The sequence below is a fragment of the Vibrio sp. 16 genome (assembly GCF_963681195.1).
Lineage (GTDB): Bacteria > Pseudomonadota > Gammaproteobacteria > Enterobacterales > Vibrionaceae > Vibrio > Vibrio sinaloensis_D.
In genome coordinates this window covers 2,593,025-2,650,555 of sequence record NZ_OY808997.1, presented here as the reverse complement: position 1 = coordinate 2,650,555, position 57,531 = coordinate 2,593,025, and the positions used below count along the sequence as shown (strand labels likewise).

The following is a 57,531-nucleotide window of genomic DNA, read 5'->3' as shown; positions in this document are numbered from 1 at the left end:
AAGTTTGCCACCAATGGAGCACTAAGAAATACTAGGCCAGTAATACAAATACCGGCTAATAGGGTCAACCAAAATAAAGTAGACAAATGTAACTGACAATTGGTTTGTTTGTGAATAATGGCATTGCTCATCCCCATATCAACAAAAGCTTGAGAGAAACCAATTACAACCGTAACCAACGCCATTAAACCAAATTGCTCAGGTGTCAGAAATCGAGCAAGTATAGCCAACTGAGAAAACTGAAGGATCGTAGTGACCAGCATAGACGCTGAAGTCCACTTTACACCATGAGTTGCTTTACTTTTAAGATTCACAACCTCTATTACCTACTATAGTTTTGAATAAAAACGCTTAATCGAAGCTACCACAGCATCAATCTCCGAAGCGCTCAAACCATACCACATAGGCAATCTAACCAGCTTATCGCTTTCTGATGTTGTATACCTATCAACACCATGAAAACAGGCAAACCTCTCTGCTGCTTTTGCAGAGTGTAATGGCACGTAATGAAATGTAGATTGGATATTGTCTTCTTTTAAATGGGCAATCAACTGAGATCTTTCACTCAAACTCTTTGTTCGGATATGGAACATATGTGCATTGTGCAAGCAATGCGAAGAAACCTTAGGTAGTTGTATATGGCCGTTTCTCTCCAGATCCTGTAACCCAGAATAATACTTACCCCATGAATTCAGTCGATCCTCATTAATATCATTCGCATGTAAGAGCTGTCCCCACAAATATGCAGCTTGAAGCTCCGAAGGCAAGAAGCTGCTACCTAAGTCAACCCAACTATATTTATCTACCATTCCTCGGAAAAACTGACTTCTATTAGTACCTTTCTCTCGAATAATTTGGGCTCGTTCGACAAATGCCTCATCATTTATTAGTAACAATCCACCTTCCCCACCACTGGTGTAGTTCTTAGTTTCATGAAAACTAAAAGCAGCTAAGTGTCCAATGCTACCCAATGCTCGACCTTTATAAGAGGACATAACACCCTGAGCCGCATCTTCAATTACATATAACCCGTACTTTTCAGCCAAAGCCATGATGCTATCCATCTCACAAGCAACACCAGCATAATGTACTGGTACTATCGCTTTCGTTTTGTCTGTTATCGCTTCTTCAATTAACATCTCATCAATATTCATCGTGTCACGACGAATATCCACAAAAACAATTTTTGCTCCTCTAAGCACGAAAGCATTTGCAGTACTCACAAACGTATAACTAGGCATAATCACTTCATCACCTGGTTGAATGTCTATGAGTATGGCTGCCATTTCCAAAGCAGCAGTACACGAAGGGGTTAACAGCGTTTTCTGAGAGCCAGTATGAGATTCAAACCATTGCTGACATTGGTGAGTATATGCCCCATCACCACAAAGCGAACCAAGTTCGATTGCCTTTTTTATATGCTCGGATTCGAAACCAGTAACTGGTGGATTGTTAAATTTTATCATAATTTATTTTCAATATAGTACTTTGCATTATCACCACAGTTAAATATAAGATCCAGGACGGATACATAGTGTTCAAACCCGCCATGAAATTGATCGTATTCTCTATATTTACTATAATCCATAAAGCTCAGTTTAATATTCTTTTGTAAGAACTTTTCGGGATCGATGTAGTCCATCGCAGCAGGTCCTGATAAATATTCACTAGCACCTAATATTTCGCATATACTTAATAGCTTATCGTCTTTCTTTCCTTCTGAGGCGAGGTCTTTAGAGTTAACAAACTTACATTCAATCCCAAGCACCTTACAAATAAGCTTTGTAGTATAGATATTAAATTCTGATAAGTTTGACCATTTTCTGTCATATATTTCATCAAGAATGTATTTATATTCTTCAAAATAAGGAGCTTTACTATAAGATTGAACGATCGTTTTTTTATGTTTTTTGGCCCAATTATCTTGAACAATGGTTATTTCACTAATCTTTGTACCTCTTGGAGCCTTTTTAACAGGAACGGTTAGCCATGTATCTGAGTTTGTCCCTCTAATTTTATTTCTAGTCCTCCAATCCCTGCTCGTATAATCAACATCTTCAAAAAAAACAAAAGTATCGACCTGATTTATCATATCGAAGACACCTTTCCACGGAATGTAGTTAGATTGAAGAATTGCAACTTTCATTTTATAACCTTCCAATAATCATCGTTAACTATCGATATATCAAGATTTAAACTTGGGAAAAATTCTATATCTTCGAAATTTCTAACAGATTGCCCATAAGTAATATTGAGTTTGGTCAACAAATCTGAAATCAACATTAAAGCACCAGATCTAAATGATTTTTCATAAGATTCCATTAATGTATATTCATTTCTATAAATAGATTGCGTAAGAATAGGACCAGAATCTACACCTTCATCAACTTCATGAGTTGTGACTCCAATGAAGTTCCCGTATTCATATGCTATATCTATTGGCTTAACCCCAATAAAACCACCATATAAAGGCAACAACGAATAGTGAAGGTTAACTAGCTTCCCTCTATATTCACCTACAAGATCTTTATCAATTATCTTGTTCCAGTTTGTAACAATCAAATCAGGTTTAATTTTTTCTAACAATACCTTAAGTTGCAGATTGTTATTCTTATTATACTCAATACAAAATGAATCTATATTTTTTTCTTTGCAAAAATGAAAAGCTCGACACTCTCTATCTGCAATACAGTATAATTTCACACTGTCAGTTAACGATGCTTTAGACAAATATAAATCAAACGCTTTAAGGTTCCCACCATTCCCAGAAACTAAAAAAACCACCTTTCTCATAGCAAATTTCCCCACTGATTTTTTAGGTTATCGTAACTAAAGAAATCCTCAACCAATTCCCTATTAGTTTCGAAGCTTGAAAAACACTTCAAATCAGATTTACTTAACGTTTCAAAATCAATAACCTTTACTCCAATTTCCTTAAGGAGCTTATATTGTGGAGTACTAGCCTTCATAACAACTACCTTTTGCATTGCCAGCAATGAAATTGTATTCCCCATAGCTTGCTGCCTGTCATGAGCAAAGATTGCAACATCAGTCGTATTAATTATCTCTCTCTTATAGTCATCTAATGGAAGATGTTCTATGATAGGGAAAAACTTATTTCCAAATAATTCTATACCTTTTTCTATAACCTTATCTCGATAAGAACTATCACCATAAGTTAAAGGAACAACTATTTTATTAACACTATTATTAATATTATCTATCTTTTCGAAGATCTCCAGATGGTTATTCGATGGATCAGCAGAATTCCCTAACAAAACATTGAAATTTGAATCTGGGTGTTTTGTTCTGGATTGATTAACCCCTGAAACTGTATTTGTTAGATAACATAAGCAACGAATATACTTCCCTTTAGCGCCACACCACTTCCTAAGAATATCTACATCTCCATCGATATATGTGACAAGGCCGCTCATATTCCTAAAAACAAATTTTCTAATGACATTTTTAATCTTGATTTTTATGCTGCTGACTTTCAAGCAATTATGCAGGTCCCCCCCCATAATTATCCAATAACTTTTTTTCAACAACCAAGGGTTAAAAAAGAGAATCAATAATATGTAGAAATCAAACAAACCATGGAAAACAATTTTGTCACATTTGTAAGCTTTGCTAATTAATGGAAAATGAAGATTAAAAATCTTTTTTATCCTAGATTTGTAATTCCCAGCATAATATAAATCACTACCATCCACATAGGGATATTTTTTGTCATCCCCAAAAGTAAAAAACTGCTGTCTTTTAGTGGGAAATTCTTTACGTAAGAAATCTATTATCGGTGGAGTGAACTTTTCTAGCTCCATTACATGTAACGTACTCAACTGATTTTATCTCGCGATAACACTGAATTCAGGTACTGACCATAACTATTCTTAGACAATCGTTTTGCGGTATGGTCAATATCTTCTCTAGAGATCCAGCCTTGGTTAAGCGCAATCTCCTCTAAACATGCAATCTTGTAGCCTTGACGTTTTTCAATGGTATGAACGAAACTTGCAGCCTCTAGTAAGCTTTCATGAGTGCCTGTATCCAGCCAAGCGAAACCTCGGCCTAATAACTCTACAGTCAACTCGCCCCGCTCTAAGTATTCTTGGTTGATAGCCGTTATCTCCAACTCCCCTCTCTCTGACGGCTTCACATTTTTAGCAATTTCGATAACAGAGTTATCGTAAAAATAAAGCCCTGTTACAGCAAAATTAGAGCGTGGGACTTCGGGTTTCTCTTCAATCGATAACACACTAAAGTCTTCGTCAAACTCAACGATACCAAAACGTTCGGGATCCCCAACTTCATAACCAAATACCGTTGCACCAGTTTTATTTTTGGCTGCCTTCGTTAATTTAGGAGAAAAACCCTGCCCCCAGAATATGTTGTCACCCAGCACTAAACATACACTATCTTTACCTATAAACTCTTCACCAATGATAAAAGCTTGCGCTAGTCCGTCAGGAGAAGGTTGCTCAGCATATTCTAAATGGATTCCAAATTGGCTACCGTCACCTAACAAGCGTTCAAAACTATTACGGTCCTCAGGAGTCGTGATAATCAAAACATCTTTAATACCCGCGAGCATAAGTACTGATAACGGGTAGTAGATCATTGGTTTATCATAAATGGGTAATAGCTGTTTAGACACCCCCATGGTTATTGGGTAAAGGCGGGTACCAGAGCCACCAGCTAAAATAATACCTTTCATCATACTTTGCCTAACCAAACTTTTTCTTAATTTTTAACGTTTTGTAAAACAAACTTTTTGTACTAACTGGCTAGCGGCCTAACCGTTCTCGGTTGTATGAACCATCTTGAACGCGCTCCCACCAGACTCTATTGCTCAAATACCAGCGTACGGTTTTTCGAATACCGGACTCAAATGTTTCCTCAGGCTTCCATCCCAACTCACGTTCAATTTTAGATGCATCGATAGCGTAACGAATATCATGTCCAGGTCTATCCTCAACAAACGCAATCAGTTCAGAGTAGGCACCTACCCCTTTTGGCTTATCTGGACACAGTTCTTCCATTAACTCACATATTTTATGCACAACTTCAAGGTTAGTGAGTTCATTATGGCCACCGATATTATAGGTTTCACCAACCTCACCTTTCGTTGCAACCATATAAAGAGCACGAGCATGATCTTCCACATATAACCAATCTCGGATTTGCTTACCATCACCGTAAACAGGCAGCGCTTTCCCTTCCAAGGCGTTTAAGATCATTAGCGGTATGAGTTTTTCAGGAAAATGATATGGGCCGTAGTTGTTGGAGCAATTAGTAACCAATGTTGGGAATCCAAATGTTCTCAACCAAGCTCTAACAAGGTGATCACTTGATGCTTTCGAAGCAGAATACGGGGATGAAGGAGCGTACGGAGTGAGCTCAGTGAATAAGGACTCTGCATCAACCAAATCGCCATACACTTCATCTGTAGAAATATGATGAAAACGAAACCCACGCTTTTTTTCTAAGGGCAATGACTGCCAATAGCGGCGCGCTGTTTCTAACAATGTATATGTACCAATAATATTGGTTTCTATAAACGCGGCAGGACCATCAATTGAGCGATCAACATGAGACTCAGCAGCTAAGTGCATCACGATATCAGGTTGGTGTTCATCAAAAACACGTTCTAATCTACTTCGATCACAGATGTCCACGCATTCAAACTGGTAACGTGCACTTGACTCGACTTCGTGAAGTGACTCTAGGTTACCGGCGTACGTTAATTTATCTAGGTTTACGACGCTATCCTGCGTTTCATTGATAATATGCCTAATAACTGCAGAACCTATAAAGCCAGCACCACCAGTAACCAGAATTTTCATTTATACACCTTGAATTACGCTACATTGTTACCTAAAACCATCTCACACCAGATCGACTATATTTGCAGACGAAACTCTTACGTGCATGCTGTTAGGATGACATATCGACCATTGTAACTTATATAGAGTCGCCGAGCACTAGCATCGCGTAAATCTAATCTCAATGGTCCTTGATTAGACGCCATGGTATACTTGCCCCGTTTTTTAACTAGAGTTGAAACTATATGATCATCGTAACTGGCGGTGCTGGCATGATTGGCAGCAACATCGTAAAAGCGCTTAATGACCAAGGCATCAACGACATCCTAGTCGTGGACAACCTGAAAAATGGTAGAAAATTTCAGAACCTGGTTGATCTAGACATCTCAGATTACATGGATCGCGATGACTTCTTGGTTCAGATCATGTCTGGTGAAAATTTTGGCCCAATCGAGGCGATTTTCCATGAAGGCGCTTGCTCTGCCACAACAGAGTGGGATGGTAAATACATGATGCTCAATAACTATGAGTACTCAAAGGAACTGTTGCACTACTGTTTAGAACGAGAGATCCCTTTCCTTTATGCCTCTTCCGCTGCAACCTATGGCGAAACAGATACCTTCATCGAGGAAAAAGAGTATGAAGGTGCGTTAAACGTATACGGCTACTCAAAACAGCAGTTTGACAACTACGTTCGCCGTATTTGGGAAGATGCCGAAGCGCATGGCGAAACACTATCTCAGGTCACTGGTTTCCGTTACTTCAATGTTTATGGCCCTCGTGAACAGCACAAAGGTTCGATGGCTTCGGTAGCCTTCCACCTAAATAACCAAATGAATGCAGGTGAGAATCCTAAGTTGTTTGAGGGTAGCGAACAGTTCAAGCGCGATTTTGTTTACGTAGGCGATGTCGCTGATGTAAACCTATGGTTCTTGCAGCACGGCGTTTCTGGTATTTTCAATCTAGGAACAGGCAACGCTGAGTCTTTTGAGGAAGTCGCCAAAGCGGTTATCGCCTATCATGGGAAAGGTGAAGTTGAGACTATTCCATTCCCCGAACACCTAAAAGGCGCATACCAAGAATACACTCAAGCTGACTTGACGAAACTTCGAGCGGCAGGCTGTGACCATAACTTCAAATCTGTTGCTCAGGGTGTCGCTGAGTACATGGCAATCATCAACAAATAAAAGCGACGCATTGTGAGTAAACCACGTAACGATTTTGATCCGAAAGCATACAACCCCGCTTTTGAGTGGGGTTTTCTTGCGCCTAAATATTGGGGGACTTGGCTAGGCGTGTTAGTTTCTCTGCCGATATCGCTATTGCCAGTTAAAGTACATAAATGGATCGCGCACCAAGTCGCCTCTCGTTTAGTCAATAAACGCAAAGGCGCAGTGCATAATATTCGAGTTAACCTTTCTCTTTGTTTCCCAGATAAAACGGAGCAAGAGAGGGAAAAATTAGTGTATGAAACACTTCTAACCGCGGGTGTGTTTATGATGCGCTTCGGTTTACTCACTTTACGCTCCCCGAGATGGCTTCAAAGTCAGTGTACCTTAGTTAACGAACACCACTTAACCGACTGCACTGAGCAAAATGAAAACGTCATCCTTTTGGTGCCTCATTCTTGGGCAATTGATATCCCCGCAGTCTTGCTTGCTTCAAAAGGGTTACCCGTTTCTGCCATGGCCAAGAAGCAGAAAAACCCAGTGAGTGACTGGTTGATGCATCGCCAGCGTGTCCAGTACGGCGGCCGTGTGTATGAGCGTTCTGGCGGTATAAAACCCTTTATCAAATCGATTAAAGAGGGTTACTTAGGTTACTACCTTCCAGATCAAGATCATGGTGCCGAACTTAGTGAGTTTGTCGACTTTTTTGCTACCACGAAAGCGACCTTACCTGGGTTAACTAAGCTAGCGAAATTGTCTAAGTCCAAAATAATCCCAACGTTCGCATCTATCGATCCTGGTACAGGCAAATATTCGATTGAATTTATGCCGCCAATCGAACTGCAAGACAGTGATCCTGACGATGCTCGTGGGATGAATAAAGCAATTGAATACTTTGTCGCCAAAGCACCTAATCAGTATATGTGGATTCTCCGCTTGCTCAGAACCCAACAAGATGGTCGCAACCTCTACCGAGAAATGCGCGGTAAACTATAGAAATCACAACGAGGCACCGTGAAAAAAATATTGGTCATTGGCCCATCTTGGGTGGGCGATATGGTGATGTCACAGTCACTCTACATTACGCTGAAGCAGCAATCTCCTGACGCCATCATTGATGTCATCGCGCCGGGTTGGTGTAAGCCCATCTTAGAAAGAATGCCCGAAGTCAACAGAGCCATTGAAATGCCATTTGGTCATGGCGAGTTCAACTGGTCAGGGAGAAAGAGCCTTGGCCGCTCACTGATTGATGAGCATTATACTCACGCTTTTGTCTTACCTAATTCAGCCAAATCCGCACTCATTCCTTGGTTTGCCAAAATACCGGTAAGAACGGGGTGGAAAGGAGAAATGCGCTATGGTCTACTCAATGATCTAAGACCAAACAAAAAAGCCTTTCAGTACATGGTCGAGCGGTACGTCGCATTAGCCAACCCAAGAGAAAAGATGATCAACTCACAGTCTCTGGGAGGCATTGATGTACAACCTAAGCCTAGCTTATCAATAGATAAGTCGATACAAGCCTCCACATTAGCGAAATTTAATCTGACTCAAGATAAATCGGTGGTAGGTTTATGTCCTGGCGCAGAGTTTGGACCTGCAAAGCAATGGCCAGTTGAGCACTACGCTGCTGTTGCCGCTGAAATGATTAATCGAGGCCATCAAGTTTGGCTGTTTGGCTCAGCCAAAGATCAACAAACCACATCGTCAATAAAGCAGCAGTTAACCTCACTGCAGCAAACCGCTTGTTTTGACTTAGCTGGAAAAACGTCGCTAATTGAAGCGGTAGACCTATTAGCAGCATGTCAAAGCGTTGTCAGCAATGATTCGGGCTTAATGCATGTCGCTGCAGCGGTAGGTTGCCATGTGGTAGGGGTTTATGGTTCAACGTCACCGAAATATACACCACCGCTTGCGCAAAAAGTGGATATTGTCAGTACCGATATTGAGTGCCGTCCGTGTTTTAAGCGCGAATGTCCATTGGGGCATCTGAAGTGCTTGAAAGAACTTGCACCAACCAACGTAATTAATAGGTTATCTGAGTGAAAAAACCTCTAACCAAATTTGACAAATGGATAATTTCCAAGCTTTGGAGAAAGATAGCATCTTCGAAGAATGAACAGAGCTTATTTATTAGAAAGCTATGCAAGCTTTACTTAGATAAGAAAGACACATATAGATATATTGCTTATAAGTATTTCGGATTTTCAGTCGGAAAATACACATACAGATATAAGCAGTTTTTCAACAACGGTTCTTACCAGTTACTATCATCTATCGGGAACTTTTGCTCAATAGGAGATAATGTAACTATTGCAAAATCTAACCACCCAACAAGCTATATTTCAACGCATCCTTTTTTATATGAAAAAAAAAGAGGACTCATAAGTAAAAACATCACTATAGATAATAACGATAAGGTTACTATCGGCCATGACGTTTGGTTAGGTGTTAATAGCACTATACTGCCAGGCGTTACTATTGGCAACGGCGCAATAATTGCTGCTGGAGCGGTAGTCACGAAAGATGTTCAGCCTTACGCCATTGTCGCAGGAGTTCCTGCAAAAACAATACGCTTCCGATTCACAAAAGAGCAAATAGAGTTCCTGATGAACTCAAAATGGTGGGACGAAAGTGATAGAAGTATAAAAAACAACATCCATTTATTTTATGACATTGAAGAATTCAGAATGAACTGGGCCGACAATAAATGATGAAAAAATATCTATCTTACTTTCTATTTTTGCCTTTTCTATGGCCTTTCACTGGGCTGCTCGCTTATGACTCAGATAAACACTTCGTAGTTGCATGTATTATTTCCTTCGTAACATCAATTTTTTTTACGAGCAGGGAAACAGTACTGCATAACTTGAAGACATACCCTATATACTCAATTATTATTCTGTCTTCTATTGTCGCTATAATAACTAAAATATACGTAGGGCAAAGCACATCAATATTAAGAGTACTTATTGCAACGTCATTGTTAGTTTTTTTACCACAAGATAATGTTGTGAAGTTTGTTAAAACCCACTTAGCCAATCTCACTCCTTTGGCAAGTTTAATATCCATTGCTTACGTCATTCATCAGTCTTACTACTTGCAACTCGATAGAATTGAGTGGAGTGTAAATCCAATACCATATACAACAATGGTTTCAGCAATCGCGATAATTAGCTTTTACTACATGGTTTCTCCGTATAACTTCAGAATAAAGATAGCAAATACTGTCGGTTTATTTTTATCTGTAACAGGAATACTTATTAGTGAAACTCGTGGCACCTTAGTTGCTTTCATTGCAGCATTGCTCATTCTTTCCTTATTTCGACTAGACTTTTCCACTTTAAAACATAAAGGCATTAAGTATTTCACAATAGCATCAATAGCAATATTAACTTTATTCTTTGTAAACAAAGACACCATAAAGCCTAGATATGAAAGAACGGTTTTCGAGGTTCAACAGATATTAAATGGAAATTATTCCACTTCTATCGGATTACGTTTGCATATGTGGCAGGCAGGGTTGGAGTTAGCTAAACACCCGACTCTAATCGGTTTGGGTGACTCTCACATTGATGAAAAAAAGAAGTTGGCCGAAGAGAACTTAATTCACCAAAGTGCAGTTAAATGGCGTCATTACCACAATGATTATATTACCAGTTGGGTAAAGAGAGGGGTTGTGGGCTTTGTATTTCTTTTAGTTATGCTTAGCTTTCCATTCTATTATTTTATACGCTACAGAAGTGAAGAAACCACGATAGCATCATTAGTCGGAGTGATTTATGTCGTAGGTTCATTCACTGACATTCCGCTTTCTCAGGCTAACTCTCTCATTTTATATATTATCTTAATGATAGTACTGTGCTCACCGAAACGAACTGAGATTTAAAGACAATGAATATTGCTATTGTCGTAAACTGTCTGAAAATTGGTGGAATGGAACGAGTTGCTGTCAACCTTGCGGATGCTTTCCATGATGCTGGACACCAGACAGATTTAATTTACCTGAAGAACCGCAAGAAAGAAATTGAGCCTAAAAACAACGATCTTCCAGTACACCTGTTCAACCTAAAAAAGTCAGTGTTTTCTACTGGGCTTGGTGCCCTTTGGTTCGTCGTTTGCAAAGCATTGAATCTTGTATTCAGCAAAACTTTTCCGCTTTGGTTTGCATACGCTGAATCTATGGCTTTTAAAAAGCAGCTAAGGACGCTCGAAGCACAAAACGGGCAACCTTTTGACTTAATTATATTTCGTGGCCAAGGAACCTTTGAGCAACTTTGGCCAATTCAAGACAAACGCTTTGTTTATGTGTGTGAAAACGTACAAAAGAAGCACATGTACGGCCGACTGTCCCGCTGGGTTTTCACTAAGCTTTTCCAAAATAGAAACGTCACCTGCGTATCCCAAGGTGCACTAGATAGCTTTCAAGATATGGTCCAAACGCACCAAATTACGCCAAAGAAAGCAATTGTGGTCAATAATCCTAATGACTTTATCAACATCCGGCAGCAGGCAGAGTGTATTCCAGAAAAATTGCACAACAAGCCATACATTTTGGGTCTTGGAAGACTTGTTCCTCAAAAAAATTTCTCGCTGTTAGTACAAGCGTATCACTACGCTACGAGTACATATAACTTACAGCAAGACTTAGTGATTGTAGGTGCAGGAAACGATAGAGATAATATTGAAGCTGAAGTGAAGCGACTTAACCTCACAGAGCGAGTTCACTTTAAAGGCCAACAAACCAATCCATTTCCATGGTACAAAGCCGCAGACCTTTATGTTCTGAGTTCTAAGCATGAAGGATTAGGCATGGTGCTAATTGAGTCACTAGCTTGCGGAACCCCTGTCGTTAGCACAGATAGCCGAGGTGGTGTTCGCCAAATCATGAATGGTGCATTGGAACCATTTTTAGCAAAAGAAACGCCTGAGTCTTTAGGTGAAGCCATCTATTTTGCTCTTAACCATGAATGGGATACATCATTTAATGACTATGTCCAAGAGACTCTCGATAAGTTTGATGGTAAGAAAATCGTCGAAGCTTATATTGACGAATTCGCGGAGAAACAATGATTCGTTTTCTTTATACAATCCTTCTTTTCTTAGTGTCGCCAATCCTGCTCTTTGGACTTTACAAACGTAAACCTGGTAAACCCTCTTTCGGCCCAAGATGGAAAGAGCATTTTGGCATAACTCCAAAGTTAAAGAGCCAAACTTCTCCCATTTGGATTCACGCCGTCTCTGTAGGTGAAGTAATTGCTGTTACTCCCATCATCAAAGCATTAAAGCTCCAAAATCCAGAAAAACCTATTGTGGTGACCACAACCACCAGCACAGGGGCAGAACAAGTAGAAAAGCTCGCAGATTTAGTTGAGCATCGCTACATGCCGATTGACTTTTCTTTCGCTGTGCGCGGTTTTTTAAGAAGTATCAACCCAAGTAAGATGCTGATTATGGAAACTGAACTCTGGCCAAATACGCTCCATACTGTGGCTCGTAATGGCATCACAATTACCGTTCTGAATGCACGTTTATCTGAGAAGTCTTATCGCAACTATCAAAAAGTCCACTCTCTGTTCGATATGCTTGCAAAAAATCTTTCTCATATATGTTGTCAATATCAAGATGATGCAGACCGCTTTGAGAAACTTGGTGTAGAGAAAAGTAAGGTTTCTGTAACAGGCTCAGTTAAGTTTGACATTTCAGTTCCCGAAGAAACGAAACAGGCAGGGATACAATTGCGCAGCCAGATTGGTAAAAGCCGTCCAGTTTGGATCGCGGCCAGCACCCACAAAGGTGAAGATGAGAGAATCCTCGCTGTGCATAAAGAACTCGTTGAACAACATCCTGACTCTCTACTTATCTTAGTTCCTAGGCATCCTGAACGCTTTGACTCTGTTCATGACCTATGTCAGCAGGCTAATTTTACGGTATCTCGTAGAACCCAAGGCGACGTAAGTATCCAAAGCCAAATTTACCTTGGTGATACTATGGGAGAGATGCTCACTCTGCTTGGCGCTGCAGACATCTGCTTTATGGGGGGGAGTTTACTCGGCGATAAAGTTGGTGGGCATAATATGCTAGAACCCATCGCTCTCGGAGTACCGGTTATCACAGGTCCGAGTTACTTTAACTTCCAAGAAATCAGTGAGCAGTTGTTGGCGGAAGGCCTCATGACTGTATGCAGTTCTGAGTTAGAGATAGCTAACGGTGTACTAAAAACCTGGGATAACACCGCTCTAGAGGGCCTTCAGGAGAGAATGAATGAATTTATGGTTCGCCATCAAGGGTGTATTGATAAGACATTAAAGCTCATTTAAAGAAATGGCCGGATATCCCGGCCATTTTCCTCTATTACTTCCTAAAACGACTAATGTTATCTAACGCTTCCTGAACATACTGATAGTTCATCGCCTCACCTTTCTTCGGTCGATAGGTGCTGTCTAAAATCTGTGATTGACCAGCGCCATTCACTTCAATAATGGTATCGTCGTAAATAATGCCGTATGCACTGTAGCTAGAACTCATCACCCAATCTCGTTGAACATTCTCTCCAAACAAGTCTTCACCTGTAGAGTAGTCACCTGTGTCATTCAATGAACCTAAATAGTTGTTCATTAGGGTTGGGGCTAAATCTTCATGAGACGTCGTATACGTCGCCGTTTTCGCGAGTTTTTCCTTATCAACCCCAGGGCCAAACATGACAAAAGGCACTTGGGTCTGAGCGCGAGTAAAGTTGCCGTTATGCCCCCAGAAATTCTGTTTGTTGTCGTTCATCTCTTGGCTATGATCACCAGTGATGATCACTAGCGTATTCTCGAGTTCTCCAGACTCCTTTAGCGTATCTAGCGTGCGTTTGATTTGCGTATCAACATAACGAACCGATGTTTTATAACGATTAAAGAATTTCTCTTGATCACTGTTGTTATCCAGTTTTAGATAATCCACACGCGGGATCATTGGCTCATACTTAGGCTCAAAGTTCTTCGGAAAATCATAACCATGTGGCGCGTCATAGAATAGGAATGAGAATACTGGCTTAGAAGTATCTCGATTCTTATACCACTCAATCCAGTCATCGGTTAAATGCCTATCACGTTGAGATGGTGTGAGACCTTCAGAACCAACGCGTAAGTTCGGCACATTAACAAAAACCGTTTGGTGGAATTCTGGATTCGTTAAGCGCGCAGCCGCAAATAGGCCCAGTTGATAATCCAACGCTTGGAGACGGTCAACCAATACCGGAGATTGATGGTTGGCAACAAAACCGTGCCAATAAGTACCCGGCAGACCGTAAAACAAGCCAAAGATACCCGTACGAGTGGCGTTACCCGTTGCGATATGATCTTGGAAAATAGCGCCATCTTTCGCGTACTCCCACATATAAGGCGTATTGTCCGCGTTGAAGGTGTCTGCACGCCATGAATCCACCGTAATCAACATGATGTTAACTGGCTTTGTCGATTCAAACTGCAAAGGCTTTAAAGGATAGTTCAGATCGCTCTTTGGCGGCACTCGCATCGCTTTTTGCCTAGCAATCGCCTCTTTATCCAACCAACCACGCTTATCCATGAACTTGTTGGCCGTTGCGGGATAGAATAATGGCAAGTAACGCTTCACCATAGTAACAGGCTGATAGGCATGTGCCGCCGCCCAAATATGAATACCGTTAGTTAGCAGCAACGCGATAATCGTCACGTAGGTGAACTTGCGGCCCAACTTCCATTGGCGCACTGGCGCATCATTTTCTAGCCAACGAATCAACCACCATTGACCAGCAAGCAACGCAGCAACGGATCCCAACACCGTCACCCAGGTGATCAGCGGGAAGCTAACCACTTGCCCTGACATCACCAGTTCAAGAACAACAGCATTGATATGGAAACGATACTGAGCGTAAACAATGGTATCGATAAACAGCACCGCCAAACCAAGAGAAGCAATCAGCGCTTGAATCGCATTCCGTCCTCCCTTCGGTAGCAATAGTGCCGGTAAACTCACAAGTCCAATGATGGCTGCCAACAGCGTCATCTGACCTAATGTGCCCGCAAATATGAAGGCGATGCCTAGCGTATCGGATGGAAACTCTGGTAAAAAAGCGAAGTAACGACTCGCCAACGCAATCGCTATGAGCGCGTTTATAAGAATAAACCAGCCATGAGCGTGCAGTTTCTGTTTAAAAGACATTGTAGATCCAATTAACGATTAAAATTTTGCTCTTTCGGTGACTTAAGAGCGGCTTAGCCTTCCTGCTTATAACCATCTAATAAATGATTAAAGTCTTCCTCTGTCCATTGAATGGCGCGTTTATTGAGCTCTTTACGAAAAGAGCGGAGCAACCTATCTAGATTGCCTTGCTGCCAATTTGTTCCCGACTGTTGGTAACATTTATCAAAGTCGATAATCCAAGCCTTACCATGACCGTCGAGCAACAGATTGTGAATGTTTAGATCGGTGTGATTCACTCCCGCCTTGTGCATTTTTCCAATCTCTCGGCCAACCACTTGATACTCCTGAGCGGACAATCGTCGTTCTTGTAACACATCGACGAGATCAGAAGCATCGGCAACTTTTTCACTCAACAAGTCTGCTTTGTAAGATAAACCAAACTTAGTCGCACGAGCCGCGATCGGCTTAGGGACATTGACACCCGCCTCTGCTAGCTGCTTCAACAGCGTAAATTCCGCATAACTTCGGGTACTCTGCCACCCTTTGAACCAGTAGCTGTCCGAAACCAATTTGCCGAACAAGCCACCTCGTCGGTAGTGACGCAATGCCGCAGTTAAGGTTTTCGTCTGCACGAACCAAGTCGTACCCCTACCTTGCGCGCTGCCAACTACTCGCCCTTCATTCTGCCAGTAAGCCACATCAAAAGCCTTTGCCGGGTCTTCTAATAGATACTCATCGTCATACCAAATGACCTGATGAGATTGCTCATATTTCTTTAACACGGATGACCTCGTGATTGAGTGCTTAGCTGGCCGAAGATTGTAACTAACCTAGGCCCAAAAGTGATGGTAAAGGATGTAACCCCATGTAAAGGCTGCTAGCGTGAGGGCGACAAGCACCGCTGCCGAGCCAATATCTTTCGCTCGACCGCTCAATTCATGACGCTCTGTGCCAACACGATCCACCACCGCTTCAATCGCCGAGTTGATTAGCTCAACCACCAACACTAATACGACCGTCGCTAGCATCAAGACCGTCTCGACGACAGGCAATGATAACCACAGCAAAGCCAATATGGCGACCACCAGCAGACCCATTTCTTGTCGCACCGCCGCTTCATGGCGAAACGCGGCTTTTAGACCTTGGATCGAGTACCCAGTCGCATTGAGAATACGCGTAATTCCCGTTGCGCCTGGCTTGCCACTCTGTTCCGGATTCATAGCTAACCTTTTGGATAAGATAATTGCGGCTATTTTACATTTCTTGAGCTTATCTGCATAATTCTAGCCAACTTAAATCTTCGAGCCCTTACCATGCCTTTGTTTAACACGGCCCCTAAGTCAGTCTGCTTTCTGCGATTATCTGCCATTGGCGATACCTGCCACGCCGTTGCCGCTATTCAAGCCTTGCAAAAGCATTGGCCTGACACACAAGTTACATGGGTGATAGGGAAAATCGAGGCACAGCTACTCGACGGTTTAGACAACGTCGAACTGGTTGTATTTGATAAAAAAGCCGGACTAAAAGGCATGCAAGCAATATGGCGGCAGCTTAAAGGTCGTGAGTTTGATGCGCTTATCCATATGCAGCTGGCCCTTAGAGCCAGTCTGTTAACCCTCGGAATTAAAGCTAAGTACAAAGTTGGCTTTAACTTTAAACGCGCAAAAGAAGCACAATGGCTTTTCACCAACCAGAAGATTTCCGACACCTCGTCTGCCCATGTTCTGGATAGCTTTTTTGCTTTTACCGAGTTTCTTGGCGTCCCAAATACAAAGCCCCATTGGCAGTTACCCATCGCAGAGAGCGATATTAACTTTGCTAAGCAGACACTGGAAGGCAAGCCAACCGTCGTAATCAGCCCTGCTGCGAGTAAAGATGAGCGCAATTGGCTCACCTCTCGATACGCCGAGCTAGCCGATTGGATTATTGACCAAGGGTACCAAGTAGCACTCTGCGGTTCTCCCTCTGAGCGCGAAATCAAACTTGGCCAGGCGATCTCTGGGCAAATGAACCACACGCCTCTCAACCTCATCGGTCAAACAAGTTTAAAGCAACTGACTGCCGTTTTGGCACAAGCCCAAGTCGTTATCGCGCCCGATTCTGGGCCAGCCCATATCGCGACGACACAAGGCACGCCAGTGATTGGTCTTTACGGGCACAGCAATCCAAAGCGAACTGGCCCCTATAATGACTTAGACTCCGTCGTTAGCGTGTACGAACATTACATTCAAGAACAACAAGGCAAACCCGCGGATCAACTTGCTTGGAGCACGCGCGTGAAAGGCGATCATGTGATGCAGTCAATCACGTTAGACATGGTACAATCGAAGCTCAAGCCACTTTTAAATCAACACTAATAAAGGCAAACCTATGATTACTGGCGTTGTTATTACTCTCAACGAGTCGAAAAATATTGTTGAGTGCATTCAGTCTCTACAGCAAGTCTGCTCGGAGGTGGTGGTAGTCGATTCGAACAGTGTTGATGACACCCGAGAACTCGCAGAGCAAGCTGGCGCAAAGGTCGTCATACAAAGCTATTTGGGCGATGGTTTTCAAAAGAATGTCGGCCTAGACCATACCGACAACCACTGGATTTTGAGCCTCGACGCTGATGAGCGATTAACCGATGAAATGGTTGCAGCGATCAAGAATCTAGATCTTTCCTCGACAAAGCATGATGCCTTCGCCTTCCGTCGTCGCAACTACATCGGAAGCCGTTGGATAAAACAGTGTGGTTGGTATCCGGATTTCTGCATTCGTCTTTACGACAAAACGCAGACTCGCTTTGCTGAAGTGAAACAGCACGCCGCTGTACAAGCCAAAAACCCAGAACGAATCAGCGCCGACATTATTCACTTTTCATTCGAGAATCTTGGTCAACTGTTCGCGAAGCCTGGACGCGACTTCAGCGGTCGCGCGGCTAAAATCATGTATCAAAAGGGCAAACGCGTAAATGCTTTGAGTCCGTTTCTGCATGGTCTGAACGCCTTCATTAAATCTTACATTATCAAGAAAGGTTTTATGGGCGGTGCGGACGGTCTCACTGTCTCAATTAGTGCCTCACTGAGCAGCTACTTGAAATATGCGCGCCTGCTCGAGTTCCAACGTGACCCTAAAGTCTTAGAGAAAGAAGACTTCAACAAAGTGTGGTAATTCACCACACTTTGTCATAACAAGCAATATAGCGCTCAGCCATAGTCTCGGGGCTATATTGCTGTTTTTTCTTTTGGATGTTTTGCTGAATCTGCTGATACAAGTCTTTACTCGCAACCAAATCCAATAAGTGATGTTTTGCTTGGTCAACACTATCAGTATCGACTAAATAACCCGTCACTCCATGCTCGACGATCTCCGGCAGCCCTCCAGCTTTGGAAGTAATAACCGGCGTATCATGTTGATAAGCTTCCAACACAGCAGAGCCAAGTCCCTCACTTTTTGACGGCATGATCAATACATCCGTGCGCGTTAGCACCGAACCGACATAAGGCGTAAAGCCAAAGAAGGTGACATTTGACAACGCTTTCGCTTGCTCTCTTAACGCCGCCTCTTCTTTTCCTTGACCCACAATCAAAAAGTGAATGCCCGGATGAGTCTCTGCAAGCTGCTTGGCCAATTCGATGGTAAAAGGGATGTTTTTAATGTCGAGCAAGCTTCCCAGTTGCGTAACGACAAATCGATCTTTCAGTGCTCTAAGCTTCACTTCAACGTCAGCGTTACTAGGGAGATGAGAGTAGCAGTCGTGGATAACAGTAAGATTTGAATTGTATTGCTCGATGTTGTTCGCGACTTTCTGGCTGACCGCGATAAGGTGTGCTGCTTTTCGATATGTTTTTTGAGAGGCATTACCTTTCAGCGCCTTATCTACTCTACGAGAAATGACATAGGGCTTGCTGACCAACCAACCTATAAGCCTTGCTAGATGCGCACCACGCCCATCATGAGCATGAATCACCACATTTTTAGACATCAAAGCGCAATACACAGCACGCCAAAAGCCAACGATACTAACGTCATTTGAGTCAGCAAAGCGCTCTCTTGCCTTGGCTACAAATGGTTTATCTTGTTTACCCAAGATCAGCTGACGGTATCCAGACAAGTTTGCTATCAGGTTGAGAGTTTGGACTTCCCCTCCGCCAAAACCGGACGCTAAGTTTATGTGTATAAGGGTTTTATCTGTCATATAATAACCAGCTGAATCTCTCTATTACGCCGAACTATACAATAAAATGAACACGAACGTTATCTATCCAGGGACCTTTGACCCTATAACTAACGGGCACGTCGACATCATTAAGCGCGCTTCGAAAATGTTTCACACGGTTACCGTTGCTGTTGCAGAAAGCCCACGCAAGAATACTCTTTTCACACTCAGTGAACGTATCGACATGGTGCAAGAAGTGTTCAAAGGCCATTCAAACATCGTCGTCAAAGGATTCTCTGGCTTGCTGGTTGATTTCGCCAAAGCGGAGAATGCCAACATTCTTATCCGTGGTTTACGTACCACAATCGACTTTGAGTATGAGCTTGGGCTATCAACAATGTACCAAAAGCTAATGCCAGAGATAGAGAGCCTCTTTTTGCCGCCGAACGAAAAGTACGCATTTTTGTCTTCGACCATTGTTCGTGAGGTTGCCCTTCACGGTGGAGATGTAGCGGATTTCGTGCATCCGTATGTCGCCAAGCAACTACAAAACAAGTAATAAATACAACAAAGGCTGTCTGATGACAGCCTTTGTTGTTTAGTCCATTGCGTAAAATGCTTTTGCTTTGGAGAGCTCTTTTTCTGAGTGATTTCGCGCCCAATAGATCCCCCCTTCTTTCACCACTTTCGCGGGAATGCCAACGGCGATCGCATCGCTCGGGACACTCTTAGTGAGAGTACTAAAGGCGCCAATGATCGAGCCTTTGCCGATTGTCACACCTTTGATAATTTTTACATCTCTGCACAACCAAACATGCGGGCCCACGTAAACCCCGGAAATACGGTGATTCAACACATTACCTTGTTCGTCAAAAATTGGGTGACCATCGTACTCTTGAATCAAGATATTGGCTGATAACATCGCGTCATCCCCTAAAACCAGTTGGCCATAAGACTTAATGTTCGCTCCCGCTCGAATGCCGACATGTTCCCCAACCGCAAATAGCGCATTGTCACGAAGTAACGAAAACTTACTTTTCTTGATCACCGCATCGTCGCCAATGTAAAGCGTACTATTGCTTCCCTTAATGAGAATATTTACATTGCCATTAAAGTTATTGCCAATGACGACACGATTTCCTTTCGCTCGCTTGTCAAACTTGATCACGATACGGGAGCGATGCTTGGTTTTACCAATTGAAACTTGGTTCCCTTTCGCTCCTTTAACGAACAACACTTGGTTGCGAAACAAACCGCTGACCATTTTAATCAGCAAAGCAAACTGACTCATACCATGCTGAAAAGAGTCAGGAAATTTAGCGATGTACTGCTGAATCTGGTTGTTATCGAGCATCAATAAAGCTCCTTTTAAATTTCTCAAGCCGACGCTTGGTTTGAATATAGGTGATGACGCTTGTGACTCTATAGAGATTCTTCAAAAAGTCATTGGTGAAACCATAACCATCGATCATAACAATGCGCTCACCATCATCGTTTTTCTGTAGCACGAGATTTTGCAAACGCAGATCCGTCACCGAAAGATGATTAGCTAAAATAGACTCCGCAAAATCATCAAACAGCTCAGCAAGCTTTGACTTATCATTCAACTTTCCGAGTGCCATCGACAAGCTACCGTCACCATCTCGGATTAAAGGAAAAATAAGCCCCTTGCCTTCTGAGGTCTCCACCCACTCAATTGGCAACGCATAAGGCGCTAAGTCAGGGCGCTTTAGGCTTTGGGCATAGTCAAACTCACGCTCGCTTTCATCACGAGAGCGCTTCACTCGATAGCGCACCTTAATACACAAGTTGGGGTCATTCGGATGTTGGTAGCAGATTCTCTCAGAACCTTTGCCAATCACTATCGCGTCCGTTAAATCAATCAAACTCGTCACCTAGTTCGCTCCAGCAACCTGCGAACGCAAGTAATAGTTTTGTAGCTTATGGTATTCTTGTGCCCAATCAGATTCTGGATTGTCAGTAGGCGTCGTTTGCGTCATGACCCCTTCATCCCAAGCATAAAGTTTTGTCGGGTTGCCATTTTCATACGCTCCCCACTGATTGATACTGCGCACTTTGTTGTAGCCACGATTACTCACCCCATCGACAGACAGCATATTCTCACCACCCAAGCTAATGTAGCTCTGATCGGACAAGCTAAATTGGTACAAGGTAGGGAAAATGTCTCGATGCGAGCCAATCCTTTCTGGCTGATAGCGGTACTGACTATGCGACAAAATAGGATCGGGAACATACAAATAGAATGGCACGGCATAGCTCACCGCAAATTCATCCAAATTTTTGGTCGATATTGAACGAACACGGTGATCGCCCGAAGCAGCAATCAAGGTTTTCTGTCCCAAATCAGAGTCTTTCACTTCCTGTATAAAGTTCCCCAACGCATCATTTGCATATTGGTAGGCTTCAAGCATCTCCGTCTCTTGCCCTGCGATACTGCCAATCACATCTTTGAGACGCTCACTTGCATGGGTTACCTTCGGCTGATAGTCGCTTGGTGGGCGATATGGCGAGTGATTGGTCACCGTCATGATGTAAATCAGGGTCGGCTTCTTCGCCTCGTCCAATAGCTTACGAGCAAACTTGAACGTGAACTCATCCGCGACGCCCCAAGTATCTGCATGTTCCTTAGCCTCTGGAAACGACGCTTTAATACTGTTCTCATCATAAACGGTATCAAAGCCCTGCAGCGGCAGATAGTTCGCTAAGTTACGCCACATGCTGTTGCCACCGTAGATAAAAACGACCTCATAACCGGCTCGTTTATAAGGCAATACTGCCGAGCTAGGCAGAGACACTTTCTGCGCGCCAGAGTGGCTGATGGTCGGTACATCACTGTGGAACAACATCATAACAATACTGTCGATGGTCGCTGTCGTACCTGCCATAAAGCGCTCAAAGACAAAGTCTTCATCAAAGGCTTTGCGAAGGCTGCCCAGCAAATCGTTTCGCGTCGGGTCATCTTCAATCAGAACATTCGTTCCTAACCCTTCCATCAATGCCATCACTACATGAGGAGGATTGTCGGCCAAGTAGTCATTCTTGTTGGTTCGGTATTCTGGTGTCGGTTGGCCGAGCATTTTCATCATCTGCTCGGTCAGCACTTGCTCAGACACTGGGTCAAACTTCGCCTGCTTTTTGTAGTCTCCGTTAGCCCAGCTCAGTGCCATAAATGGGTTAGGAGTAATGATATTCAGCGGTTTGTACTGAGATACATTAGCGTGATAACGCTTGAGAGGCAGACTGCCGATAGAGCCGCGAGCCACTATGACATACACCACAATCGTGAGTAACACCGAGACTGTCGTCAACACCCAATGACGCTTTGGCCAATGCCAAGAATATGAACGCTCAATCAGTTTATTGGTAAAAATAAAGCCTAATGCCGCAACCAACACAGAGACCAAGAAAGAGCGTAGAATGGGGTAATCTTGCCATGCATTGTCGAGCACCGCCTTGGTGTCGTCATCAAACAGACCAAAGACAAAAACATCGATATAGCTACCGTAGGTGACGTAGTAATAATAGTTACCGATCGAAAAGCCGCACAGCAGAAAGAAAATAACCCCTGCGTACCAAGGTGTCGCTTTGTTCCACCAAGCAAAGAAGCGTGTTTTTGCCAGAATCAAACCCGCCAGTAAAACGGGGGCAAAACCGATAAAGACAATTTTTGCGTCAAAGCGGGCGCCAACCCAAAACGCTCGCACAATATCCGCACTGAGACCACTTAACTTTTCAGGCTCAACAGCTAAAGAAAAGAACACTCCTCGGGACAGAGAGAGAAAGATAATCGCGGAAAAGTTGACCCAAAGTACAATTCGGGTGAGAGCTCGGTAGTTATGCTGAAAAGAAACCATAATGTCCCAATGAGTGTTGGAGCCAGCAGTAAGCTGGCTCAATTAAGATTTGGCTTTAAATACCCACTTATCGCTGAGCAAATAGTTGCTGACCATTCCCACCAAAATACCCAGCACTAAAGCAACGTAAGCCCATATCCCTTCGCTACCGAGAAACTCTAACGACAGTTTAAAGGTCACGAAGTTTGGAATCGCAGATATACACGCCGAGGTCATAAACTTCAGCCACTGTTTACGTTTGGAACCATGCTGCGAAGTTGCTGAGAAAGTGAGGTAACGGTTGCCGAGCCAAGTCGAGGTCGCGGCGCAGAAAAAAGCGATAACACGCGACGTCATTAACGGCCAGTCAAAAACGTGGAGGCAAAGGGTGAAAATGGAGGTATCGACTACAAAGCCGATACCTCCAACAAATGCAAACTTAAGAAGCTTCATGAGTCACTGTTGAGCAGCGGTACATAGAGCGTCTAGAGTTTTCTGGCTCAAGCAGCAGCTTACATTCCAGTTTGTCACTGTTTAAGAAGCCTTCCATGTGTCGCTCACGACCAATAAGGTAGAACTCATCCGCTTTAATCTCAGCAGGAGTCGTCACCTTAATCGCCTGACCTAAGCTGTAATACTGACCAGAGAACGGACGGCTACGAGCGTAGTAAGTCTCTAACTGCTCAGTTTGAGACTCAAAGAACACACGATCGCTCTTGTTGTTTTCCATCCCTGTGTTTAACAGGATAAGTGCAATAAACAGCACGATAGGCAGAATCAGAGACACCACACTGAACCACTTCCAATCTTTTTCCATCACCATGATCGCAGCAAGAAGCCCCAATGCAGGGATACCAGGAAGCACGTATGCAGGAAGAATGTTACCTGACATTGTAAACATCAGCAGTGGCGAGATTAGCCAAAAAATCGCGAACGAAAACAGCCCTTTGTTCGATTGATTGGTCTCTTTAATGCGAGCACGACGGAACCACGCCAGAATCGGCAGCGCGATTGACCAAGGCGCCGCACTTTGCAGCCAGAATAACCAGATCATGCCTCGTGGCTCATCATGGGCGCTACCGTACAGGTCACCCTCCCAACCACTGACAACAAAGCGCTTAAAGTGCTCACCCACAATGAAATAATCAATGAAGCCTGGTGTTGCACGTTCAGCCAAAATGTACCAAGGCATCGCAATCGCGAGCATCAATAACACGCCCTTGACGATAGGGAAACGCTGCCAAAGCTGAACAAATGCGCCGATTAGCCCATGTTGTAGAACCAACCAAGGGAATACTGCTAAGCCCATGATCACAATCACGACAGGGCCTTTAGCCAACAAGCCAACCGCAAGACCAGCAAAGGCAAAATATGCCCAACGATCTTTAATGCCACCTTTCTCTTTTTCTAACCAGCAATAGTAAAAACCGACCATTGCCATCGTCATACCAAGCGTTAATGCCATGTCAGTCATGACCGCGCCAGCAGCAATTGAGAAAATACCACACGTCGCAAGTACAATAGACGCAACTAGCCAGTTAAAGCCTTCACGCTTAGCCATGTAACCGATTAAAGCGATAACAAAAACAGCGGCAAGCCAGTGTGGCGCGCGCAAAGAGAATTCACTTAAACCGAATAGCTCAACGCCAGTCGCACTCATCCAAGTGAACAGTGGCGGTTTGCCCCAGAAAGGGACACCATAATCAAACTGAGGCGTCAGCCAGTTACCTGTTTCCACCATAAGTCGCGCCATTTCGCCATAACGCGCTTCGGTTGTATCCATTAATGGATAAAGCCCCAAAGAAATCAGACGTAAAAGTAACGCGACAGCCAATAAGCCCCATAGGTGCTTGGCGGTGATCTTAATATTCACTGTTATTTTTCCTCAGGTTGATCTTTCTGCAGTGATGCTTGCGCTTTTTTCTCAATGTTCGATTGAACGATGTAAAGTGGTCGGCGTTTGGTTTCAATGAAAATTCGCCCAATGTACTCACCCATTAGACCAATACAAAGTAATTGAATACCGCCTAAACCAAGCTGAACAACCATCATTGATGGGTAACCGACAACGGGTTCGCCCAAGAAAATGGTTTTACAAATAATGATAAAGCCGTATAAGAAGGCCACGACCGCCATCAATGCGCCAAGCAGCGTTGCAAGGCGCAATGGGCGAATAGAGAAAGATGAAATCCCGTCAATCGCCAAACCAATCAGCTTAAGGTAATTCCACTTGGTTTCCCCCACCAGGCGAGGGTCTCGCTCAAATTGCAAGGTTATCGTATTGAAACCAGGCCATGAAAACAGCCCTTTCATATAGCGATTACGCTCTGGCAGCTGGTTAATGTGTTCAACAACACGGCGGCTTAGCAAACGGAAATCACCGACGTTCTCAGGGACATCCATCTGCGATACTGAATTCATGACGCGATAGAACCATGCCGCCGATTTTTGCTTAAACCAAGTCTCGCCATGACGCTCTTTACGCTGCATGTTCACAACGTCATAGCCTTCGCGCCATTTCTCAAGCATTTCTGGCAACAATTCTGGTGGATCTTGCAAATCCGCGTCCAAGATAGTGACAACTTGACCACGGCTATACTCTAGACCCGCACTCATGGCGGCTTCTTTACCAAAGTTGCGACTCAGATTCAGGCTGATTATGTTGCTGTTCTCGCTTTCAAAACCAGCCACAATGCTCTGACTCTTGTCACTACTGCCATCATCAATGTAGATGACCTCACACAATCCATCGATGCTATCCAATACGGGCATTAGCCTTTCATGAAAAGCCGGTAATACTTCCTCTTCATTAAAATAAGGAACAAGGACAGAGAGTAAGACATCAGATTGACTCTCTGTTGATGGTCCACAATGTGGGCAAGTTACCGCAGATGAAAGCTCTGTCATGGAGGGTACCTTATGTACGAATTTCACTATAGATGAGTTGTGTCAGGGACTGCACACAACTCACCACAAAAAGGGGCTATATTCTACACTATTCGCCCAAGCCTAGGATAGGCGAAAGTAAATGAACCTTGTCTGAATGGCGTGAAAAACGTTACGAAAAGCAACGTATTCAATGCTATTTTTTTTGGCACGTATTGCAAAAGAAGGTGTTTCGTTGACCAATTTTAAGTTCTTCGATTGGACCACCACAAACCGGGCAAGGTTCCCCTTTCTTACCGTATACTTGCAGTTCTTGGGCGAAGTAACCGGGCTTACCATCCGCTTGAGCAAAATCCTTAAGTGTGGTCCCACCCTGCTTAATGGCAGTATCTAGAACCTGTTTTATCTCCACCACAAGCAAAGCCCACTGCGTATTCGTTAACTTTCCAGCAGGCTTAGTGGGGTGGACTCTGGCACTAAATAGTGATTCATTGGCATAGATGTTACCCACGCCAACCACCACTTTATTGTCCATAATGAACTGTTTTACCGACACTTTCTTATTGACCGCCTTTGACGCAATGTAGTCTGCGTTAAACTCATCGGTTAACGGCTCAGGCCCTGCATTTTCAAGAACAGTGTGATGACCATCTTCCGTCCAAAGCCATGCACCAAAACGTCTTGGATCGTTATAACGCAGTACCTTTCCATTGGTGAGTTTCAGATCCACATGATCATGTTTACCCGGCGTGATCTCTGCATCCAACACTCGCAGTGAGCCAGACATGCCCAAGTGAACGATCGCTGATCCTACGTTCGTTTCAATAAGAAGGTATTTCGCTCGACGGGTAATGCTGCGGATCTGCTGACCTTCCAGCTGTTTCAACTCTTGAGGGATGTCCCAACGAAGCTTAGGTGTGCGAAAAGTCAGCTTTGCTATTGTCTCTCCAACAAGATGTGGGGATATCCCCATTCGGCTCACTTCGACTTCTGGTAATTCAGGCATTGTAGTTCCTAGTGGGTTCTCTTTTACTCAGGCATAAGGTAACGAGTATCAACGGAAATGGCTATCCACTTATCTTGCCAGCTTTTGAGCAGCCAAAACTGTGGTGTCTGATAATACGTGATCCTTTGTGGTTCTTCCTGATCGACATACCACACTTCAATGGATTGAGGTTGACTCAACTGAGGCTTCAAACTGTCGAAGTTATCTTGGCTAATTTCTGTGCCAATCAACCCTTGCCAACGCTGCGCTAGCTCCTGCGGGGGGATAGCACTAACTACAGAGCTTCTCCATTCACCTTGGCTTTTCTCTAGTGACCAATTGGAAAAGTGTAAAGCTTGCAAGTCTGCTGAAGGGTTAAGTAAATAAGGGTGTGAACTTACGGCCACTGGCTCATCGATAAGGTAGGTTTTAATCAACGTAGGTAAGTTGAGCAAACCAATAAATGCAATGATGCCCAGAATAAGAATATTGTTCCAGCGTCTGCGCCGTGAAGGGGAAACTCGCATTTTATTTTTGCTCTCTGCTGTTAATTGACTCAAAAATAGCAGAAAAGAGGGGATCAGGCGAGGTGCCGGCTTTCCTTACCATCAGCAAACAGCAGATAATAAAAAACCCAACCACATTGCTATGGTTGGGTTTCTATTCACGCTTCCCGAGGGAAGTTCAAAAAAGCATCAATTACTTGATTTTCGCTTCTTTGTACATAACGTGCTGGCGAACTACTGGATCAAACTTTTTGATCTCAAATTTGCCTGGCATGTTACGCTTGTTCTTATCAGTCGTGTAGAAGTGACCAGTACCTGCAGAAGATACTAGACGGATTTTCTCACGTACGCCTTTCTTTGCCATTGTCTATTTCCTCTTAAACGTTTACGCCGTTTGCTCGGATATCAACAAGAACAGCATCGATGCCTTTCTTGTCGATGATACGCATACCTTTAGCAGATAGACGTAGTTTAACAAAACGTTTTTCGCTCTCTACCCAGAAACGATGAGTTTGTAGGTTCGGCAGAAAACGACGCTTAGTAGCATTGCGTGCGTGTGAACGGTTGTTACCCGTTACTGGACGCTTACCAGTTACTTGGCATACTCGTGACATGAATGTCTTCTCCAAAATCGTTTCAGCTCGATATCAACCTTGGTGGCCGAACCTCTCTAGTTCTCTAAGAAGAATGTCGAGGTCTTATACCGCTATGGAAACCCATACAAGGCTATCAAAGGTCGCGCATTATACTAACTTGAGTAGCATTGCTCAAGACCCGAACAGATCCTTTTTACAGGTTTTCGTGATCTTTTTTAGGCAGAGCTGATTTATGTGCTAAAAAATGTCGGGCGATTGTAGCAGAATTCAGCGAACTCACAACTAAAAATGTGATTTAAATCCAACCACGTTCTGCGAAGGAAACAATCTCCCCATCACCAACGACAAAATGGTCCAAGATTCGAACGTCCACCAGCGCCAAAGCGTCACTGACTCGGCGGGTAATACGTCGGTCGCTCAGGCTAGGCTCCGCAACGCCTGACGGGTGATTATGGGCAAGAATCAAAGCTGCGGCATTATGCTCCAATGCGCGTTTGACCACCTCTCTTGGATAAACTGAGGCCGCGTCGATTGTCCCTTGAAATAGCGACTCTCCAACAATAACGCGATGCTGATTGTCTAAATAGAGAACATAAAACTCTTCCCTTTGCTTATCTCTAAGCAGCCCTGATAAGTAAAGTTTGGTTTGCTCTGGGCTGGTTAATGCATCGCCTCTCTGCAAAGTTTCAGATAGATAGCGCTGCGTTAACTCTAGCACCGCCTGTAACTGAACGTACTTCGCCGTACCCAATCCCTTGTGTTGGCAAAACTCCTCTTTGCTTGCGCCAAACAACTTACGTAGCGAGCCAAAATCTTTGAGCAAAAAGTCCGATAGCTCAATAACATTCATTCCTTTGGTGCCTGTTCGCAGAAAAATGGCGAGTAACTCCGCATCGGTCAAAGCGTGGGGGCCATGAGAAATCAACTTCTCTCGCGGCATAGATTCAGAAGGTAGGGATCGCATAACTGGCTCGGCAATAACAAAACAGAGCTACAGAGTTTCGTAAAACCATCCACAGATCCTGATCAATAATCGTCAATGCGAGGCAATATAAACTCCCCACCTTCGGTCACTACTCACTAAGTCGTAGTATTGGTGACCAGTACCACATTGTGCGCCAATCACTCACTAGGCACATAAACATGAGGCGTGTTATCTTATCGCGCAGCAAAATTTACGGAGATCCTCATGCAAACATTAGCGGGAAAAAAGATCCTACTGGGCATCAGCGGCGGAATCGCGGCGTATAAATGTGCAGAGCTCACTCGTCGTCTTATCGAGCGCGGAGCCGAAGTACAAGTCGTTATGACCAAGGCAGCCAAAGAGTTTATTACTCCGCTGACCATGCAGGCGGTCTCTGGGCGCCCCGTCTCAGACAGCTTACTCGACCCTGCGGCTGAAGCATCGATGGGTCACATTGAGCTCGCCAAATGGGCTGACTTAGTCTTGCTGGCACCTGCAACGGCGGATCTCATCGCTCGTATGTCTGCTGGCATGGGCAACGACTTGCTGACAACCTTAGTACTTGCGACCGACGCACCTGTCGCGGTATCGCCTGCGATGAATCAACAAATGTACTTAAATGCGGCAACTCAAGAAAACATCGCCACCTTACAGCGTCGTGGGATGGCGATTTGGGGTCCAGCCGCCGGTGAGCAAGCGTGTGGCGACGTTGGCCCTGGACGCATGCTAGAGCCAATGCAGTTGGTGGAGCATTGCGAACAGTTTTTCTCTGACAAACCTTTAGAGGGAAAGTCCGTGGTGATAACCGCAGGTCCAACCCGCGAAGCGATTGACCCTGTTCGTTACATCTCTAACCACAGCTCAGGCAAAATGGGCTTTGCTCTTGCAGAGGCCGCTCAGCATCTGGGGGCTCAGGTGACCCTTATCGCGGGGCCCGTCTCTCTACCGACACCTTCAGGCGTACAGCGTATCAATGTCGACAGCGCGCTAAGCATGCACTCAGCAGCCTTAGAACAAGCAACCCAACACGACGTGTTCATCGGTTGCGCGGCAGTGGCAGACTATCGACCAGAGGCGGTTGCTGATCAAAAAATCAAAAAAACCGACGACAGTGACACGATGACTGTCACTATGGTGAAAAACCCCGACATTATTGCGTCTGTCGCGGCCCTCGAGAAATCTCGTCCCTTCACCGTTGGCTTCGCCGCTGAAACTCAAGATGTCGCCCACTACGCGCGCACCAAACTTGAAAAGAAGAAGCTGGATATGATTTGTGCTAACGATGTCTCGGTTGAAGGCCAAGGCTTTAATAGCAACGACAACGCGATCACCGTATACTGGAAAGATGGTGAGCAATCACTTACCCTTGCCAGTAAACAGTTGATTGCACGTCAAATCATGGCGACCATCGCTGGCAAGCTATAAAGCAATAATACAAAGCAATAAACAATGGTTGTTGGACTTCAGGCTCGTTTAGGCGGGCCTTGAGTCGTTATTCAGAATGGGTAAAAAAGGAAAGTATTCATGGCAGGCACAAGAAAAACCAACCGCCGAGAAGAAATTTTACAGGCGCTCGCTGAGATGCTGGAATCCAATGAAGGCGCGTCGCGTATCACGACCGCAAAGCTTGCCAAGCAAGTAGGCGTGTCAGAAGCCGCTCTTTATCGCCACTTTCCTAGTAAAGCGCGCATGTTTGAAGGCCTGATTGAGTTTATCGAAGAGTCTTTAATGTCACGCATTAACCGCATTCTCGATGAAGAAAAAGACACACTAACGCGCATTCGCCTTGTTCTGCAGTTAATTCTGGCTTTCTCTGAGCGTAATCCAGGCCTGAGCCGAATTCTCTCTGGTCATGCGTTGATGTTTGAAAATGAACGTCTTCGTGAGCGCATCAACCAACTGTATGAACGCATCGAGACGTCATTGCGCCAAATTTTACGTGAACGTAAGTTGCGTGAAGGAAAATCCTTCCCTGTCGATGAGAAAATCTTAGCCGCCCAGCTTTTAGGTCAAGTAGAAGGTAGCCTAAATCGCTTTGTTCGCTCAGACTTTAAATATCAGCCTACTGCAAATTTTGATGAGTACTGGGCACTCCTAAGCGCGCAGATTCAATAAGAGGAACTTCATGTCTTCTGTTCTAGACTTATCTCAGACCAAAAGGATTGGCACTGGGAATGAAAGGATATGCTTTGAGCACCCGGATAATCCAAGTTTGTGCATCAAGGTTTATCACCCGATGGAAGAGATCATGAAGCATACGAAAGTTGTACGACAACAAAATGAAATGGAGTCGTACTACTTTGGTCAACTCGAAAAGCGTGGTGTCCCTTTTCATTTCATACCTAAATGTTATGGCTGGGTAGAAACAAACTTAGGCCCTGGTTTGGTCTTCGATCGTGTTGTTAACGATGACGGAACATCAGGAAGACCATTAAAAGAGATGCTCGCGGATGAATCAGTTTCTCAACAAGAAGCTCTGCAAATACTCACCCGCATAGAGCACTACCTACTTGAGCACTCGATCAGCATTTGTGATGTCAGCCCCGGCCATATCCTCATGAAAAAGCAAGGGACAGAGCTCATACCTCAAGTCATCGATGGTGTAGGCAGCCGATATAATGATTGGAAACTGTACCTACTCACTCATGTCCACTTCTTTGCGCGCCGTAAGACGAAAGCGCTTTGGCAAAAACTCATTTCAATGATGCTAAACCATGAACACACTAAATAACGAACTGACCTTTACTCAGAAAGTACACCCAAAGAATTGGGGAATCTGGCTTGGCTTTGGACTACTGGGCTTAGTTGTGACCGTCCTGCCTTATGCAGTGCTACTTAAGCTTGGGCGAGGCATCGGGTCATTGACCGCAGTCGCACTTAAAAGCCGCGCTCACATTGTCCGTCGCAATTTAGAACTCGCCTTCCCTGATATGGGTACCGCTGAGCGAGAAAAAATTGTTAAAGAGAATCTCAAAAATACTGGCTTAGCTCTAATTGAAACAGGCATAGCTTGGTTTTGGCCAGAGTGGCGCTTTAAACGCTTAATCCAATTTAAGAATATTGAACAGATTGTTGAACTCGACAAACAAAAGAAGGGCGTGCTAGTTGTCTGCACCCATGCGCTCAACTTAGAGATTACCGCTCGTGCATTTGCCACCTTCGCTCCGGGTTATGGCGTATATCGCCCGCATGACAATCCGGTGTACGACTTCATCCAAACTTGGGGACGTACTCGTTTTGGCAACCAAATGGTCGATCGCAAAGACGTTAAAGGTATGCTCAAGATTCTGCGCCGCGGCGGCCGACTATGGTACCTACCAGATCATGACTATGGGCGCAAAAATGCTGTTTTCGTGCCATTTTTTGCTGTTGAGGACGCATGTACTACAGCCGGAACTGGCGTTCTGATTGATGCGAGTAAATGTGCGGTGGTTACCGCATCAAGCTTCCGAAAAGGCTCGACCTACACCTTGCAAGTGGATGACGAATTTAGCGCAGACTTCCCTCGTAAAGATGCAGAAGGCGCAGCAAGGGTGATGAACCGAGCGATCGAAAAGGTGATCCTGCGCGGACTCGATCAGTGGATGTGGGTGCATAAGCGCTACAAAACAATGGTCGACAGAGCCATGGGCAAAGGTTCACGCTATAAATAACATCAAAAAAGGCATCCAACGGGATGCCTTTTTAGTCTTACCAGTGGTTCAACAACTTAGATGCCGTACTCAGCGCGGTAGGCTTTGACTGCCTCTAGGTGCTCTGCGTCAGTCCCTTTCTCTTCTAGGAAGGTCACTAAGTCAGTCAGGCTAACAATCGAGATAATTGCACAGCCAAAGTCACGCTCAACTTCTTGGATTGCAGACAACTCACCTTTGCCTTTCTCTTGGCGGTCAATCGCAACCAAAACACCCGCTAGGTCTGCACCATTTGCTTGGATGATTTCCATTGACTCACGGATTGCCGTACCCGCAGTAATCACGTCATCCACCAGCATGATACGACCTTCCAGTGCGCTACCCACTAGGTTGCCACCTTCACCGTGATCTTTCGCTTCTTTACGGTTAAAGCAGTATGGCGTATCTACATCGTGGTGATCAGCAAGAGCAACTGCTGTCGTCGTCGCAATTGGGATGCCTTTGTATGCAGGCCCAAATAGCACATCAAACTCAATGCCAGAATCCGCTAGCGCTGCTGCGTAGAAGCGACCTAGGCGCGCTAAGTCACGACCCGTATTGAAAAGACCAGCGTTAAAGAAGTACGGACTCTTACGGCCAGACTTTAAAGTAAACTCGCCAAATTTTAGGACTTCTTTCTCTAGTGCAAACTCAATAAATTCACGCTGGTATGCTTTCATTACTTTCTCTCTAAATAAAAGGTCTAGTTTTCTAGACGGTTCATAACATAAAGAAACATTTTCTAAATAGATGGCTTGGCAGCTAGGCAACAAGCGCTTTCAGCCCTATGAGCATAGGGAACCTATGTGATTAGGGGGAAAGCGTGCAGTTAACAACGCTGCAATGCTATCTATGACGAAAATAAAAAAATAGCCCCCAATTGGGAGCTATCTAAAAATTAATTTTCTAACGCCGCCTTCTGCGCCGCGACGATCTCGGTAATACCTTTGGTCGCCGACTCCAGCAACTTCATCAGCTCAGCGTGGGTGAACGGTTCGCCCTCTGCCGTACCTTGAACTTCAATCATGCGACCATCTTCAGTCATCACTACGTTCATGTCGGTATCAGCTGCTGAATCTTCTGTGTACTCAAGGTCACACAGAATGTCTTCACCTAGAATGCCCACAGAAACGGCAGCTACATGGCCTTTCATTGGGTTCGCTTTTAGCTTGCCTTTCTCTACTAAGTGTTGGAATGCATCAGCCATCGCAACGCTCGCACCAGAGATAGACGCAGTACGCGTACCACCATCCGCTTGGATTACATCACAGTCTACCGTCACCATGATTTCGCCCATCGCTTCTAGGTCAACTACCGCGCGTAAGCTACGAGCAATCAGACGTTGGATTTCCATCGTACGACCACCTTGCTTGCCGCTTGCCGCTTCACGACGCATACGCGAATGTGTAGAGCGTGGAAGCATGCCGTATTCAGCGGTTACCCAGCCTTTACCCTGACCTTTTAGCCAGCGCGGAACGTTCTCTTCAACGGTCGCATTACAAAGTACTTTTGTATTGCCGAATTCAACCAATACAGAACCTTCTGCATAAGCTGTGTAGTTACGAGTAATTTTGATTGGGCGAACTTGATCCGCCTTGCGATCGTTTGGACGCATTGGCATCTACCTTATATGAAGGGGGAGACGTTTTTGGTTGGAGCAGGATTATAGCGAAGTTTGCTCTTCAAAGCTATCCGTCTCAGATCTGTGCTACTATTGCCTCGCGTTATTTTCAAAGATGATTAAACAGGAAAATTCGATGATCTACAGTATGACGGCTTATGCTCGTAAAGAAGCAAAAGGCGATTGGGGCAGCGCCGTATGGGAAATTCGTAGTGTTAACCAACGCTACCTGGAAACCTACTTCCGCTTGCCAGAGCAATTCCGCGGCCTAGAGCCAATATTGCGTGAGCGTTTTCGCAAGCGCCTTGCTCGCGGTAAGGTTGAATGTGCGCTCCGTTTTGAAGCCAACCCAGCAGCAAAAGGCGAATTGACCATCAACGAAGACTTGGCGAAACAAGTCATCAGCGCGGCAAATCAGGTAATGGCACTGTCTGGTGATGAGAGCCGTCTTAACCCATTCCAAATCATGAACTGGCCAGGTGTGATGGAAACACCAGAGCAAGATATGGACGCCGTCAATAAAGATTTGCTGGCCGCTTTTGATGCTGCGCTTGGCGAGTTTATCGAAGCGCGTGGCCGTGAAGGCGACAATATGAAGGTTCTCATTGAACAGCGTCTAGATGCGATCACAGACGAAGTCGTAAAAGTACGAGCGCGCATGCCTGAGATTCTAGAATGGCAACGTGAGCGTCTGTTCACTAAGTTTGAAGACGCAAAAGTTGAATTAGACTCTTCACGCGTTGAACAAGAACTGATTCTACTAGCACAAAAATCAGACGTTGCTGAAGAGCTTGATCGCCTAGACTCTCATGTCAAAGAAACCACTAATATCTTGAAGAAAGGTGGCGCGGTCGGTCGCCGTTTAGACTTTATGATGCAAGAGTTTAACCGCGAGTCAAACACACTGGCTTCTAAGTCAATCAGCACAGACATCACCGCATCTGGTGTTGAACTGAAAGTTCTGATTGAGCAAATGCGTGAGCAGATCCAAAATATCGAATAAGGTTTTTTGAGTCTCTTTGAGCTTACTTAGTCTTACCAAGCCCCTGTAAATAGGGGCTTTTTCACGCTATTTACTCACTTTGCCCCGCGGATTAGACAGCGACCTGCCTCATCAGCTAATGATGAGCCCCCAGCTATCTGTTCTGCTATATGAGCCCTTACTTTGTTATAAGAACTCAATTGGAGCCAATCTTGCCAGGATAGCCCCAAATATATACTCAGTCCTTCAGGCTGGACTTATTTTCCTCTTGCTCAATAAGTAACGATAGTTGCCTTAACAGGTAGGGTTGTATATTTTCCTGCCAGGATACCTTTGAAAAGTGCTCCTTACTCTGCTCTGGGAGATATGGCCGTATTTCTTCCATCACTTTTTCAACCGCTTTCTTGTCGGGTTCGCTAAGCCCACCCAAAAAAAAGTCCTCTTCCACCTGCTTTGCAATATATTCGTCATATTGCTCTAATGCTTTTATCATCGCCCAGGCTCGAGTGTTATCCTCATACTTATACATAAGATAAAAAGTGTAGAGTGAACTCCAATCGCCCTTTGGCAATACCTTGTTTAAAGTAAACTGATAGTATTCATCATCTCTGCCCAGGTAAGTGTATGCCAGTCCAAAGTATTTTTCGCTCGCCAAAATCTCGGGGATAATCTGTTCATCTACACTCTTCTCAACGTCATAACCGTTTTTGCCAAATATGCTGCTTATCAAACGCATCAACGGAGAGGGGTGATGTTCCGTATCCAGCCAGTAAAAACCGGCAAGATCACGGTTAGGCTCGTAAGGCAGTAACATCAGAGAGAAAGCTAGAGTTTCATTGACTAATGGCACATCAAAATGAGCTAACAGTGCCAACTTGTTAAGCGTACGGTCCCACTTTTTCAGTTGATCTAATCTGGCCTGGGGGTTGCCGGAAAAATCGAACTCCAGTGAGGCTATCTGCTCTTTAAAGAAATGCAGGCGGCTGACATCACTCATCTGCTCTATTTTATTAAATAATTTTTTATTAAAAACACTGCTACAAAAAAGTGGCCTACTGAAACTATAAAGCCCTTTTTCAAACTCTGAAGAGTACTGCCTACCTTTGATATTCTCGGCGCACCAACTGATATTTTTGGCCTCAAGCAACCAGTTATTATATAACACCTCCAACCATAAGTAGTCATCACCGTACAACTCTATCAGCCGGTGTGCTTTCTTAAGCCTCTCTGCTGCCACCAAAGCGTCATCATCGTCACCAGATAAAGAGATTGGTGTCCATAGGTAATACGCCAGCGCCGTTTGAAGCACTCTGATATCCCCTTTTTCCGCAAGCTCTAATATCTGTGAGATATAACGCTGCTTTATCTCATCAGACAGCTGCAAATCATCAAGGCCTTTATCACGGCTATAATGCGCTGTTTGCGGAACGGTATTAGCAGAAACAATTTTTGCTCTGGCGGGAATAGAGCCAGCGGCTGCTTTTTCAACCAGTATCGTATAATCCGGTGTCAGCTCCCACTGAGCTTTAAAATTACCAAGCCTAGCAAAATGCTGATTAATACGCTCAAAACGCCCCTCTCTTAGCTCAACGCCGGGACAACCACCACTCGCTATATAATGATAATAATCATAGTTCGATGGCTCGGTCGTTTTCAGGTCGTCTAAATCATTGGTGTAGCGTTCATCACAAGCTTGCTTAACAGGCAGAAAATCCTGGCTCACGGCAGGAAAGCCTATCGCCACACAGAGAGTGGCCCCAAAACACAATACTCTTCGTTTCATTTTTTCTTTAACTCACATTAGGCGGAACCCAGGTTCTGCGTGAGTGCCCGTGATTATTATAAGCGGTTTGAAAGTGCGCAACGCGAATAGGACGGGTCACAGTAACGCGAAGAAGGAGTGGGAATTTACTCTCCCTTTTTCTTGGCCTGCCTTTCAACCCGCTATTCGTCTTTTTCCAGCGTATTTCTATCAACATACGGCCAGTAATGGTGACCAACACGAATCAGTAAGGTGGCTGCGGCAAGAATAAATGCCGCTATTGACAGCCAAACCACCAACATCGCATCCATCTCTTTCATACCTAGGGTGATGTAACGAGCAATGGCCATCATCGCAATGTAGATGGGGTAACGCACGGGGATTTTTCCGTTCATCACAAACTGCTGCACCATGGCAAGTACTTCCAAGTAGATAAACATCAGCAGAATATCCGTCAGCAGCACCCTCTTCTGTTCAAAGACATGGATGAACTCTTCAACCATAGCAAACAGGGTGGCTAACGTGATGGCGACCAAGAGCAACGCTTCTAACGCGTGAAAAATCTTAAGGAATGGGCGGCTAAAGCCCTTAGGTAAATGAGATGGCATATCCTTGATTCCATTGCCATATGATAGTGGCCTCAGTGTAACACGGCGTAAGAAATAAAAAATGGCCCTACCGATGTAGAGCCATTAGCAATAAGTCGAACTGCGATTAGAGGAGAATCAGATAACTTAAGAACACGGCACCTAAAACATAGATGACAGGGTGTACTTCTTTGCCTTTACCCGCCACTACCATTGAGAACGCGTAGCTAATAAAGCCCATCGCCATGCCGTTCGCTGGTGAAAAGCTCAATACGGTAAACATAATGGTAAAGAAGGCCACAATGCGTGACTCTTTCTTCTCCCATTGAATTTGACCAAGACGGCCAATCATGTATATACCGACCACAACCATCGCTGGCGCAACCATCGCAGCTGAGAAGATAGAGAACAGCGGATATAGGAATAGCGATACGAGGAACAAGCCTGCAACCACGACCGCAGCCAGCCCCGTTTTGGCGCCTTGGGAAGAGGCGATGCCAGACTCAGAAAAAGCGGTAATGGATGTCGTACCCAATACTGAACCAATCACTGTACCGCCTGCATCGGCGACCAGTGCCGAACGTGCATTTGGCACCTTGCCATCTTTGTCGATGATGCCCGCATCTCGGCCAACACCAACGATGGTACTCATACCATCAAAGAAGTCGACAATCAGGAAGATCACCACAATAAACAGTAAATCAAACATCTTCTCTGCTGTTAACCCAGACAGGTCGAAAATCGCACCAAAGCTGCCAGACATACTTGGTGGCGCGGTAATGATTTGCTCAGGCAGTGGCGCATTATTCGTGCCCATCACCATATCGGCGATCACCGTCAGCACAATGGCAGACACGAAAGAGATAAAGGTCGCTAACTTAATATCGCGGATCATGCAGCCAAGGGCGATAAATATACTGATATAAGCAATGATCACTTGAGGGTTAGCAATATCGCCCATCCCCACCAGAACAAATTTGTTGTCAACGATGATGCCAGCGTTTTTTAAGCCCAAGAAAGCAATAAAGAGCCCCAACGACACCGTAATCGCATTCTTCAAATCTTCAGGAATGGATTCAATCAACGACTTACGAATATTGGTCAGAGAAAGCAGCAAATACAGCACGCCTGACAAAAAGATACCAAACAGGGCTTCATTCCACACCAAAGCCACAGAGCCACTCAGCAGCATGCCTTTGAAAAAGCCATTCATGCTCATGCCTGGCGCAAGCATCACTGGGTAGTTACCCCAAATTCCCATTATGAGTGTCGCAGCGGCAGCAGCTAATGCTGTCGCCGTAAAGACTGCGCCTTTATCCATGCCTGGAATCCCACCTAGAATCGCTGGGTTCACAGCCAGAATGTAGCTCATGGCGAGGAAAGTAATAAAACCCGCATACAGCTCTGTGCTGACCGTGGTTTTACGTGCTGAAATCTTAAAGATGGACTCAAGAATACCCGGATTGTTTTGGGCTTTGATGGCAGTATCGACACTCACAAGGAAACCTTAAATGATTGAATAGACGTTATCGGAATCAAATGCTGAATAAGCGGATAGACTTGCCACCATCAAGACAAAAACTGTAGTCACCAAGATAGGCTCGGTGGTAGAAACGTCTAATCCAATTCACTAGACATATACAGCATTTAATCGTTTGCGCGAATTGTACGAATCCCGAGTAAAAACTCAACGCCTTTCTGATAGAAATCACAAAACCAAGCAAACGTTTGCTATCGATCAACAATTCCCGTAAATCACTCACCGAAGCACAAGCCCCATTCTGATGTTCACACTAAAATGGGTTGTAGTTGTTCTAAATTGACGATTTGTGCTACTCTTCGCCTCCATTTTTCTGACCTAATTTTCACCATCTCGGCGATCAAGTACGGTCAGTGCTATCTTTAAAATACGTCGATACTTTCTCATCGATAACATCAAACCAAACGTGGAATTGTACCTATGGGCAAAGGCACTCTTTATATCGTATCTGCACCAAGCGGCGCGGGAAAATCGAGCTTGATTTCAGCAATGCTAGAAACCAACCCTACTTACGCAATGAAGGTGTCTGTATCGCATACGACTCGCGGCATGCGCCCTGGGGAGCAAGATGGTGTTCATTACCATTTCGTGCAGAAAGAACACTTTGAAGAGCTGATTGAGCAAGGCGCCTTCCTTGAGTATGCCGAAGTATTCGGTAACTACTACGGTACATCACGTATTTGGATTGAAGAGAACCTAGATAAAGGCATCGACGTATTCCTAGACATCGACTGGCAAGGCGCACGCCAAATCCGTGAGCAAATGCCACAAGCGAAAAGCCTATTTATTTTGCCACCATCAAATGGTGAACTTGAGCGTCGTTTGAATGCTCGAGGCCAAGATAGCGAAGCCGTCATTGCCAAACGCATGGCTGAAGCCAAATCAGAAATTTCACACTACAACGAGTACGACTACGTGATCGTTAATGATGATTTTGACAATGCCCTTATGGACTTCAAAGCCATCATCCGTGCAGAAAGATTGAAGCAAGACAAGCAAGCTGCTAAATATAAAGGCATGCTTGACGCTCTGTTAGCAGAGTAATTTCTATTTTTGCAGGCTGAATCGACAAACGATCTGAGGATCTTTTGATGATCTTTCCTAGCTTGGCTAGATACATAAGTCTAGACACTAGGAACCGTCAGCCTGTATAATTTCTCGTCATACAAAATTTTAGTTAACTATTTGGAGTCCTCATGGCACGCGTAACTGTTCAAGACGCTGTTGAAAAAGTTGGCAACCGTTTCGACCTAGTTCTCATTGCGGCTCGCCGCGCTCGTCAAATGCAAACTGGCGGTAAAGATTCACTAGTGCCAGAAGAGAACGATAAGCCAACGGTTATCGCTCTACGCGAAATCGAAGAAAGCCTTATCACTAAAGAGATCCTAGATGCTCGTGAGCGTCAGGAACAGCAAGAGCAAGAAGCAGCAGAATTAGCAGCAGTAAGCAGCATCGCTCACAACCGCTAATCTGACTCTCTTCACTACAACTATCTTTTCGGGCCTAAAGTTTGTATCTATTCGATAGCCTCAAAGACGTTGCCCAAGAATACCTAACAGAGCCTCAAATTGAGGCTCTGCGTCAATCTTATGTGGTAGCGAAAGACGCCCATGAAGGGCAAACCCGCTCTAGCGGTGAACCGTACATTATCCACCCCGTTGCTGTTGCTCGTATTTTGGCTGAAATGCGCCTTGATATTGAGACTCTCCAAGCGGCACTTCTCCACGATGTGATTGAAGACACCGAAGTCACCAAAGAAGAACTGGAAGAACAATTTGGCAATACCGTTGCTGAACTAGTGGATGGTGTATCTAAGCTGGATAAGCTTAAATTTCGTGATCGCAAAGAGGCTCAAGCCGAGAACTTTCGTAAGATGGTCCTTGCCATGGTGCAAGACATCCGCGTTATCCTCATTAAGCTTGCAGACCGTACACACAACATGCGTACGTTAGGTGCACTTCGTCCAGACAAAAAGCGTCGAATCGCCCGCGAAACTCTCGAAATTTACTCTCCTTTGGCTCACCGCCTCGGTATCCACAACATCAAAACTGAGCTAGAAGAGCTTGGCTTTGAAGCCCTCTACCCTAATCGCTATCGCGTCCTCAAAGAGGTGGTTAAGGCGGCTCGTGGTAACCGAAAAGAGATGATTCAGCGCATTCACACTGAGATTGAAGGTCGACTAGAAGAAGTTGGTCTCAAGGCTCGCGTGTTTGGCCGCGAAAAGAATTTGTTCTCCATCTACAACAAGATGAAGACCAAAGAGCAACGCTTCCATACCATTATGGATATTTACGCATTCCGGGTCGTCGTAGAAAGCGCAGACACCTGTTACCGAGTGTTAGGTCAAGTACACAGCTTGTACAAGCCACGTCCAGGCCGCATGAAAGATTACATTGCCGTGCCTAAGGCTAATGGCTACCAATCTCTGCACACCTCAATGGTTGGTCCGCATGGCGTGCCGGTTGAAGTACAAATCCGTACCGAAGACATGGACCAAATGGCGGACAAAGGTGTCGCTGCGCACTGGTCATACAAAGGCAACGGCGATCGCTCTGGTACAACGGCTCAGGTTAAAGCGCAGCGTTGGATGCAGAGCCTACTCGAGCTTCAACAAAGTGCAGGCAACTCCTTTGAGTTCATCGAAAACGTAAAATCTGATCTCTTCCCTGATGAGATTTACGTCTTCACGCCAAAAGGTCGAATTGTAGAACTGCCTGTCGGTGCAACTGCGGTTGATTTTGCTTACGCCGTGCATACCGATGTGGGTAACACTTGTGTGGGCGCGCGCGTTGACCGTAACCCTTACCCTTTGAGCAAAGCACTGAAAAACGGTCAGACCATCGAGATCATTAGCGCGCCGGGCGCTCGTCCGAATGCAGCATGGCTCAACTATGTCGTGACATCTCGTGCTCGTACCAAAATTCGTCAAGTGCTGAAAACCATGCGCCGCGAAGAATCCATCACACTGGGTCGTCGTCTGCTCAACCACGCACTGGGTGAATTGTCGCTTTCTGACATTAGCGAAGAGAACATCGCTCACGTCCTCAGTGATCTGAAAGTCGCATCGATTGATGATTTGCTGGCCGATATTGGCCTAGGCGAACTGATGAGTATTGTGATTGCACGCCGCCTACTCGGTGATGCAGATGAACTCACCGAGGTCGCAGGACCCGATGACAACTCGAAGAAAAAACTGCCGATCCGCGGAGCAGAAGGTTTACTCCTCACTTTCGCTAACTGTTGTCACCCAATTCCAGATGACCACATCATTGCCCATGTCTCTCCAGGTCGCGGCTTAGTGGTTCACCGTGAAACCTGTCCTAACGTGCGCGGCTACCAAAAAGAGCCTGACAAGTACATGGCGGTAGAATGGTCTGCCGAATACGACCAAGAGTTCATTACTGAATTAAGAGTCGATGTGCAAAATCGTCAAGGTGCACTGGCAGAGCTAACCAATGTTATCTCCAAAACAGGGTCCAACATTCATGGTTTGTCGACCGAAGAGCGAGACGGCCGACTCTATACCGTGACGGTACTGCTGACTACCAAAGATCGTGTTCACCTTGCTGGTATCATGCGCAAAATTAAAGCTATGCCGCAGACGCTCAAGGTTCGCCGTCGTAAGAATTAATCAACTCACTCGTTGAATCTAAATGTCCTTGAAGCCACTGGTTTCAGGGACATTTTTGTAAGTAAGTTATTGTTATGAATTTAGAACGCTACAACCGAATCCAAGAAGTCCTCAAAGCTCGCCAAGCAGACCTCACACTCTGCTTGGAAGAAGTGCATAAGCCAAACAATGTTTCTGCCGTTATTCGCACCGCCGACGCGACGGGAGTTCATAAAGTCCATGCGGTTTGGCCAAATGAAATGCGCACACTAAGCCATACTTCAGCAGGCGCGCGCAATTGGGTCGACGTTGAAACCCATGACTCTATCGAAGACGCCATCAATGAGCTGAAATCACAAGGCATGCAAGTCCTTGTGACCAACTTGTCTGAAACCGCCGTCGATTTTCGCGAGATTGACTACACCAAACCAACCGCCATCATTTTGGGCAGCGAAAAGACGGGCGCATCCGAGCAAGCGAAACAACTGGCCGACCAAGATATCATCATCCCTATGATTGGCATGGTTCAGTCACTCAACGTCTCTGTGGCGAGCGCGGTCATCCTGTATGAAGCGCAGCGCCAACGTGAAGCCGCAGGTATGTACGACAACGAAGTCAGCGCCATTCCTGAAGAAGTCATCCATCGAACCCTATTTGAACGCGGTCACCCTGTTCTGGCGAAAGTTGCCAAACGCAAAGGCCTTGCCTACCCACCGCTCGATGACCAAGGCCAAATCGTCGCCGATGAGTCTTGGTGGGCTGAGATGCAGAAGAAGTAACCAGCCAAAAATCCCTGTACAAAAACACAGCTCGGTGGTTAACTATCTAGATTAGATTGAATGACTTACCGAGCCTTGCTATGTCCCAACTGCTATCTGCGATTCCATTAACTTCTCTCACCGGTGTGGGAGCAAAAGTGGCTGAGAAACTGGCAAAAGTTGGGCTTCACTCCGTCCAAGACTTGCTTTTCCATCTTCCACTGCGCTACGAAGACCGGACTCGAATCTACCCAATCGCCAAACTGCATGCGGGCCTATGGGCGGCGGTCCAAGGCAAAGTAATGGCCGTCGATACGCTGTTTGGTAAGCGAAAAATGCTGACAGTGAAACTGAGCGATGGCAACGGTACGATTACGCTGCGCTTTTTCAACTTTACCGCCGCAATGAAGAACAATTTTGCAGAAGGCAAAACTGTTCATGCTTATGGAGAAGTCAAACGCGGTGGCTTTGGTTTAGAGATTGTTCATCCAGACTACAAATTTTACGCCCCAAACCAGAAAACCGACGTTGAGGAAACACTGACGCCGGTCTACCCAACCACAGAAGGATTACGCCAGATCACTCTGCGTAATCTGACAGAGCAAGCTTTGGCACTACTGGATAAATCAACCGTGCAAGAGCTACTTCCGGCAGGGTTATACGATCACCAAATCACACTCGGGCAGGCGCTGCATACCATTCATCGCCCACCGCCCAACATGGATTTAGACCAATTTGATGAAGGGAAAAATCCAGCGCAAATTCGCCTGATCATGGAAGAGTTACTGGCACAAAATCTCTCGATGCTGTCGGTTCGCAGTAAGGGTCTGCAAGACGCAGCGCTACCTCTGGGTGAGTCACATCAACTCAAACAGCAACTGCTCAACCAATTGCCGTTCACGCCAACCAATGCTCAAGCACGAGTCGTGGGCGAGATAGAACAAGATTTGGCTAAGCCCCACCCGATGATGCGCTTGGTGCAAGGCGACGTTGGCTCAGGTAAAACCTTAGTCGCTGCTTTAGCTGCAGTGCGCGCTCTTGAGCACGGCTATCAAGTCGCTCTTATGGCGCCAACTGAGCTTCTCGCAGAGCAGCACGCAATCAACTTTGCTAACTGGTTTGAACCCATGGGCATCAAGGTTGGCTGGCTGGCGGGCAAACTAAAAGGCAAAGCCAAAGAGGCCGAGTTAGCTCGCATTGCCAGCGGCGAAGCGCAAATGGTGGTCGGCACTCACGCGCTCTTTCAAGAACATGTTGCTTTTGATCATCTCGCGTTAGTCATCATTGATGAACAACACCGATTTGGCGTTCATCAACGTCTTGAACTGCGTGAAAAAGGCGAAAAACAAGGGACCTACCCGCACCAGTTGATCATGACAGCGACACCGATCCCGCGCACCTTGGCGATGACCGCTTATGCGGATCTCGAGACATCAGTCATTGATGAACTCCCACCAGGCAGGACGCCAATTCAAACCGTCGCCATTCCCGATACAAAACGAGACGATATTGTTGAGCGAGTCAGAAATGCCTGCCTCAACGAGGGTAAGCAAGCGTATTGGGTGTGCACATTAATTGATGAATCTGAGGTGTTAGAGGCTCAAGCTGCTGCTGATACCGCCGAGGAGCTACAACGTAAATTGCCAGACGTGAAGATTGGCTTGGTCCACGGCCGCATGAAGCCGGCAGAGAAACAAGCTGTGATGCAGGATTTCAAAGACAACAAACTACACCTGCTGGTTGCCACAACGGTGATTGAAGTTGGCGTTGATGTGCCTAACTCTAGCTTGATGATCATCGAAAACCCCGAGCGCTTGGGTTTGGCGCAGTTGCACCAGCTGCGTGGTCGTGTAGGTCGAGGCAGCGTTGCCAGCCATTGTGTGCTGCTCTACCATTCACCCCTATCGAAAACCGCGCAAAAGCGCCTAGCCGTGCTGCGTGAAAGTAACGATGGCTTTGTGATTGCACAGCGTGATTTAGAGATTCGAGGCCCAGGTGAGTTATTAGGTACCAAACAAACGGGCATAGCGGATTTCAAGATTGCAGACTTAGTGCGCGATCAGCGCTTAATTCCTGAAGTGCAACGTATCGCTCGCCATATACACGACCATTACCCTGACAACGCTGCAGCGATTATTGACCGCTGGTTAGGTGATAGGGACGTGTACTCCAAAGCGTAGCAAGAAAGCGATGCCAGATACGAAGAAACAAAAAAGGAGCCACTCTTAACAAGTGTCTCCTTTTGTTTTTGCGCTAGCGGCTAATCTTTGACCTTAAGAATCTCGTCCCAAGGTAAGGTTTCATCACCCAAGACGATAAAGTTTGGGTTTTCCAGTGACTCACGCTCGTTGTATGAAAGTGGCGCAAGTTGTGTACTGAGGATTCGACCTCCGGCTTCTTCCACAATGCACTGCGTCGCCGCGGTGTCCCACTCCCCAGTGGGGCCCAAACGAAGGTAGCAATCCACCGCTCCTTCCGCAACCAAACACGCTTTTAGCGCCGCCGAGCCCAAAGGTACCAGATCGTAATTCCACGCACTGCTCATGCGGTTTGTAATGCGATTAATGTCCTGACGACGGCTAATCGCAATGGCAATAGGGTGCGCCTGTCCGTCATGCTGATGCGTATTGATGCTCACGCTCTCACTCATGTCAGGGATTTTCCAAGCCCCTTTTCCTTGATAGGCATAATACGTGACCCCAGAAACGGGGCCGTATACCACACCCATCACAGGCTTGTTATCTTCCACTAAGGCAATAATGGTCGCAAAATCCCCACTGCGTGCAATGAATTCTTGAGTGCCATCCAGCGGGTCCACCAACCAATAGCGATTCCATTGTGAGCGCTGCTCCAAACTAATATCCGCCGCCTCTTCCGATAACACAGGAATATCTGGCGTCAGTTCTGACAGTTTCTCAACAATCAGTTTGTGTGCCGCGATGTCAGCACTGGTAACGGGGGTCTCATCACTTTTGGTGTACTCTTGATACTCTTTTTTCTCATAGATATCGAGAATAAGCTGCCCGGCTGAACGGGCGACTTCAATCACTGCAGGCAAATGATGGGAAAGGTCTTCTGTCATTGGCATAATCCATCCTTATCACTCTGCTTTATTTATGGTTTTAAGGTACGCAGAGCGAGTAGCAACGCGGTAATACTGCGCGCTTCGCAAAAATCGAGATGAGTGAGGAGCTCTTCGGCTTGCGCAAGAGGCCAACGAATGATCTCTAGCGGCTCTGGCTCATCACCCTCTAACTGTTCTGAGTATAGATCCTCTGCAATAAACAGGGTCATTTTGCTGGAGAAATAAGACGGTGCTAAGACCACATCTTTCAGTGGCGTCAGCTTACGTGCGCCAAAACCGATCTCTTCTTTAAGTTCTCGATCGGCCGCGTCAAACGGCGTTTCTCCCGGGTCAATCAGACCTTTAGGGAACCCCAGCTCGTAACGCTCGGTTCCCGCAGCATACTCTCGCACCAAGAGTAAATCACCCTGCTCTGTCACAGGCACCATCATGACGGCATTGCGACCACTGGGCTTCATACGCTCATAAGTGCGTTCTTCACCGTTACTAAAACGCAAATCCATCGCCTCAATGGTAAACAATCGTGATTGTGCAACGGCTTGTTTAGCCAGAATTTCTGGTGGGTTCCGTTTCGCCATGAACGCGCTCCTTAGCATAAGATGAAGCTATTAATATATGAGAAATTGCTCTCGTTTGAAATCAAAAAAAGGGCTGACTTTTCCGTCAACCCTTTGTATTGCATATGGTTAAACATGAACGCTCATGCACCACACGATATTAGTAGTAAGAGTGCTCACCACGATCGTGCTCTGTTGCATCACGGACAGCCGTTAGCTCACCTTCAAACTGTTGAAGTAGCTCTTTTTCGATGCCTTCTTTTAGTGTCACATCAACCATTGAACAGCCGTTACAACCACCACCAAACGCGACGATAGCAATGCCTTCTTCAGTGATTTCCACCAAGTTAACGTGGCCACCGTGACCTGCAAGCTGAGGGTTCACTTGAGTTTGAATCACATACTCAACGCGCTCTACCAAAGGTGCGTCGTCAGACACTTTACGCATCTTGGCATTCGGTGCTTTCAACGTCAGCTGAGAGCCCATTTTGTCTGTCACAAAGTCGATTTCAGCGTCTTCAAGAAACGGCAGGCTAAGTTCATCAACGAACGCAGAAAAGTGCTCGTATGCCAGCTCAGTATCCGTTGACTCAACCGCTTCCGGTGGGCAGTAAGAAACGCCACACTCTGCGTTTTGAGTTCCTGGGTTCACAACGAATACACGAATGTTAGTACCTTCTGGCTGTTGGCTCAGAAGATTAGCAAAATGCGACTGTGCATTTTCTGTAATTGTAATAGGATTTGACACGACGAATACCTGAGTAAATTTGTAGGATATTTGGTCACCATTCTACTCCTGATTTTGCCAAGATCTAGCCCTTGACGACGAAAACTCATCTAGTCGCTCTTATCTGCAGGTTCAGGAGTACGGCATATCGTGTAAATATCAACGCTTTCGACGCCCGCATCAAGCAGTAATTTGCATAAATGATGCACCGTACTGCCTGTGGTGAGAACATCATCAACAATCGCAATACGTTTTGCTGCAACCCCACCTTTGAGTGTAAAAACTTGATGCAAGTTCGCCATACGCTGCTGACGATTTTTCCCCTGCTGAGGGGATGTCGCGCGGACTCGCTTAAAGAGAGGGGAATACATCACCTTCAGTTGACGAGCAATGGCCATCGCCAATAACTCACTTTGATTGAAACCACGATAAGCGTGACGCCGCCAATGCAAGGGCACCGACGTAATAAGAGGTGCAGGGTCACTCACTGTTGGAACGAACAGCTCTGCTAGTTTTTCCGCCACCCAAAACTGACGTTCGTATTTTAGTTGATGAACATAGCGAGACAAGGGCGCTTGATAGTCACCCACGCAGTACAGTTTTGACCAAAGTGGCGGTGATGTTAAACAGCGACCACACTCAAGAACGTCAGACACCGTTGGCAAACCGCACCGCTGACACCGAGATTGAGGCGCAAAGTACGCCAAACAATGCTCGCACAACCAAGAGAGATTTTGGTCACCGACAACCCTGAGTCCACACACCTCACATTGCACAGGCAACAGGTCTGTTATGTACTTCTTTCTCCAATGCGATAACATAGCCTTTCTGCACGATTTGTCGGCAATACGTCGTGCTATTGTGGCCCGATTGAGCACAGCAAAAGGATGAGAAAAGTGGTACAGACTGAGAGCACAACAACGCCTCTGCATTGGCAAAGTTCTGGCGAAGGCCAAGATTTGGTGTTACTCCACGGTTGGGGGATGAACGGCGCAGTTTGGCATCAGGCCGTGGAAGAGCTCAGCCAGTGCTATCGCGTCCATGTCGTCGACCTGCCTGGTTTTGGTCACAGCCACCAGCACCATTTTGATTCCATTGAGCAGATGGCTGAACTGGTCCTTGCCGACGCCCCACAGCAAGCCGTTTGGTTGGGCTGGTCACTGGGTGGCTTGCTCGCAACACACATCACCGCGCATCACCCAGAGCGAGTTACCAAGCTGATTACCGTTGCTAGCTCTCCAAAATTTGCCGCAGAACGTCCGTGGCGAGGTATTCAACCCAACGTATTGTCAGCATTCACCGAGCAATTGGTCGAAGATTTTCAACTGACGATTGAACGGTTTATGGCACTTCAAGCGATGGGGAGCCCCTCGGCACGTCAAGACGTGAAAGCCCTAAAAAAAGCGGTATTATCACGGCCAACGCCCAACCCTAAGTCATTGCTCGCGGGCTTAAACTTACTGGCAGACATCGATTATCGCGATCTGCTCTCTAGTATCGAAATCCCGACCTTACGTCTGTACGGACGATTGGATGGTCTGGTACCGGCTAAAGTGGCGAGTGATGTCGATAAAATCATGCCTCTGAGTGAGAGTTATATGTTTGGCGCGTCATCTCACGCCCCCTTCATGACAGAACTTCATGAGTTTTGTCAGCAAGTTAGTCGCTTCATCAGTGAGAAATAACAATTTATTACACTCGATACGCTAAATTTTTGACTCCATTGGTCGATAAATAAGCAAGCCAAGAAAATAGCGCCACAACGCGTTATCAGTACGGGCTGGGCGTGAGGAGGTAAAGCGATGCTCGTATCACCTACTAACGTAAGTGTGCCGCTAATCGCCCCATCGGTGAATGTTCAAACGGAGCAGACAGCACGCGACAATAAAGTGCGCGAACCTGTCCCAGCGACGATTGCATTGGCTAAAAGTAATGCAGAGCGACAAGTCAAAGCAGACGATAAGCGGCGCAAACAATCTTCTTGGGATCCTGCAGAGCATCCAGGCTACGATGCGGGAGAGCAAGATGAGGTAGGTGTTGCGATTCAGGAAGCCCCGCAAGATACACTCGAGCGAATCTTTCAACTGCTTGCCCTGAATAGCTACAGTGAAACTCAAGGCAAAGGCTACGCAATGCGCTTTCGGTTACCCAAACGCATCATCGATGCGGCGATAACAGAGGGCAAAATGGAAAAACGACGAACCGTGATTAAGTTTCACTATGGTCACGCCGTTGCTCCCAATACGCCTTCTGATGTCATAGCGGTGTTGTAGTACCTACATCAGTTAGGAAATACCGAAAAAAATCCCCGCACCTGAAAAGGACGGGGATTTGTTTTTCAATCTGAGCTTATCGGTTAGCGCTTCGCCTTAGCAAAGGCCGCTGCAAATGCGCCCCCCATTGCGCTGTTGCCACTTGACTCATCACGGCGACGTTGACCGCCAGACTTGTTGTGCGCTTGGCGCTGCTGACCACGAGGCGCCGATGAACGTTGCGCTCGATTATCTTGCCCCGGCTCATCCGTTAAACGCATCGAAAGACCAATGCGCTTACGCTGCACGTCCACTTCCATCACTTTCACTTTAACAATGTCGCCCGCTTTGACCACTTCACGAGGGTCAGCAACGTACTTGTCGGTCAGTGCCGAAATATGCACTAAGCCATCTTGATGGACGCCAATATCCACGAATGCACCGAAATTCGCCACATTGGACACCACCCCTTCCAGCACCATGCCCGGTTCCAAATCGGATACAGAGTTCACCCCTTCAGCAAAGGTCGCAGTTTTAAACTCAGGACGCGGATCTCGACCTGGCTTGTCGAGCTCTTTGATGATGTCCGTTACCGTTGGCAAACCGAAGCTGTCGTCTGTGTAATCAACCGCATGCAAACCGCGTAAGAATTGGGTATCGCCAATCAGAGATTTCACATCTTTACTGTTTTTCTCTGCGATCGCTTTCACCACAGGGTACGCTTCTGGGTGAACCGAAGAGGCATCAAGCGGATTCTTACCATCCATAATTCTTAAAAAGCCCGCACACTGCTCAAACGCTTTCGGCCCAAGACGAGCGACCTTCTTCAATGTGGTGCGCGCTTCAAAACGGCCATGCTCATCGCGGTAATCCACGATGTTTTGCGCGATAGTGCTGGAGAGCCCCGCAACGCGAGTCAGTAGTGCCGGAGAGGCGGTATTCACATCCACACCCACCGCGTTTACACAATCTTCAACCACAGCATCAAGACGTTTTGCCAACATTGATTGGCTGACATCATGTTGGTATTGGCCGACACCGATTGATTTCGGGTCAATTTTAACCAGCTCTGCTAGAGGGTCTTGGAGACGACGAGCAATCGATACTGCGCCGCGCAATGATACGTCTAGATTCGGGAACTCTTTCGCAGCAAGCTCAGACGCTGAGTAAACCGATGCCCCCGCTTCGCTGACCATGATCTTCTGCACTTTGAGATTATTGCGCTTAATGAGATCAGCCACAAAACTGTCTGTTTCACGCGAAGCGGTACCATTACCAATCGCAATCAGATCAACATTAAATTGCTTAACCATAGCGGCGACCACTTGGGCAGATTTGTCATACTGATTTTGCGGTGGATGTGGGTAGATGGTTTCAGTGGCAAGAACTTTACCTGTCGAGTCCACCACCGCAATCTTCGACCCAGTACGCAAACCAGGATCAAGACCCAGAGTAGCACGCGGGCCAGCAGGCGCTGCCATCAACAAGTCTTTTAAGTTGGTAGCAAACACTTCTATCGCTTCAATTTCAGCGCGTTCTTTCATAGCGCCCATCAACTCGGTTTCCATATGCATTGAAACCTTGATGCGCCATGCCCAACTAATGACCTGTTTACGCCAGCCATCCGCCGGCGCACTGCTTAATGAAATGCCGTAATGATCCGCGATGATGGTTTCGCAGTACGATTGGCGAACGCCCTCTTCTTGCTCAGGATCTGCATTCATCGACAAAGTAAGGAAGCCTTCGTTACGGCCGCGTAGCATGGCTAAAGCGCGGTGCGAAGGGACTTTGCTCAAAGCTTCGTTGTGCTCAAAATAGTCTTTAAACTTCTCGCCTTCACGCTCCTTGCCTTCAACCACACGAGCCACCAGCTCAGCATTGCGGTTAAGGTGATGACGAATCTTTTCTAGCAGGTTGGCGTCTTCCGCAATGCGCTCCATGATGATCGCGCGGGCACCATCAAGCGCCGCTTTGGCATCTGCCACGCCTTTGTCGGCGCAGATATAGCGTTCGGCTTCACTATCTGGGTCAGTTTGCGGCTCATTCCATAGCTTATCCGCCAAAGGCTCTAGACCCGCTTCAATCGCGATTTGCCCTTTCGTACGGCGTTTAGGCTTGTAAGGCAGGTATAAATCTTCAAGGCGAGTTTTGCTGTCCGCTTGATTGATTTCCGCTTCAAGTTCCGCACTCAATTTACCCTGTTCTTGAATCGACTTGAGAATCGTCTGACGACGGTCATCCAGTTCACGCAGGTAAGATAAACGGCTATCTAGATTACGCAGTTGGGTATCATCCAACCCACCCGTCACCTCTTTACGGTAACGAGCAATAAATGGGACTGTGTTGCCATCATCAATCAAGTTAACAGCAGCAGTAACTTGCTCAGTACGAACATTCAGTTCTTGAGCAATCATATGACAGATAGCTTGGCTCATCCGTTGAATCTCTTTCTTTATGTTTCGGGTCTATATGGGGGCAGGCAGGCAAAATCTAAAGTGACGCCTTGTAGTCGATACGATTGACAAACCAATCTTTGAAGCCGTCTGGCGTTTTAACGCTAAACTCGTCGTCTACTTCTTTTTTAAGCAACGCACGCGCCATTGGCGAGTCGATAGAAATATAGCCTTTCGCATCGCCATAGATTTCATCAGGGCCAACGATTCGAAACGACTTTACATCGCCATCTTCGTTTTCAATCTCCACCCACGCGCCAAAGAAGACTTTACCTTCTTGCTGCGGCGAATAATCCACCACTTTGACTTGTTCCAGACGCTTACGTAAATATCGAACACGACGGTCGATTTCGCGCAGACGCTTCTTGTTGTACTGGTAATCTGCGTTCTCACTGCGATCGCCTAGGCTGGCGGCCCACGTCACTTTCTTCGTCACCTCTGGGCGTTCTTCTTTCCACAGAAAATCGAGTTCTTTCTTAAGTCGATCAAAGCCTTCACGCGTAATTAGGTTTGTTTTCATGTTTCTGACGATATTGAATTGAATATGACGTATACATTAGCTAAAAAGGAAATAAACGTTAACAATTCTTTGCGCCACTTTAGTCAGAACAGTGTTACATTTTGACGGTTAAAAAAGGGCAACTGAGCCCGGTCCTGAGCGCTAAGCGTATTTGATAGGTGGAATCACTACATGCAAGAAAATTACAAGATTTTAGTCGTTGATGACGATGCACGCCTGCGTGCACTGCTAGAGCGTTACTTGTCTGAGCAGGGATTCCAGGTACGCAGCGTTGCCAATAGCGAGCAGATGGACCGACTACTGACCCGTGAAAACTTTCACCTTATGGTGCTCGATTTGATGCTTCCGGGTGAAGATGGCTTATCGATTTGTCGCCGCCTGCGCAATGCAAATAACATGCTGCCAATCCTGATGCTGACAGCCAAAGGGGACGAAGTGGATCGTATCGTCGGTCTTGAAGTGGGCGCCGATGATTACCTACCAAAACCGTTTAACCCACGCGAGTTGCTGGCGCGCATCAAAGCAGTTTTGCGTCGCCAAACGACAGAACTGCCAGGCGCACCTAGTAGTGAAGAGTCGGTGGTCGAGTTTGGCGATTTCCGCTTAAACCTAGGGACACGTGAAATGTTCCGCGGTGAAGAAGCGATGCCACTGACTTCCGGTGAGTTTGCAGTACTCAAAGCGCTGGTCACCAATGCGCGTGAGCCAATGTCTCGAGATAAACTGATGAACATGGCGCGCGGCCGAGAATACTCCGCGATGGAGCGCTCTATTGACGTCCAAATCTCGCGCCTACGTCGTATGCTTGAGGTCGACCCAAGCAAACCGCGTTATATTCAAACCGTTTGGGGGCTAGGTTACGTTTTTGTCCCCGATGGCAAAGAAGCCTAATTTGAATTCTGCTAAAGTGCGAGACATTGTCTCGCACTTTTTGTTTTCCTACTAGCAAGGTTGTTGATATGCGTATTCGCAGCTCATTTACTCAATCTATCGTCATTTTCCTTACACTGCTGATCGCTAGCCAAATTTATTCCTACTATGCGGTGTTTAACTACGCCCTCATGCCGAGCTTGCAGCAGTTCAATAAAATCCTCAGCCACGAAATCAACTTAATGCTTGATGACTCTGCCAATCTTGAGGATGAACTGGCGCTGGATGCTCCACTGCGTCGCCGAGTGCTAGAACTACTAGGCGTAACCATCCACGCCGAGGATAGCCCGATTGCCGATGAGTTCTATCATGCGGTGAGCATCGACCTGATGAGCGAAGAGATGAGCAACGAACTTGGCTCTCCTACCGATGTACGCATGATGTTGGGCTCGGAAAGCTACGTTTTGTGGATGAAAATAGACTCCCTTCCCGGCTCCTTGTTGCGCATTCCTTTGTCAGAGCTGCAAGAGGAAGACTTTACGCCGCTGTTTCGCAATAGCTTAATTATGGCATTGCTGATCATTGCCGGAGGCTGGCTGTTTATCCGATTGCAAAATCGCCCTCTTATCGCGCTTGAACGGGCAGCGAAAGGCGTCGGCCGAGGAGAAATACCCCCTCCGATTCCTGAAAAAGGCGCGTCAGAAATTCGTTCGGTGACTCGAGCCTTTAACCAAATGTCGAAAGGCATTCAAGCGCTCGAAGAAGATCGCGCACTGCTGATGGCGGGGATCAGCCATGACCTTCGAACGCCGCTAACTCGCATTCGCCTAGCAACAGAAATGATGTCGCCCGAAGACAGTTATCTGGCCGAGGGCATCATTGGCGATACCGAAGAATGTAATGAAATCATCAGTCAATTTATGGACTACCTTAAACCTGTAAACAAACAGTCGTTTATTGAGGTCGATTTGAACGACATTGCAGATGATGTCGCCTCATCGGAAGGCGGTTATGAAGTGCAAATAGAAACGCAGCTCTACCATCCGATGAAAGAAACCCTAGGGAGCCCGATTGCTATTAAGCGCGCGGTGAGCAACTTGGTGGTGAACGCTCTGCGTTATGGCAACGGATGGGTCAAGGTGAGCACAGGTATTACCGCCGACAACAAACTGGTTTGGGTCTGCGTAGAAGATAACGGCCCCGGTATTGAACAGAGCCAAATCGGCAAGCTCTTTGAACCCTTTACCCGAGGCGACACGGCACGCGGAAGTGAAGGTACGGGCTTAGGTTTAGCGATAGTGAAACGCATCGTTAGCCAGCACAACGGCTCCGTTATTGTTAACAACCGCAGCGGCGGTGGGTTAAAAGTACAAATCAGCTTTCCTGTTATGAAATAGTTTTTCAGGTGCTTATGCCACGTTCTGACCTGATACGCTTTTCGAGAGCATAAGAAAAGGCCGCTGTTCAAGCGGCCTTTGTTGTTGATGAGATTTAGAATCTTAAGCGTCCATTATAGTTGAAGCGATATCGCCCCTGCCCGTCGGGCGTAGGTAACCAGCTTAACTGCTCACGAAACGCCGCTGGGAACTCTTCTCCCGGCTTAAACCAAGCGGTGCTTTGGTAATCTTGATTTGGCTGAATAACCACTTCTGCGGCGCTCTCAACCTGAGAACTGCGTTGGTCCCCTTTGATGGTAATGGTGCTATCACTGCAGGTGAAATTCGCCACAATCGGGCCGACTTGCAGATCTTCAACTGGCGTGCCAATTGTGTCCGTGTTCCACACCACACTACCTTCTGCTGTTTGGCAATACGGCGCTGCGTAAGTCAGGTGTTTCACACTAAGCTCAACTTGCCCAGTTAACTCGAGCGGAATCGGCAAACGAGGTGCGAATGTCAGCACCTGCTCAACAGGCAAAGAGGCAATGAGGTTCTCTGTATAGGCGCCCGACAAACGGTAACCAACAACACCTCTACCCGTCAGCTGCATATCGCTGCCACGACCAAAACGGATTTGTGCTTCCGCTTGCCCTGAGAATAACTTGCTTGGTTGGAACTCCCACTGAACTTGACCAAAGTTATCTCGTTGCCAGCTCACGCTCTGCGCGCGGCCATTCCATAGCGTTCCTTCAACGCCACTTAACTGCAAAGCGCCCGGGAGTGGCGCGTACTTCACAACCAACTGCGCTGGAAGGTGTACAACCGCACTGGTGACAAAAATCACAACCAGCAACAAAGTGAGTAAGATTACTTTTTTCACACATTACCCCTTGGTCAACTGTAAACGCTTCACTTCAACCATCCCTTCGCGATCGCCTTTGTCGATATCAAGGAAGCTAACCAAAATACCGTGATCTTCCTGCAAGGCCGTAATCCATTCAACAAACTGGTTAAAAGGCATCGGCGCAATCCACACTTGCAACTGTTCACCACGAGGCTGGACTCGAACCAGTTCCACCTTGTAGCGACGAGCGGACGAAGAAACGGCTTGGTTGAGAGGCTGACCAGAAACGACTTTACCCGTTTGGCTGCGCAACTGGCTGATCTCATCTGCTTTCTCTTTTACCCAAGACAGCAACTGCTTTTCACTTTGGATACGCATTTGCGCAGCCTCTGCACGTTCAGACACGGGCTGAATCACGCCCCAGTAAAGGCTACCCAGTGCAATAAACGCCGAGCAGATCATCACTAAACGCTGCTCGCGTGGGGTTATTTTGCTCCACCAAGTTTGGAGCGGGGCTAATAATGCGTTCATATGCGCTCCTTATAATGGCTTCAGTACGTAAGAACCGTTCACCAATGTACCTGAACGATTCAACTGACCTTGCTCCACCTGATATTTACCAGCAAACAACTCGCGCGCTTTTTCAAACGTTTGGAAGTCTTTGCTTTGTGCTTGAATTCGAACTTCTATACGAGCAGCGTCAAACTTAAAGCTCGTTAACGTCAAACCAGGGACTTGTTTTAGTAGTGCCGGGAAACCTGTCATCCAAGTTAAGATGGATTCATCGACGCTCCCGCCAGACAATCGCTTGGCTTCGCGATCCATTTCTCGTTTGAGATAACTCACCGTTGGAATCTTGTTTTTTCCCGGTAAAGACTGGCGAAAAATGCGTTCACTCTCGGCGCGATAAGCGGCAGCTTGCGCTTCATAGCGTTGAATCTGCAGCAGGTTGTCGACCATCACCACTGCCATAAGAACCACAGCCGCGACCGCCACCTTTTGCCACACCTTCCAATAACGAACTAGCGACGATTTTGCCTTAAACTCACCTGTCAGCAACGTAATTTTGCTGCCAACCGCTTCTTGCGCTAGCATCTGCATCACGAGCGTTGGCTCACCATTGTGCCACTCTTGCCCGTCAGCTAAGGTAAGCTCAGGCAACGCTGAGTACGCGGTTAAAGGCAAGTAGTCATCTTGCTGTTTAACCCAGTCCGATTG

Annotated in this window: 60 protein-coding genes and 1 riboswitch (2 of these 61 only partly in view); of the genes, 24 read left to right on the top strand and 36 right to left on the bottom strand. The window is 46.0% G+C overall.

What is annotated here, in order from left to right:
• The 7 genes from U9J37_RS12180 to rfbB form a co-directional block, all read right to left on the bottom strand.
• Positions 1–314: the start of an MOP flippase family protein gene (locus U9J37_RS12180; RefSeq protein ID WP_232280807.1), read on the bottom strand. The gene continues 1,129 nt to the left of window position 1, outside the view; 314 of the gene's 1,443 nt are visible here — the first part of the coding sequence; the start codon lies at positions 312–314; the stop codon falls past the left edge of the window.
• Between the two features lie 15 nt (positions 315–329).
• Positions 330–1,466 (bottom strand): dTDP-4-amino-4,6-dideoxygalactose transaminase, encoded by a 1,137-nt coding sequence (gene rffA, locus U9J37_RS12175; RefSeq protein WP_005470937.1) that lies wholly within the window; start codon positions 1,464–1,466, stop codon positions 330–332.
• A complete protein-coding gene (locus U9J37_RS12170; RefSeq protein ID WP_005471150.1) occupies positions 1,463–2,146 on the bottom strand; it encodes a WbqC family protein in 684 nt (227 codons plus the stop codon). Before U9J37_RS12170 ends, rffA begins: the two co-directional genes overlap by 4 nt.
• Positions 2,143–2,793, bottom strand: coding sequence for a formyltransferase family protein (locus tag U9J37_RS12165; protein ID WP_052297959.1), 651 nt, complete (start codon positions 2,791–2,793; stop codon positions 2,143–2,145). Before U9J37_RS12165 ends, U9J37_RS12170 begins: the two co-directional genes overlap by 4 nt.
• Positions 2,790–3,824 carry a TDP-N-acetylfucosamine:lipid II N-acetylfucosaminyltransferase family protein gene (locus U9J37_RS12160; RefSeq protein WP_043886772.1) on the bottom strand — a complete coding sequence of 345 codons (1,035 nt, stop codon included), beginning with the start codon at positions 3,822–3,824 and terminating at the stop codon, positions 2,790–2,792. The genes U9J37_RS12165 and U9J37_RS12160 overlap by 4 nt, the downstream gene beginning before the upstream one ends.
• Before the next feature lie 14 nt (positions 3,825–3,838).
• Positions 3,839–4,717 (bottom strand): glucose-1-phosphate thymidylyltransferase RfbA, encoded by an 879-nt coding sequence (gene rfbA / locus U9J37_RS12155; protein ID WP_043886773.1) that lies wholly within the window; start codon positions 4,715–4,717, stop codon positions 3,839–3,841.
• A gap of 70 nt (positions 4,718–4,787) precedes the next feature.
• The gene (gene rfbB, locus U9J37_RS12150) at positions 4,788–5,846 is read right to left on the bottom strand and encodes a dTDP-glucose 4,6-dehydratase (protein ID WP_005471042.1); all 1,059 of its coding nucleotides are present in this window, start codon (positions 5,844–5,846) and stop codon (positions 4,788–4,790) included.
• A gap of 224 nt (positions 5,847–6,070) precedes the next feature.
• On the opposite strand from rfbB, the gene rfaD reads away from it, so the two are divergent.
• The 7 genes from rfaD to waaA all read left to right on the top strand — a co-directional run bounded on the left by rfaD (position 6,071) and on the right by waaA (position 13,314).
• Positions 6,071–7,012: an ADP-glyceromanno-heptose 6-epimerase gene (gene rfaD, locus U9J37_RS12145; RefSeq protein ID WP_005470966.1), complete on the top strand. Its 942-nt coding sequence runs from the start codon at positions 6,071–6,073 to the stop codon at positions 7,010–7,012.
• Between the two features lie 12 nt (positions 7,013–7,024).
• Positions 7,025–7,990, top strand: coding sequence for a lauroyl-Kdo(2)-lipid IV(A) myristoyltransferase (gene lpxM / locus U9J37_RS12140; RefSeq protein ID WP_005471091.1), 966 nt, complete (start codon positions 7,025–7,027; stop codon positions 7,988–7,990).
• Between the two features lie 18 nt (positions 7,991–8,008).
• A complete protein-coding gene (waaF, locus tag U9J37_RS12135) occupies positions 8,009–9,040 on the top strand; it encodes a lipopolysaccharide heptosyltransferase II (RefSeq protein WP_005470866.1) in 1,032 nt (343 codons plus the stop codon).
• The gene (locus U9J37_RS12130; protein WP_005471038.1) at positions 9,037–9,708 is read left to right on the top strand and encodes a CatB-related O-acetyltransferase; all 672 of its coding nucleotides are present in this window, start codon (positions 9,037–9,039) and stop codon (positions 9,706–9,708) included. The genes waaF and U9J37_RS12130 overlap by 4 nt, the downstream gene beginning before the upstream one ends.
• Positions 9,709–10,007: 299 nt before the next feature.
• Positions 10,008–10,883: an O-antigen ligase family protein gene (locus U9J37_RS12125; RefSeq protein WP_157607817.1), complete on the top strand. Its 876-nt coding sequence runs from the start codon at positions 10,008–10,010 to the stop codon at positions 10,881–10,883.
• A 5-nt stretch (positions 10,884–10,888) separates the two neighbouring features.
• Positions 10,889–12,067 (top strand): glycosyltransferase, encoded by a 1,179-nt coding sequence (locus U9J37_RS12120; protein ID WP_043886775.1) that lies wholly within the window; start codon positions 10,889–10,891, stop codon positions 12,065–12,067.
• Complete coding sequence (gene waaA / locus U9J37_RS12115) at positions 12,064–13,314, top strand: lipid IV(A) 3-deoxy-D-manno-octulosonic acid transferase (RefSeq protein ID WP_005471076.1); 1,251 nt, start codon at positions 12,064–12,066, stop codon at positions 13,312–13,314. Before U9J37_RS12120 ends, waaA begins: the two co-directional genes overlap by 4 nt.
• Before the next feature lie 34 nt (positions 13,315–13,348).
• On the opposite strand, the gene U9J37_RS12110 is transcribed toward waaA, so the two are convergent.
• From U9J37_RS12110 to U9J37_RS12100, 3 genes are read right to left on the bottom strand one after another with little or no spacing between them, the layout of a single operon-like run.
• Positions 13,349–15,181, bottom strand: a complete 1,833-nt coding sequence (locus U9J37_RS12110; protein WP_005471071.1) for a DUF3413 domain-containing protein — start codon at positions 15,179–15,181, stop codon at positions 13,349–13,351.
• A gap of 53 nt (positions 15,182–15,234) precedes the next feature.
• Positions 15,235–15,945: a 3-deoxy-D-manno-octulosonic acid kinase gene (locus tag U9J37_RS12105; protein WP_005470928.1), complete on the bottom strand. Its 711-nt coding sequence runs from the start codon at positions 15,943–15,945 to the stop codon at positions 15,235–15,237.
• A gap of 48 nt (positions 15,946–15,993) precedes the next feature.
• Positions 15,994–16,383, bottom strand: coding sequence for a diacylglycerol kinase (locus U9J37_RS12100; protein ID WP_005471021.1), 390 nt, complete (start codon positions 16,381–16,383; stop codon positions 15,994–15,996).
• Positions 16,384–16,476: 93 nt separating this feature from the next.
• On the opposite strand from U9J37_RS12100, the gene U9J37_RS12095 reads away from it, so the two are divergent.
• Both U9J37_RS12095 and U9J37_RS12090 read left to right on the top strand, forming a co-directional pair.
• Positions 16,477–17,520, top strand: a complete 1,044-nt coding sequence (locus U9J37_RS12095; RefSeq protein ID WP_005470957.1) for a glycosyltransferase family 9 protein — start codon at positions 16,477–16,479, stop codon at positions 17,518–17,520.
• Between the two features lie 13 nt (positions 17,521–17,533).
• On the top strand, positions 17,534–18,316 hold the full coding sequence (locus tag U9J37_RS12090; protein WP_005470936.1) for a glycosyltransferase family 2 protein: 783 nt from the start codon (positions 17,534–17,536) through the stop codon (positions 18,314–18,316).
• 1 nt (position 18,317) lies between these two features.
• On the opposite strand, the gene U9J37_RS12085 is transcribed toward U9J37_RS12090, so the two are convergent.
• Complete coding sequence (locus tag U9J37_RS12085) at positions 18,318–19,343, bottom strand: glycosyltransferase family 4 protein (RefSeq protein WP_005471108.1); 1,026 nt, start codon at positions 19,341–19,343, stop codon at positions 18,318–18,320.
• Positions 19,344–19,389: 46 nt separating this feature from the next.
• Here U9J37_RS12085 and coaD point away from each other — a divergent pair, with 46 nt between their 5' ends.
• Positions 19,390–19,863, top strand: a complete 474-nt coding sequence (gene coaD / locus U9J37_RS12080; RefSeq protein ID WP_005471044.1) for a pantetheine-phosphate adenylyltransferase — start codon at positions 19,390–19,392, stop codon at positions 19,861–19,863.
• Positions 19,864–19,902: 39 nt separating this feature from the next.
• Here the strand turns inward: coaD and U9J37_RS12075 are convergent, their stop codons facing one another.
• From U9J37_RS12075 to radC, 11 genes are all read right to left on the bottom strand, one after another.
• Positions 19,903–20,658, bottom strand: coding sequence for an acyltransferase (locus U9J37_RS12075; RefSeq protein WP_322413824.1), 756 nt, complete (start codon positions 20,656–20,658; stop codon positions 19,903–19,905).
• Positions 20,648–21,199: a YrbL family protein gene (locus tag U9J37_RS12070; protein ID WP_232280808.1), complete on the bottom strand. Its 552-nt coding sequence runs from the start codon at positions 21,197–21,199 to the stop codon at positions 20,648–20,650. The genes U9J37_RS12075 and U9J37_RS12070 overlap by 11 nt, the downstream gene beginning before the upstream one ends.
• On the bottom strand, positions 21,200–23,179 hold the full coding sequence (locus tag U9J37_RS12065) for an LTA synthase family protein (RefSeq protein ID WP_005470952.1): 1,980 nt from the start codon (positions 23,177–23,179) through the stop codon (positions 21,200–21,202).
• A 42-nt stretch (positions 23,180–23,221) separates the two neighbouring features.
• The gene (locus U9J37_RS12060) at positions 23,222–23,611 is read right to left on the bottom strand and encodes a GtrA family protein (RefSeq protein ID WP_038192365.1); all 390 of its coding nucleotides are present in this window, start codon (positions 23,609–23,611) and stop codon (positions 23,222–23,224) included.
• On the bottom strand, positions 23,598–25,025 hold the full coding sequence (locus U9J37_RS12055) for an ArnT family glycosyltransferase (RefSeq protein WP_416200457.1): 1,428 nt from the start codon (positions 25,023–25,025) through the stop codon (positions 23,598–23,600). The genes U9J37_RS12060 and U9J37_RS12055 overlap by 14 nt, the downstream gene beginning before the upstream one ends.
• Before the next feature lie 8 nt (positions 25,026–25,033).
• Positions 25,034–26,065 (bottom strand): glycosyltransferase family 2 protein, encoded by a 1,032-nt coding sequence (locus tag U9J37_RS12050; RefSeq protein WP_038140872.1) that lies wholly within the window; start codon positions 26,063–26,065, stop codon positions 25,034–25,036.
• A gap of 175 nt (positions 26,066–26,240) precedes the next feature.
• On the bottom strand, positions 26,241–27,050 hold the full coding sequence (mutM, locus tag U9J37_RS12045) for a bifunctional DNA-formamidopyrimidine glycosylase/DNA-(apurinic or apyrimidinic site) lyase (protein ID WP_322413823.1): 810 nt from the start codon (positions 27,048–27,050) through the stop codon (positions 26,241–26,243).
• A gap of 23 nt (positions 27,051–27,073) precedes the next feature.
• Complete coding sequence (locus U9J37_RS12040; protein ID WP_322413822.1) at positions 27,074–27,556, bottom strand: hypothetical protein; 483 nt, start codon at positions 27,554–27,556, stop codon at positions 27,074–27,076.
• Between the two features lie 172 nt (positions 27,557–27,728).
• Positions 27,729–27,899 carry a 50S ribosomal protein L33 gene (gene rpmG / locus U9J37_RS12035; RefSeq protein ID WP_004410866.1) on the bottom strand — a complete coding sequence of 57 codons (171 nt, stop codon included), beginning with the start codon at positions 27,897–27,899 and terminating at the stop codon, positions 27,729–27,731.
• 13 nt (positions 27,900–27,912) lie between these two features.
• Positions 27,913–28,149, bottom strand: a complete 237-nt coding sequence (gene rpmB, locus U9J37_RS12030) for a 50S ribosomal protein L28 (protein WP_004743834.1) — start codon at positions 28,147–28,149, stop codon at positions 27,913–27,915.
• A gap of 277 nt (positions 28,150–28,426) precedes the next feature.
• Complete coding sequence (radC, locus tag U9J37_RS12025; protein ID WP_322413821.1) at positions 28,427–29,095, bottom strand: RadC family protein; 669 nt, start codon at positions 29,093–29,095, stop codon at positions 28,427–28,429.
• Positions 29,096–29,320: 225 nt separating this feature from the next.
• Between radC and coaBC the strand changes: the two genes are divergently transcribed.
• The 4 genes from coaBC to lpxL all read left to right on the top strand — a co-directional run bounded on the left by coaBC (position 29,321) and on the right by lpxL (position 32,748).
• Positions 29,321–30,520, top strand: coding sequence for a bifunctional phosphopantothenoylcysteine decarboxylase/phosphopantothenate--cysteine ligase CoaBC (gene coaBC, locus U9J37_RS12020; RefSeq protein WP_322413820.1), 1,200 nt, complete (start codon positions 29,321–29,323; stop codon positions 30,518–30,520).
• A 99-nt stretch (positions 30,521–30,619) separates the two neighbouring features.
• Positions 30,620–31,210, top strand: a complete 591-nt coding sequence (slmA, locus tag U9J37_RS12015; protein WP_005472598.1) for a nucleoid occlusion factor SlmA — start codon at positions 30,620–30,622, stop codon at positions 31,208–31,210.
• Between the two features lie 10 nt (positions 31,211–31,220).
• Positions 31,221–31,826, top strand: a complete 606-nt coding sequence (locus U9J37_RS12010) for a YrbL family protein (protein WP_083794664.1) — start codon at positions 31,221–31,223, stop codon at positions 31,824–31,826.
• Positions 31,810–32,748, top strand: a complete 939-nt coding sequence (gene lpxL, locus U9J37_RS12005; protein ID WP_005472560.1) for an LpxL/LpxP family Kdo(2)-lipid IV(A) lauroyl/palmitoleoyl acyltransferase — start codon at positions 31,810–31,812, stop codon at positions 32,746–32,748. The genes U9J37_RS12010 and lpxL overlap by 17 nt, the downstream gene beginning before the upstream one ends.
• A gap of 56 nt (positions 32,749–32,804) precedes the next feature.
• Here lpxL and pyrE read toward each other — a convergent pair whose 3' ends face one another.
• Positions 32,805–33,446 (bottom strand): orotate phosphoribosyltransferase, encoded by a 642-nt coding sequence (pyrE, locus tag U9J37_RS12000; protein ID WP_005472617.1) that lies wholly within the window; start codon positions 33,444–33,446, stop codon positions 32,805–32,807.
• Positions 33,447–33,664: 218 nt separating this feature from the next.
• Positions 33,665–34,381 (bottom strand): ribonuclease PH, encoded by a 717-nt coding sequence (gene rph / locus U9J37_RS11995; protein ID WP_004410877.1) that lies wholly within the window; start codon positions 34,379–34,381, stop codon positions 33,665–33,667.
• A 142-nt stretch (positions 34,382–34,523) separates the two neighbouring features.
• Between rph and U9J37_RS11990 the strand changes: the two genes are divergently transcribed.
• Positions 34,524–35,390 (top strand): YicC/YloC family endoribonuclease, encoded by an 867-nt coding sequence (locus U9J37_RS11990; RefSeq protein ID WP_043886989.1) that lies wholly within the window; start codon positions 34,524–34,526, stop codon positions 35,388–35,390.
• A 217-nt stretch (positions 35,391–35,607) separates the two neighbouring features.
• On the opposite strand, the gene U9J37_RS11985 is transcribed toward U9J37_RS11990, so the two are convergent.
• The 3 genes from U9J37_RS11985 to U9J37_RS11975 form a co-directional block, all read right to left on the bottom strand.
• Entirely contained in the window at positions 35,608–37,152 is a 1,545-nt protein-coding gene (locus U9J37_RS11985) for a hypothetical protein (RefSeq protein ID WP_005472532.1), read from the bottom strand.
• A gap of 161 nt (positions 37,153–37,313) precedes the next feature.
• Positions 37,314–37,739: a phosphate-starvation-inducible protein PsiE gene (locus U9J37_RS11980; RefSeq protein ID WP_005472490.1), complete on the bottom strand. Its 426-nt coding sequence runs from the start codon at positions 37,737–37,739 to the stop codon at positions 37,314–37,316.
• Positions 37,740–37,845: 106 nt separating this feature from the next.
• Positions 37,846–39,216, bottom strand: a complete 1,371-nt coding sequence (locus U9J37_RS11975; RefSeq protein WP_005472511.1) for an NCS2 family permease — start codon at positions 39,214–39,216, stop codon at positions 37,846–37,848.
• A gap of 66 nt (positions 39,217–39,282) precedes the next feature.
• Positions 39,283–39,382, bottom strand: a riboswitch (purine riboswitch).
• A gap of 296 nt (positions 39,383–39,678) precedes the next feature.
• Here U9J37_RS11975 and gmk point away from each other — a divergent pair.
• From gmk to recG, 5 genes are all read left to right on the top strand, one after another.
• On the top strand, positions 39,679–40,302 hold the full coding sequence (gene gmk, locus U9J37_RS11970) for a guanylate kinase (protein WP_005472456.1): 624 nt from the start codon (positions 39,679–39,681) through the stop codon (positions 40,300–40,302).
• Positions 40,303–40,454: 152 nt separating this feature from the next.
• Positions 40,455–40,727 (top strand): DNA-directed RNA polymerase subunit omega, encoded by a 273-nt coding sequence (gene rpoZ, locus U9J37_RS11965; protein WP_005472463.1) that lies wholly within the window; start codon positions 40,455–40,457, stop codon positions 40,725–40,727.
• A 41-nt stretch (positions 40,728–40,768) separates the two neighbouring features.
• Positions 40,769–42,889 (top strand): bifunctional GTP diphosphokinase/guanosine-3',5'-bis pyrophosphate 3'-pyrophosphohydrolase, encoded by a 2,121-nt coding sequence (spoT, locus tag U9J37_RS11960; RefSeq protein ID WP_005472457.1) that lies wholly within the window; start codon positions 40,769–40,771, stop codon positions 42,887–42,889.
• A gap of 74 nt (positions 42,890–42,963) precedes the next feature.
• Positions 42,964–43,647 (top strand): tRNA (guanosine(18)-2'-O)-methyltransferase TrmH, encoded by a 684-nt coding sequence (gene trmH, locus U9J37_RS11955; RefSeq protein ID WP_005472507.1) that lies wholly within the window; start codon positions 42,964–42,966, stop codon positions 43,645–43,647.
• An 80-nt stretch (positions 43,648–43,727) separates the two neighbouring features.
• Entirely contained in the window at positions 43,728–45,806 is a 2,079-nt protein-coding gene (recG, locus tag U9J37_RS11950) for an ATP-dependent DNA helicase RecG (protein WP_005472524.1), read from the top strand.
• 80 nt (positions 45,807–45,886) lie between these two features.
• Here the strand turns inward: recG and cysQ are convergent, their stop codons facing one another.
• The 4 genes from cysQ to U9J37_RS11930 all read right to left on the bottom strand — a co-directional run bounded on the left by cysQ (position 45,887) and on the right by U9J37_RS11930 (position 48,651).
• Positions 45,887–46,714, bottom strand: a complete 828-nt coding sequence (gene cysQ, locus U9J37_RS11945) for a 3'(2'),5'-bisphosphate nucleotidase CysQ (RefSeq protein WP_005472614.1) — start codon at positions 46,712–46,714, stop codon at positions 45,887–45,889.
• A gap of 26 nt (positions 46,715–46,740) precedes the next feature.
• Positions 46,741–47,289, bottom strand: coding sequence for an ADP compounds hydrolase NudE (gene nudE, locus U9J37_RS11940; protein ID WP_005472520.1), 549 nt, complete (start codon positions 47,287–47,289; stop codon positions 46,741–46,743).
• A gap of 139 nt (positions 47,290–47,428) precedes the next feature.
• Positions 47,429–48,016, bottom strand: a complete 588-nt coding sequence (gene nfuA / locus U9J37_RS11935; protein ID WP_005472515.1) for a Fe-S biogenesis protein NfuA — start codon at positions 48,014–48,016, stop codon at positions 47,429–47,431.
• An 89-nt stretch (positions 48,017–48,105) separates the two neighbouring features.
• Positions 48,106–48,651: a ComF family protein gene (locus tag U9J37_RS11930; RefSeq protein ID WP_322413819.1), complete on the bottom strand. Its 546-nt coding sequence runs from the start codon at positions 48,649–48,651 to the stop codon at positions 48,106–48,108.
• Positions 48,652–48,882: 231 nt separating this feature from the next.
• Here U9J37_RS11930 and bioH point away from each other — a divergent pair, with 231 nt between their 5' ends.
• Positions 48,883–49,680, top strand: coding sequence for a pimeloyl-ACP methyl ester esterase BioH (bioH, locus tag U9J37_RS11925; RefSeq protein WP_005472609.1), 798 nt, complete (start codon positions 48,883–48,885; stop codon positions 49,678–49,680).
• Positions 49,681–49,797: 117 nt separating this feature from the next.
• Positions 49,798–50,268, top strand: coding sequence for a hypothetical protein (locus tag U9J37_RS11920; protein WP_005472607.1), 471 nt, complete (start codon positions 49,798–49,800; stop codon positions 50,266–50,268).
• Positions 50,269–50,351: 83 nt separating this feature from the next.
• Here the strand turns inward: U9J37_RS11920 and U9J37_RS11915 are convergent, their stop codons facing one another.
• Together U9J37_RS11915 and greB are read right to left on the bottom strand one after the other, a co-directional pair.
• Entirely contained in the window at positions 50,352–52,682 is a 2,331-nt protein-coding gene (locus tag U9J37_RS11915) for a Tex family protein (protein WP_005472563.1), read from the bottom strand.
• Between the two features lie 55 nt (positions 52,683–52,737).
• Positions 52,738–53,220, bottom strand: coding sequence for a transcription elongation factor GreB (gene greB, locus U9J37_RS11910; protein WP_005472596.1), 483 nt, complete (start codon positions 53,218–53,220; stop codon positions 52,738–52,740).
• Between the two features lie 171 nt (positions 53,221–53,391).
• On the opposite strand from greB, the gene ompR reads away from it, so the two are divergent.
• Positions 53,392–54,111 (top strand): osmolarity response regulator transcription factor OmpR, encoded by a 720-nt coding sequence (ompR, locus tag U9J37_RS11905; protein WP_005472616.1) that lies wholly within the window; start codon positions 53,392–53,394, stop codon positions 54,109–54,111.
• A gap of 68 nt (positions 54,112–54,179) precedes the next feature.
• Entirely contained in the window at positions 54,180–55,487 is a 1,308-nt protein-coding gene (gene envZ, locus U9J37_RS11900) for a two-component system sensor histidine kinase EnvZ (protein ID WP_005472533.1), read from the top strand.
• A gap of 94 nt (positions 55,488–55,581) precedes the next feature.
• On the opposite strand, the gene U9J37_RS11895 is transcribed toward envZ, so the two are convergent.
• The 3 genes in view from U9J37_RS11895 to gspL are tightly spaced (at most 9 nt apart) and all read right to left on the bottom strand, a layout consistent with a single transcriptional unit that may run on beyond the window.
• The gene (locus U9J37_RS11895) at positions 55,582–56,349 is read right to left on the bottom strand and encodes a type II secretion system protein N (protein WP_005472595.1); all 768 of its coding nucleotides are present in this window, start codon (positions 56,347–56,349) and stop codon (positions 55,582–55,584) included.
• 3 nt (positions 56,350–56,352) lie between these two features.
• Positions 56,353–56,844 carry a type II secretion system protein M gene (locus U9J37_RS11890; protein WP_005472517.1) on the bottom strand — a complete coding sequence of 164 codons (492 nt, stop codon included), beginning with the start codon at positions 56,842–56,844 and terminating at the stop codon, positions 56,353–56,355.
• 9 nt (positions 56,845–56,853) lie between these two features.
• A protein-coding gene (gene gspL, locus U9J37_RS11885; protein WP_005472454.1) for a type II secretion system protein GspL crosses the window boundary here: on the bottom strand, positions 56,854–57,531 show its 3' portion. The gene runs 534 nt beyond the window's last position; 678 of the gene's 1,212 nt are visible here — the last part of the coding sequence; the start codon falls outside the window, past its right edge — the gene reads right to left on this strand; the stop codon is at positions 56,854–56,856.

Excerpts from the sequence above, each read along its gene's own strand:
- coaD (WP_005471044.1), top strand. The coding sequence starts at position 19,390 with ATGAACACGAACGTTATCTATCCAGGGACCTTTGACCCTATAACTAAC.
- pyrE (WP_005472617.1), bottom strand. The coding sequence starts at position 33,446 with ATGAAAGCATACCAGCGTGAATTTATTGAGTTTGCACTAGAGAAAGAA.
- U9J37_RS12110 (WP_005471071.1), bottom strand. The coding sequence starts at position 15,181 with ATGTCTTTTAAACAGAAACTGCACGCTCATGGCTGGTTTATTCTTATA.
- U9J37_RS11915 (WP_005472563.1), bottom strand. The coding sequence starts at position 52,682 with ATGAGCCAAGCTATCTGTCATATGATTGCTCAAGAACTGAATGTTCGT.
- U9J37_RS12170 (WP_005471150.1), bottom strand. The coding sequence starts at position 2,146 with ATGAAAGTTGCAATTCTTCAATCTAACTACATTCCGTGGAAAGGTGTC.
- U9J37_RS12040 (WP_322413822.1), bottom strand. The coding sequence starts at position 27,556 with ATGCGAGTTTCCCCTTCACGGCGCAGACGCTGGAACAATATTCTTATT.
- rffA (WP_005470937.1), bottom strand. The coding sequence starts at position 1,466 with ATGATAAAATTTAACAATCCACCAGTTACTGGTTTCGAATCCGAGCAT.
- U9J37_RS11990 (WP_043886989.1), top strand. The coding sequence starts at position 34,524 with ATGATCTACAGTATGACGGCTTATGCTCGTAAAGAAGCAAAAGGCGAT.
- gmk (WP_005472456.1), top strand. The coding sequence starts at position 39,679 with ATGGGCAAAGGCACTCTTTATATCGTATCTGCACCAAGCGGCGCGGGA.
- U9J37_RS12160 (WP_043886772.1), bottom strand. The coding sequence starts at position 3,824 with ATGGAGCTAGAAAAGTTCACTCCACCGATAATAGATTTCTTACGTAAA.
- greB (WP_005472596.1), bottom strand. The coding sequence starts at position 53,220 with ATGAAAACAAACCTAATTACGCGTGAAGGCTTTGATCGACTTAAGAAA.
- radC (WP_322413821.1), bottom strand. The coding sequence starts at position 29,095 with ATGCGATCCCTACCTTCTGAATCTATGCCGCGAGAGAAGTTGATTTCT.
- rfbA (WP_043886773.1), bottom strand. The coding sequence starts at position 4,717 with ATGAAAGGTATTATTTTAGCTGGTGGCTCTGGTACCCGCCTTTACCCA.
- rpoZ (WP_005472463.1), top strand. The coding sequence starts at position 40,455 with ATGGCACGCGTAACTGTTCAAGACGCTGTTGAAAAAGTTGGCAACCGT.
- rfaD (WP_005470966.1), top strand. The coding sequence starts at position 6,071 with ATGATCATCGTAACTGGCGGTGCTGGCATGATTGGCAGCAACATCGTA.
- nudE (WP_005472520.1), bottom strand. The coding sequence starts at position 47,289 with ATGGCGAAACGGAACCCACCAGAAATTCTGGCTAAACAAGCCGTTGCA.
- cysQ (WP_005472614.1), bottom strand. The coding sequence starts at position 46,714 with ATGCCAATGACAGAAGACCTTTCCCATCATTTGCCTGCAGTGATTGAA.
- rfbB (WP_005471042.1), bottom strand. The coding sequence starts at position 5,846 with ATGAAAATTCTGGTTACTGGTGGTGCTGGCTTTATAGGTTCTGCAGTT.
- U9J37_RS12165 (WP_052297959.1), bottom strand. The coding sequence starts at position 2,793 with ATGAGAAAGGTGGTTTTTTTAGTTTCTGGGAATGGTGGGAACCTTAAA.
- U9J37_RS12060 (WP_038192365.1), bottom strand. The coding sequence starts at position 23,611 with ATGAAGCTTCTTAAGTTTGCATTTGTTGGAGGTATCGGCTTTGTAGTC.
- U9J37_RS12065 (WP_005470952.1), bottom strand. The coding sequence starts at position 23,179 with ATGGTTTCTTTTCAGCATAACTACCGAGCTCTCACCCGAATTGTACTT.
- U9J37_RS11920 (WP_005472607.1), top strand. The coding sequence starts at position 49,798 with ATGCTCGTATCACCTACTAACGTAAGTGTGCCGCTAATCGCCCCATCG.
- rpmG (WP_004410866.1), bottom strand. The coding sequence starts at position 27,899 with ATGGCAAAGAAAGGCGTACGTGAGAAAATCCGTCTAGTATCTTCTGCA.
- U9J37_RS12095 (WP_005470957.1), top strand. The coding sequence starts at position 16,477 with ATGCCTTTGTTTAACACGGCCCCTAAGTCAGTCTGCTTTCTGCGATTA.
- rph (WP_004410877.1), bottom strand. The coding sequence starts at position 34,381 with ATGCGTCCAAACGATCGCAAGGCGGATCAAGTTCGCCCAATCAAAATT.
- U9J37_RS12090 (WP_005470936.1), top strand. The coding sequence starts at position 17,534 with ATGATTACTGGCGTTGTTATTACTCTCAACGAGTCGAAAAATATTGTT.
- slmA (WP_005472598.1), top strand. The coding sequence starts at position 30,620 with ATGGCAGGCACAAGAAAAACCAACCGCCGAGAAGAAATTTTACAGGCG.
- mutM (WP_322413823.1), bottom strand. The coding sequence starts at position 27,050 with ATGCCTGAATTACCAGAAGTCGAAGTGAGCCGAATGGGGATATCCCCA.
- U9J37_RS12120 (WP_043886775.1), top strand. The coding sequence starts at position 10,889 with ATGAATATTGCTATTGTCGTAAACTGTCTGAAAATTGGTGGAATGGAA.
- rpmB (WP_004743834.1), bottom strand. The coding sequence starts at position 28,149 with ATGTCACGAGTATGCCAAGTAACTGGTAAGCGTCCAGTAACGGGTAAC.
- waaA (WP_005471076.1), top strand. The coding sequence starts at position 12,064 with ATGATTCGTTTTCTTTATACAATCCTTCTTTTCTTAGTGTCGCCAATC.
- U9J37_RS11980 (WP_005472490.1), bottom strand. The coding sequence starts at position 37,739 with ATGCCATCTCATTTACCTAAGGGCTTTAGCCGCCCATTCCTTAAGATT.
- U9J37_RS11985 (WP_005472532.1), bottom strand. The coding sequence starts at position 37,152 with ATGAAACGAAGAGTATTGTGTTTTGGGGCCACTCTCTGTGTGGCGATA.
- U9J37_RS12075 (WP_322413824.1), bottom strand. The coding sequence starts at position 20,658 with ATGCTCGATAACAACCAGATTCAGCAGTACATCGCTAAATTTCCTGAC.
- coaBC (WP_322413820.1), top strand. The coding sequence starts at position 29,321 with ATGCAAACATTAGCGGGAAAAAAGATCCTACTGGGCATCAGCGGCGGA.
- recG (WP_005472524.1), top strand. The coding sequence starts at position 43,728 with ATGTCCCAACTGCTATCTGCGATTCCATTAACTTCTCTCACCGGTGTG.
- U9J37_RS12085 (WP_005471108.1), bottom strand. The coding sequence starts at position 19,343 with ATGACAGATAAAACCCTTATACACATAAACTTAGCGTCCGGTTTTGGC.
- lpxL (WP_005472560.1), top strand. The coding sequence starts at position 31,810 with ATGAACACACTAAATAACGAACTGACCTTTACTCAGAAAGTACACCCA.
- U9J37_RS11890 (WP_005472517.1), bottom strand. The coding sequence starts at position 56,844 with ATGAACGCATTATTAGCCCCGCTCCAAACTTGGTGGAGCAAAATAACC.
- bioH (WP_005472609.1), top strand. The coding sequence starts at position 48,883 with ATGAGAAAAGTGGTACAGACTGAGAGCACAACAACGCCTCTGCATTGG.
- ompR (WP_005472616.1), top strand. The coding sequence starts at position 53,392 with ATGCAAGAAAATTACAAGATTTTAGTCGTTGATGACGATGCACGCCTG.
- U9J37_RS12050 (WP_038140872.1), bottom strand. The coding sequence starts at position 26,065 with ATGACAGAGCTTTCATCTGCGGTAACTTGCCCACATTGTGGACCATCA.
- U9J37_RS12010 (WP_083794664.1), top strand. The coding sequence starts at position 31,221 with ATGTCTTCTGTTCTAGACTTATCTCAGACCAAAAGGATTGGCACTGGG.
- U9J37_RS12100 (WP_005471021.1), bottom strand. The coding sequence starts at position 16,383 with ATGAATCCGGAACAGAGTGGCAAGCCAGGCGCAACGGGAATTACGCGT.
- trmH (WP_005472507.1), top strand. The coding sequence starts at position 42,964 with ATGAATTTAGAACGCTACAACCGAATCCAAGAAGTCCTCAAAGCTCGC.
- envZ (WP_005472533.1), top strand. The coding sequence starts at position 54,180 with ATGCGTATTCGCAGCTCATTTACTCAATCTATCGTCATTTTCCTTACA.